General features: G+C 54.2%; 44 protein-coding genes, 2 pseudogenes and 1 riboswitch (1 of these 47 running past the window's edge). Of the genes and pseudogenes, 8 read left to right on the forward strand and 38 right to left on the reverse strand.

Annotated features, from left to right (window positions below):
- Positions 1-392 precede the first annotated feature (392 nt).
- The 9 genes from IDH45_RS26980 to IDH45_RS27020 all read right to left on the reverse strand — a co-directional run bounded on the left by IDH45_RS26980 (position 393) and on the right by IDH45_RS27020 (position 12164).
- Complete coding sequence (locus IDH45_RS26980; RefSeq protein WP_190931258.1) at positions 393-926, reverse strand: RNA polymerase sigma factor; 534 nt, start codon at positions 924-926, stop codon at positions 393-395.
- Positions 927-1122: 196 nt separating this feature from the next.
- On the reverse strand, positions 1123-2175 hold the full coding sequence (locus tag IDH45_RS26985; protein WP_190931259.1) for an aldose 1-epimerase family protein: 1053 nt from the start codon (positions 2173-2175) through the stop codon (positions 1123-1125).
- Positions 2176-2178: 3 nt separating this feature from the next.
- Positions 2179-2709 carry a D-lyxose/D-mannose family sugar isomerase gene (locus IDH45_RS26990; protein WP_397327111.1) on the reverse strand — a complete coding sequence of 177 codons (531 nt, stop codon included), beginning with the start codon at positions 2707-2709 and terminating at the stop codon, positions 2179-2181.
- A gap of 62 nt (positions 2710-2771) precedes the next feature.
- Positions 2772-3617 (reverse strand): class I fructose-bisphosphate aldolase, encoded by an 846-nt coding sequence (locus IDH45_RS26995; RefSeq protein ID WP_190931261.1) that lies wholly within the window; start codon positions 3615-3617, stop codon positions 2772-2774.
- Between the two features lie 137 nt (positions 3618-3754).
- Positions 3755-4843: a TolB family protein gene (locus IDH45_RS27000; RefSeq protein ID WP_190931262.1), complete on the reverse strand. Its 1089-nt coding sequence runs from the start codon at positions 4841-4843 to the stop codon at positions 3755-3757.
- Between the two features lie 12 nt (positions 4844-4855).
- Positions 4856-6799 (reverse strand): right-handed parallel beta-helix repeat-containing protein, encoded by a 1944-nt coding sequence (locus IDH45_RS27005; protein ID WP_190931263.1) that lies wholly within the window; start codon positions 6797-6799, stop codon positions 4856-4858.
- 155 nt (positions 6800-6954) lie between these two features.
- The gene (locus tag IDH45_RS27010; RefSeq protein ID WP_190931264.1) at positions 6955-9303 is read right to left on the reverse strand and encodes a helix-turn-helix domain-containing protein; all 2349 of its coding nucleotides are present in this window, start codon (positions 9301-9303) and stop codon (positions 6955-6957) included.
- 34 nt (positions 9304-9337) lie between these two features.
- Positions 9338-10954, reverse strand: a complete 1617-nt coding sequence (locus tag IDH45_RS27015; protein WP_190931265.1) for an extracellular solute-binding protein — start codon at positions 10952-10954, stop codon at positions 9338-9340.
- Between the two features lie 61 nt (positions 10955-11015).
- Positions 11016-12164 (reverse strand): GntR family transcriptional regulator, encoded by a 1149-nt coding sequence (locus IDH45_RS27020; RefSeq protein ID WP_190931266.1) that lies wholly within the window; start codon positions 12162-12164, stop codon positions 11016-11018.
- A 225-nt stretch (positions 12165-12389) separates the two neighbouring features.
- Here IDH45_RS27020 and IDH45_RS27025 point away from each other — a divergent pair, with 225 nt between their 5' ends.
- Positions 12390-15230, forward strand: a complete 2841-nt coding sequence (locus tag IDH45_RS27025) for an alpha-mannosidase (protein WP_190931267.1) — start codon at positions 12390-12392, stop codon at positions 15228-15230.
- Positions 15231-15422: 192 nt separating this feature from the next.
- On the opposite strand, the gene IDH45_RS27030 is transcribed toward IDH45_RS27025, so the two are convergent.
- The 4 genes from IDH45_RS27030 to IDH45_RS35365 all read right to left on the reverse strand — a co-directional run bounded on the left by IDH45_RS27030 (position 15423) and on the right by IDH45_RS35365 (position 20849).
- Entirely contained in the window at positions 15423-17462 is a 2040-nt protein-coding gene (locus IDH45_RS27030; RefSeq protein WP_317891298.1) for a methyl-accepting chemotaxis protein, read from the reverse strand.
- Between the two features lie 123 nt (positions 17463-17585).
- Entirely contained in the window at positions 17586-19205 is a 1620-nt protein-coding gene (ggt, locus tag IDH45_RS27035; RefSeq protein WP_397327112.1) for a gamma-glutamyltransferase, read from the reverse strand.
- 256 nt (positions 19206-19461) lie between these two features.
- A riboswitch (cyclic di-GMP riboswitch) is annotated at positions 19462-19557 on the reverse strand.
- 965 nt (positions 19558-20522) lie between these two features.
- The gene (locus tag IDH45_RS34800) at positions 20523-20651 is read right to left on the reverse strand and encodes a hypothetical protein (RefSeq protein ID WP_263364865.1); all 129 of its coding nucleotides are present in this window, start codon (positions 20649-20651) and stop codon (positions 20523-20525) included.
- 33 nt (positions 20652-20684) lie between these two features.
- Positions 20685-20849 (reverse strand): phosphotransferase, encoded by a 165-nt coding sequence (locus IDH45_RS35365; protein WP_397327110.1) that lies wholly within the window; start codon positions 20847-20849, stop codon positions 20685-20687.
- 181 nt (positions 20850-21030) lie between these two features.
- On the opposite strand from IDH45_RS35365, the gene IDH45_RS35370 reads away from it, so the two are divergent.
- Positions 21031-21858, forward strand: a complete 828-nt coding sequence (locus IDH45_RS35370) for a hypothetical protein (RefSeq protein WP_190931269.1) — start codon at positions 21031-21033, stop codon at positions 21856-21858.
- Positions 21859-21960: 102 nt separating this feature from the next.
- Here IDH45_RS35370 and IDH45_RS27050 read toward each other — a convergent pair whose 3' ends face one another.
- On the reverse strand, positions 21961-22671 hold the full coding sequence (locus IDH45_RS27050) for a nucleotidyltransferase domain-containing protein (protein ID WP_190931270.1): 711 nt from the start codon (positions 22669-22671) through the stop codon (positions 21961-21963).
- A 239-nt stretch (positions 22672-22910) separates the two neighbouring features.
- A complete protein-coding gene (locus IDH45_RS27055) occupies positions 22911-23624 on the reverse strand; it encodes a phytanoyl-CoA dioxygenase family protein (RefSeq protein WP_190931271.1) in 714 nt (237 codons plus the stop codon).
- 181 nt (positions 23625-23805) lie between these two features.
- Between IDH45_RS27055 and IDH45_RS27060 the strand changes: the two genes are divergently transcribed.
- A complete protein-coding gene (locus IDH45_RS27060; protein ID WP_190931272.1) occupies positions 23806-24666 on the forward strand; it encodes a helix-turn-helix domain-containing protein in 861 nt (286 codons plus the stop codon).
- A gap of 116 nt (positions 24667-24782) precedes the next feature.
- Here IDH45_RS27060 and IDH45_RS27065 read toward each other — a convergent pair whose 3' ends face one another.
- Both IDH45_RS27065 and IDH45_RS27070 read right to left on the reverse strand, forming a co-directional pair.
- A complete protein-coding gene (locus IDH45_RS27065) occupies positions 24783-25988 on the reverse strand; it encodes an MDR family MFS transporter (RefSeq protein ID WP_190931273.1) in 1206 nt (401 codons plus the stop codon).
- Between the two features lie 257 nt (positions 25989-26245).
- Positions 26246-27214, reverse strand: a complete 969-nt coding sequence (locus IDH45_RS27070; protein WP_190931274.1) for an aldo/keto reductase — start codon at positions 27212-27214, stop codon at positions 26246-26248.
- A 442-nt stretch (positions 27215-27656) separates the two neighbouring features.
- Here IDH45_RS27070 and IDH45_RS27075 point away from each other — a divergent pair, with 442 nt between their 5' ends.
- A complete protein-coding gene (locus IDH45_RS27075) occupies positions 27657-28190 on the forward strand; it encodes a hypothetical protein (RefSeq protein WP_190931275.1) in 534 nt (177 codons plus the stop codon).
- A 117-nt stretch (positions 28191-28307) separates the two neighbouring features.
- Here IDH45_RS27075 and IDH45_RS27080 read toward each other — a convergent pair whose 3' ends face one another.
- On the reverse strand, positions 28308-29132 hold the full coding sequence (locus tag IDH45_RS27080; protein WP_190931276.1) for a DUF2935 domain-containing protein: 825 nt from the start codon (positions 29130-29132) through the stop codon (positions 28308-28310).
- A 155-nt stretch (positions 29133-29287) separates the two neighbouring features.
- Positions 29288-30169, reverse strand: coding sequence for a LysR family transcriptional regulator (locus IDH45_RS27085; RefSeq protein ID WP_190931277.1), 882 nt, complete (start codon positions 30167-30169; stop codon positions 29288-29290).
- Positions 30170-30293: 124 nt separating this feature from the next.
- Here IDH45_RS27085 and IDH45_RS27090 point away from each other — a divergent pair, with 124 nt between their 5' ends.
- Positions 30294-31466 carry an MFS transporter gene (locus tag IDH45_RS27090; protein ID WP_190931278.1) on the forward strand — a complete coding sequence of 391 codons (1173 nt, stop codon included), beginning with the start codon at positions 30294-30296 and terminating at the stop codon, positions 31464-31466.
- A gap of 457 nt (positions 31467-31923) precedes the next feature.
- Here the strand turns inward: IDH45_RS27090 and IDH45_RS27095 are convergent, their stop codons facing one another.
- From IDH45_RS27095 to IDH45_RS27120, 6 genes and pseudogenes are all read right to left on the reverse strand, one after another.
- Positions 31924-32931: a hydroxyacid dehydrogenase gene (locus IDH45_RS27095; RefSeq protein WP_190931279.1), complete on the reverse strand. Its 1008-nt coding sequence runs from the start codon at positions 32929-32931 to the stop codon at positions 31924-31926.
- Positions 32932-33033: 102 nt separating this feature from the next.
- Positions 33034-33885: a S1C family serine protease gene (locus IDH45_RS27100; protein ID WP_190931280.1), complete on the reverse strand. Its 852-nt coding sequence runs from the start codon at positions 33883-33885 to the stop codon at positions 33034-33036.
- Positions 33886-34138: 253 nt separating this feature from the next.
- Positions 34139-34546, reverse strand: a pseudogene (locus tag IDH45_RS27105) (VOC family protein).
- A 289-nt stretch (positions 34547-34835) separates the two neighbouring features.
- Positions 34836-35225, reverse strand: a pseudogene (locus IDH45_RS27110) (alpha/beta fold hydrolase).
- Between the two features lie 23 nt (positions 35226-35248).
- A complete protein-coding gene (locus IDH45_RS27115) occupies positions 35249-35884 on the reverse strand; it encodes a hypothetical protein (RefSeq protein WP_190931281.1) in 636 nt (211 codons plus the stop codon).
- A 116-nt stretch (positions 35885-36000) separates the two neighbouring features.
- The gene (locus IDH45_RS27120) at positions 36001-37095 is read right to left on the reverse strand and encodes an HAD-IA family hydrolase (RefSeq protein WP_190931282.1); all 1095 of its coding nucleotides are present in this window, start codon (positions 37093-37095) and stop codon (positions 36001-36003) included.
- A gap of 295 nt (positions 37096-37390) precedes the next feature.
- On the opposite strand from IDH45_RS27120, the gene IDH45_RS27125 reads away from it, so the two are divergent.
- A complete protein-coding gene (locus IDH45_RS27125) occupies positions 37391-39136 on the forward strand; it encodes an ABC transporter ATP-binding protein (RefSeq protein ID WP_190931283.1) in 1746 nt (581 codons plus the stop codon).
- On the forward strand, positions 39133-40926 hold the full coding sequence (locus IDH45_RS27130; protein WP_190931284.1) for an ABC transporter ATP-binding protein: 1794 nt from the start codon (positions 39133-39135) through the stop codon (positions 40924-40926). Before IDH45_RS27125 ends, IDH45_RS27130 begins: the two co-directional genes overlap by 4 nt.
- Positions 40927-40974: 48 nt before the next feature.
- Here IDH45_RS27130 and IDH45_RS27135 read toward each other — a convergent pair whose 3' ends face one another.
- From IDH45_RS27135 to IDH45_RS27170, 8 genes are all read right to left on the reverse strand, one after another.
- A complete protein-coding gene (locus IDH45_RS27135; RefSeq protein WP_190931285.1) occupies positions 40975-41388 on the reverse strand; it encodes an NUDIX hydrolase in 414 nt (137 codons plus the stop codon).
- 259 nt (positions 41389-41647) lie between these two features.
- Positions 41648-42238, reverse strand: coding sequence for a TetR/AcrR family transcriptional regulator (locus tag IDH45_RS27140; protein ID WP_190931286.1), 591 nt, complete (start codon positions 42236-42238; stop codon positions 41648-41650).
- A 29-nt stretch (positions 42239-42267) separates the two neighbouring features.
- On the reverse strand, positions 42268-43047 hold the full coding sequence (locus IDH45_RS27145; protein ID WP_190931287.1) for a DNA alkylation repair protein: 780 nt from the start codon (positions 43045-43047) through the stop codon (positions 42268-42270).
- Entirely contained in the window at positions 43044-43499 is a 456-nt protein-coding gene (locus tag IDH45_RS27150) for a VOC family protein (protein ID WP_190931288.1), read from the reverse strand. Before IDH45_RS27150 ends, IDH45_RS27145 begins: the two co-directional genes overlap by 4 nt.
- A 324-nt stretch (positions 43500-43823) precedes the next feature.
- Entirely contained in the window at positions 43824-44807 is a 984-nt protein-coding gene (locus IDH45_RS27155; protein ID WP_190931289.1) for a phosphotransferase enzyme family protein, read from the reverse strand.
- Between the two features lie 22 nt (positions 44808-44829).
- The gene (locus IDH45_RS27160; RefSeq protein WP_190931290.1) at positions 44830-45762 is read right to left on the reverse strand and encodes a GNAT family N-acetyltransferase; all 933 of its coding nucleotides are present in this window, start codon (positions 45760-45762) and stop codon (positions 44830-44832) included.
- An 847-nt stretch (positions 45763-46609) separates the two neighbouring features.
- Complete coding sequence (locus IDH45_RS27165; RefSeq protein ID WP_223836996.1) at positions 46610-50251, reverse strand: Ig-like domain-containing protein; 3642 nt, start codon at positions 50249-50251, stop codon at positions 46610-46612.
- 599 nt (positions 50252-50850) lie between these two features.
- Positions 50851-51306 (reverse strand): CBS domain-containing protein, encoded by a 456-nt coding sequence (locus IDH45_RS27170; RefSeq protein WP_190931291.1) that lies wholly within the window; start codon positions 51304-51306, stop codon positions 50851-50853.
- 168 nt (positions 51307-51474) lie between these two features.
- On the opposite strand from IDH45_RS27170, the gene IDH45_RS27175 reads away from it, so the two are divergent.
- Positions 51475-51909, forward strand: coding sequence for a MarR family winged helix-turn-helix transcriptional regulator (locus tag IDH45_RS27175; RefSeq protein ID WP_317891299.1), 435 nt, complete (start codon positions 51475-51477; stop codon positions 51907-51909).
- A gap of 229 nt (positions 51910-52138) precedes the next feature.
- Here the strand turns inward: IDH45_RS27175 and IDH45_RS27180 are convergent, their stop codons facing one another.
- From IDH45_RS27180 to IDH45_RS27200, 5 genes are all read right to left on the reverse strand, one after another.
- The gene (locus IDH45_RS27180; RefSeq protein ID WP_190931292.1) at positions 52139-52435 is read right to left on the reverse strand and encodes a hypothetical protein; all 297 of its coding nucleotides are present in this window, start codon (positions 52433-52435) and stop codon (positions 52139-52141) included.
- A gap of 183 nt (positions 52436-52618) precedes the next feature.
- Complete coding sequence (locus tag IDH45_RS27185; protein WP_190931293.1) at positions 52619-52897, reverse strand: DUF2277 domain-containing protein; 279 nt, start codon at positions 52895-52897, stop codon at positions 52619-52621.
- A gap of 164 nt (positions 52898-53061) precedes the next feature.
- On the reverse strand, positions 53062-54987 hold the full coding sequence (locus tag IDH45_RS27190; RefSeq protein ID WP_190931294.1) for a hypothetical protein: 1926 nt from the start codon (positions 54985-54987) through the stop codon (positions 53062-53064).
- Positions 54988-55063: 76 nt separating this feature from the next.
- Positions 55064-56038 carry a LacI family DNA-binding transcriptional regulator gene (locus IDH45_RS27195; protein WP_190931295.1) on the reverse strand — a complete coding sequence of 325 codons (975 nt, stop codon included), beginning with the start codon at positions 56036-56038 and terminating at the stop codon, positions 55064-55066.
- A gap of 377 nt (positions 56039-56415) precedes the next feature.
- On the reverse strand, positions 56416-57671 hold the 3' portion of the coding sequence (locus tag IDH45_RS27200) for an extracellular solute-binding protein (RefSeq protein ID WP_190931296.1). 91 nt of this gene lie beyond the right edge of the window; only the last 1256 of its 1347 coding nucleotides appear in the window; the start codon falls outside the window, past its right edge; the stop codon is at positions 56416-56418.

A 57671-nucleotide genomic window follows, 5' to 3' on the forward strand; every position in this document is an offset into this window, starting at 1 on the left:
CTGCGTCTGCCTGCTAGCTACGGGGCGGCTTGGCCCCTACCCCGGCTGAACTTTCATCAGCTAGTTGTGCCTAGCTTGGCTAGGCGCGCACAGCTCCAAACCGCTCTTAATTCCCTATCTGGGCGGGTTTTAAACAAAATAACGGGACAAACCACTCGTATTCGCTCCCCAACCCCGCCCGAAGCAGGACAGTAGGTCGAAGCGGTCACCCGCCCACGATGACCGGCTTGCGACACTTGATTACTTGACAAGGAAGCGTCCCCCTCTGCCGTTTCAGTACGGCGAAGAACTTTAATATGCAGCTGGCGCGATATTATCAATAAACCGGCTGCCATCCAGACAGCCGGTCCCCTCCGTTACATCGGACACTCAAGTCACTCTACTCGCTTGTCTCAGCAGGATACGACCCCCTCTAGAATCAGTGAACGAAACTTCAGCTTCGCGCGATGTATTCTCGATTTCACCGCGCTAACCGACGTTTTATGATAGGATGCGAGCTGTTCGTACGTCATCCCGTATTCATAAACGAGCAGCAGGGTCTGACGGTATAGCGGGGCCAGCTTCATCAACCGGTTCCGGATCACCTTTACATCCGCCCGCCGCTGGACCTCGTCTTCGACTGACCGGGTTCGCAGGAGCACTGCGTCGTCCAGCACATCCATCGTTCGGAGCCGCTTCCGGTACAGATCGATCGCCGTATTCTTGGAAATCGCTTTGAGCCACGCTCCCCTCCGCCCCTCCTGCTGGAGGGTGTCCATATGACGGTAAGCTTTCAGAAACGTTTCTTGAACGACATCCTGAGCCAAGCCGCGATCTCTCAACATGCGATAGACGGAGTAGTAGGTTTGCTTGTAATACGTCCTGAACAGTTGATTGAACAACTCCTCATTCGCCCGATGTTTCGTATACGTTCCGCTACTCGTCACAAAAAACCTCACCTTCCCCGAATCATAGTTGCGCGTAACGGCACTCCCAGTAAATCGTTAACTCATTGAGATAGGTGGTCACCCGGTTTTGAATCAGCTTGCTCACGTCCTCGGCCGATTTTTGTCCGCTCATGAGCGCGAAGAAAACAGAGGAGCCTGCCGCAGCAAGCTCCTCTTGTCTGTACCCGGTTATAGATCAAGGTGCGGTAACGCCCGGGTTCACCTTAAGCTCCAGTTCATAGTGTCTGCTCTCGCCGGGCTCGAGGAATACGAGCGTTCCTCTCTCCCGTTCGGCGGCGCGTCCTTCCACGACGCAGTTGGCAGGCTCCAGGCCTAGCACATGCGTGCCTTGACCCGGCATTTTCCATTGAATCAGATTCGGAAGAGTGGCCGCATCCCAGGAAAGCTCTACAGAGATCGGCAGCGCCGCCCCCGAGGGAGCCGGGAACCGGTCGTTGCGGATTCGCACACTCGCCCGATCTTCGGAACGGATATTACGGTGATAGTATACCCGCTCGTCATACCCTTTTTCCGGGGATTGCCAGCTGTCGTATCCGTCCACCTGCATGTCCGCTTCGCGCGGAGACAGAGTCGCTTCCGGGAAATCGATCTTCGTATGCTCGTCCATGAGCGGAAAGCCGAAATTAAAATGGTACAGCAGCATATGGGCAGCCCGGGTATACCCGACGTTCTCCACTTTGTCGCGAATACGGATGACGTTTTCTCCGAGTCTGCTGCGAATTTCCCGCGTCAATCTCAGATGATCACCGAATATCGACGTTTCGTCAACCGTGCCTTTGACCGCCATCTCGTATTCGTCTCCGTCCCAGCTACCTTCTACGCCGACATGGCGTGCCGGGAGATGATGAACCCGGCCGTGCAGGCCGTAAGAAATTCCCCCGTCCTCGGACGGGTTGCCTACGTTCATCAGTCCGCATGTCATCAGCAGACCGCCTGCCGCCGTACGCAGCCACTCCTCGCCTTGAGCGTCATAGTAGGCGGGATGGGCTACGCCTCCCGGCGCGAGCCAGCCGACCGGTACGCCGCCAAATTCGCTCATGCCGATGTCCAGCCCGCGGGAAGGGATCACGTCAAAGGATAAACCCGCTCCCGTCCTGATCCGGACCAGCTCGACGCCATCCTCTACCCCTTCCGCTCCCCGGACCCGCTGAATGCCGCCGATCTGATCGATCCGGCCGACCCTTTCTTCGATTTCCCGTCGCGTCCAATCCCGGTTGTAAAGCCTCACTATCTAGTCCTCCTCGATTTCGGGCATCCGCTTGATGTGAGGATCTGTGAATACATCGAACTCATCCCGGCTCGTACTGGAAAACTCCGACACGACAGCGCCTTCGTCTCCCCCCTGGAACCAATGCAGCGTATTCGGAGGAATCGTGTACTGCTGGCCCGGCATCAGGACGATTTCGTGAAATACCGTGTAATATTTCTCGCTGCCTTCGGGTAAGAGCGCACGAATATCCGGAGTCGGCTCTCCTTCGACATACAGGAGCACGCTGCCGTACCTGCAGCGGAACGTCTCCATTTTGCCGGGATCGTCGCCGATAGGCGGGTGTTTGTGCTCAGGACACGTTTGCCCGGGGAACAGGACGAGCTCCTTGGCGCAATACCTGTCGGTATTGACGTAGGTGACCAGCTTCAGCCCTTGCCGCTCCAGCTGGCCCAAGCCGAATTCGGCGATTTCGATACGCTCCTTCTCTTCCTCAGACAGTACGATTCCGGCATGCCGGAACAGTTCCGCCGTACGCTGGCGGGCGATTTGCAGTTCGCTTCGTTTGATCATCTGCTCATAAATCTCCTCTCGAGGAGCAGGATGGCAAGTCTGAACTAAGCTTCGGATTCGCCTTGCAGTATAGCCAGAGCTTGCTCCGCTGAAGCTCCTTTATGGACGATTGCCATCAGAGCCGATGTCATTCCGGCCGGATTCGGGTGCTGAATGACATTGCGCCCGTATACGATGCCGGAGGCGCCCTGGTTCATCAGCTCGACCGTCCGGCCCACGATCTCCTCGTCGCTTGCCCGGCCGCCGCCGCGAACGAGTACCGGTATGCCCGAGGCCACTTCGATGACCCGATGATATTCCGTCACATCGTCGCATGGATCCGCTTTGATTACGTCAGCTCCAAGCTCTACGCCTTGGCGAACGAGCGGCATGATTTTTTGAATATCGCCGTCCACCATGTAACCGCCCTTCGCTTCGTTAGGCAGCATGACCAGAGGCTCCACCATAAGCGGCATGCCGTACTTCTCGCATTCCGTCTTCAACTGGGCTACGTTGCGGACGCATTGGTGATGCAGCTCCGGCTGGCCCGGCAGCAGCAGCAAATTCACGCACACCGCTACCGCGTCCAGACGGACCGCATGCTCGATGGCCCGGTCCATCAGCTCGCTGAACAGAAATCGCGGAAGCACGCTGCCGTATATGTTGGCCGCATCCGTCCGGAGCACGAGTCCGGGTTTGTGCTTGCCCGGAATCTCCTGCAGAAGTCTTGCTTGCCCCGCACTTAATTGTACACAATCGGGAGCCGCGTTGACTATCGTTTCGATCTCCTGCTTCATATTCTCAATTCCGGATAAAAAAGTAAACTCGTTAAAAAATCCGTGATCGATCGCTACGTCGAAACATTTCCCTTGGCTGCTGAACATCCGGTTCAATCTGGCTAAGCTGCTCATATCCCCAACTCCATTATGTTTAATACAAACATATAAATGTTCGTTTGTAACATTATCATATTACATCAGGGACGGATCTGTCTATAGCTTCTTTCGATCTGTCCGGTATGGCCGGTCCGGACAACTGATCCCTACGGTTAATATGGAGCCCCCGCCTTCTGCCGGTTCCTTGCGCCAAGATCAACGATTCCTACGCCGATATCGCCCTCGTCGTTCATATAAGCAAAGGTTACTTTACTGCCGTCCGGGCTGAAAGTAGGATGCGGGTGCCCGGGATGCCGGTCGCCGCAGCGAATGTCGCATAATACCTCGGCGGCTCCGGTAGCCAGATCGATCAGCACGATTTTGCTTCTCGACCGGTCCGGCATCGTGTCCGCCGCCGCCCACCGGCCGTCGGGACTGACGCCTACATGCCAGTAAGGAAAGGCGTCGCTGACGAGTCCCGATACGGCTCCGTCCTTGCTCGCATAATAAATTCCTGCCGTTCGGAGCGGACTGTGCGGATAATTGACAAAATACAGCTTCTCTCCATCATGCGACCACACCTCATGACCGACATACTCCCCAAGCGAGCCGTCCGGCATCGACCGCTGAACATACAGATTAAGCGATAAGCCGGTCCCGGTGTCTACGGACCAGATCCGGTCCGGAATATGATGCGCCGAGCCTTCGTGTGCGAAGAACAGCAGATTCGAATACGCCGGATTCACTTGAGCATGGTTGGCGACCGGATACGGCTCGGCGAATCCGGGTTGCACGGCGGCATGCACCTCGCCGGTCGCCGTATCGACCCATCCGATCGTATAGTCGCCGCCGCTGCCGCTGCACCAATACACACCAAGCCGGCTCCCGTCATCGTTTACCGATAGAGGTTCTTTGAAGACAACGCCGGGTTTGCTGCATACGACGAACGTTTCGCCGGTTACAAGATTTGCCGCATAGATCCGGTGATCGCCCTGCAAATAATAAAACGTATTTTGACGCGACACGACGCCGCTCGCCCAAGTAAGGCTGTCTATGATCTCGCCTTCTCCGGATTCCGTATCGAAGCGGGCGAACCGGCCGCGTAAGTTCTCATCAATATCGACGCACAGGACGAGATGTCGGTTATCTGTAAGCCAGGACATGCAAGAGACGTACTGGTGGGTGACATGGCTCCCTTGTATGCCGATCGTACGAATGAGCGTTCCGGTAATCGGATCTCGGTAACTGCTGTGAATGAACATATAGACCTCTTTCTACATCGTATTATTGTTCCGGACGACTTTGCTTGCAATTGCCGACACATCGCTGTAAGCGGTTCCGGTAATATCAATCCCGTCGTTGTCCGCCATAACGAGCTTGTTCGTGTTGGCTGTATGCACCGCAACGACTTGCGCGCATGAAGCGGCATACGTTCCGGATACCCGTACTCCAGCTGTGGAGCCGTATTGGCCGACCCTTACCGCGATTGTACAATCATACGCATTCGTCCCGCCGCATACGAAGTGGGTGCCCCGCGATGCATCGATGACGATATCGAAGCCTTCTCCTGTATTGCCGTTAGCCGACATCCGGTTGCCCATGACGACAACCCCTACCGCTCCGCGAAACCCGTCCTTTTTGCTGCAAATGAAGGTGTTTCCGCTGACCGAGCCCCTCGTGCAATTGGCGGAAGTGCGGCGCACGACCTGGATCGGGTTGCCCCAATGATCTTTGCCGTTGGCATATTGAAACTTGTTCCGATCCACATCGATATGGCGCGTTCCGCTCTCTCCCGTAATATATACGGCGTTGTTGACCAGATTAACATGCTCGTTATCGCAGTACGAGACGTCGTAGCTGTCGAGAGCGCGGAACACATAGCCGAATACGCCGTCGATCAAATTGCCGAATATTTTGATTTTACGCGGACCCAGCTCGTAGTCGGTCACTTTGCCGCCGGATTCCGGGTTTTTGTAGTGGACGACGCTGAACAGCGACTCTCCGTTCGAATACGGATTATCGACATTATGGATCAGGTTGCCCGTAGCGATTACCGCTTCTTCTCTTCTTCCTGGGTCGATCGAGGTGCCGGTAGCCGGGACATCCCGGTAAATGCACTTGATGTCGAGAATATTCCAATGATGATTTCTGATCAAGTTGTGGCTAAAAATCGTGCGCGAGCCGTCCGTAAACATATCGACACAATCACGATAGACGTCGTCGAATATATTGTCCGTAATGATGTTGTCATGACGTCCGGCCGCATTCGGATTCGCCAGGTCATTCGTATCGCTGGTCAGCTTGATGGCATCGCCCCACGGAATCGTGGTCGCGCCGGTCCGGTTCGCGTTCAGTACGGCTTTGCTATTCCCGCCTGTGAAATAGTTGCCGGAAATCTGCGTACCCCGGCCCGAGGTAGCCAAGATCATGTAGCTGGCGTCACGCAGCTTGCAATGGCTAACCGACGCATGATGGCCGGTAATTTCCAGACAGCTCTCCTGATGGCCGCTGCCGTTAAACTCGGCGTATACGACCTGGACGTGGTCCGCTTCGATCAGCATCGCTCTCCGGTCGTCCGTTCGCAGCGAATCGTCGAGCACCGGAGCATGCACGACGCAGCCCTGGCTTGCGATCCGGATACATCCGGCGATGCCTTTGAATACGGCTTTGCGGCAATCCATCACAGCCGCGCTTGTAATCACCACATCTCCCTCGTAGATGTAAGTTTGGTTGGGGGTGGCGCTCATCGCATAATCCGTTACCCGGAACGCCTCGGCGATCCGGATGGCATTCGCCGCCGCGGCGGACGGATCGTCGCCGGGAATAACGCCGAAATGTTCCAGCACGAGCCCACTGCCGCTCCTCTTCCAATACCAGCCCGGCTTCCCCGACTGGAATACGGATCCTCCGTCGTCCGCATACGCACCCTGTACCGAAACGAGCAAGCCTCCGCCGATACCCGGAACAAGTGCGTAATACCCTTCCAAATAAACGATCTGCCCTTCGCGTTCAGGCCGCATCGTTCTCAGCTCGTCCACGCTTTCGGCGTGTGCGCCGGGCGCCCGGTGGCCGGGTTTCTTTCCGTATACGCTATCCAGCACCGAGCCCCCGCTCACCGCTGTCACTCCCGCCCCCATGCCCAGCACCGCGCCGGCGCCAAGGGCCGCCAACATTTTCCTCCGGCTCCATGCCGGCTTATCCGATCCAAGATCCTCCATCGTCCCGTCTCCCTTCGCCTATTCGGATTCGCTTCCGAAATCAAACGTAGCATGGCTGGTGCCGATGAGAAATCTTCACTTTTTGTTCGAACCCGCTATTTTTGAGCGGCACAAAAAAAGCGTTCTCCCGCAAAAGAGAAAGCTTGAATGATTCGTCAGTTTTTCGCTGTTGTTGCAGCCCTCGCCGCTTTTTCCGTCTCCAGCTCCCTGTACTCGGTTGGCGTGAAGCCCGTCGATTTTTTGAATATGCGCACGAAGCTGTTCAGATTCGTATAACCGACCTCCTCAGCGATCCGGCCGATTTTCTGTTCGCTCTCCCGCAGCAGCGCCTTCGCCTTCTCCATCCGCAGCCGCATCACATGATCGAGAAAGTTGCCGCCGGTTTGTTCCTTGAAGATCCGGCTAAGATGGTACACACTCATCTTATACTGATCGGCCAACAAATTCAGCGAGAGATCGCTGCGGCCGTAATGGATTTGAATAAACGCAAGCATCCGGTCGACCACCTCATGACGTTCCCGGTTGTTCCGTTTCGCTTCGATTCGCTGTACGGCTTCCTCCAGCAAACCGATCAAGCATCGTTCCAGTTGACGGACGCTGTCGGATCGGTCCAGCTCCCCGAACAGCAGCCGTTCCTCCTGCTGCGGCATCCGCACATCCATCTCGCCGAGCATCGCCATGATGCGGTATACCGCTTGGACGGCAAGCTGCCGGATGCTGTCGGTCGTCGTTTTCCAGCCGGATAGTTCCGCCAGCCAAGCCCGCGCCAGCGCTTCCGCTTTGTCGCGATCCGCCGCCTTCACGGCAGCCAGAATCCCGTCGGTCCGCCCCAGCAGCCGGTAAAATTCGAACCCGTCCTGCTCCTTCACGTCTTCAATGGTAATGATCGCGTTCGGACCGATGCCGATCTTGTATTTCAGCGCTTCCGATGCGTCGCGGTAAGAGCGGTGAATATGCTCGGGCGTATCGACGACTTTTCCGATTCCGATGGTCACCGTCCGCTTGAAATGCGTCTCCGCATACCGCCTGATTTGCTCGGCAATCGTTCGGGCAACCCCCGGCTTGTCTTCCTCCGACTCTTCGAAACTGATAATGGCCGCTGTCTGCCTGTGATCGAGTTCGATCGAGATGCCCCGGACCTCGGCATTCACGAGCTCTTCCGCTACGTTCGACAATGCATAGTTGAACCAATACATCTGCTCCGCCGGCAAATCTTCCTGCTTTCTGTCGAACTCCATGCCGATCACGACGAAGGCTGAGGAAGAGAGCCGGCAGCCGATCGCATTCAGCGCTTGCAGCGGCTCCGGATGTTTGCGAATGCCGGTCAGCAGCTCCATCGCAAGCCTCCAACGTACCGTCGGCTTATATTCAGCCACCTGCCGGAACATCCGCTCGCTGTCTTCGATCAGATGGGATACCGATCGTTCGAGCTGGACCAGTCCGGCCTCCGTTCCTTCCCTTCTCTCATACAGCCGATGCGTCTGGAGCGAATTCGTAAGATTGCGGACCAGCCGGTTGACCGGCTTGAGCGTCCAGCGGTTGGCCGCCAGCGCGAGCAGAAGCGCACATCCGACCAGAGCGATACAGATGGCAAGCAGCAGATTGCGGACTTGCACCATCCCTTTGTTCAATTGCAGCTCCGGCACGACGCTGACCAGCTTCCATCCCGTATACGGCGAAGTCGTATAAAAGACGGAAGAGCCCGCGCCGTCCGCCGCAAACGTCGCGGCGCCTTCCCGCTGCCCCCGGACCGCCTGCGACAATACCGGGTCCGAATCGCCTGGCTGCCCCAGCCTTCGTTTATCCGGGTGGCTCACAATCGTTCCTTCGGCGTTGATCAAATAAATCTCGCCCGAATTAGAAGCGACGGCACTTTGGATCAGATCATAAATGTAGCTCTCCCTGATATTTACAGCGGCGGCGCCCTTGCGGTACCCGTCGGCATGGAGCATCGGATAAGACCGGACGAGCGTAATCACAGGGGTTCCATAAGAACCGGAGAGATTATTCCGGAGCAGGCGCGTGTTCATCCAATACACCAGAGCACCGGACTTCTCGAAATCCTGCACCCAGCCGTAATCGCCCGGCAGGCTGCCGCTTGCGTCCGAGACATTACCTGCGGATAACCGCTGCCTGGCGTAGGAGTACAGATCGATGGAAAGCACATGTTCGTTGCTGCCGAGCATCCCGTTCAAGCGCGGGGACAAATGGCCGATCATAAAAGCGGAATAGTCATACGGCGAGGAAAAGTCGCGCTCCATAAATTCCCACACCTCTTTGGACTGGAGCAGCCCGATCGTCTCCTTGTCGATCGCGCGAAGCACGAGCGTCAGCTTGCTGTCCACCTCGAGCAGAAGCGAAAGATTCGTTCGTTTCACTTCGGCATCCAGGTGATCGCTGATGATCCAGTAGGACAAGCCTGCCGTAGATCCAATACATACGCACAGAAGAACGGCGATCAGAAGGCCTGCTCGTCTCCGGTAGTCGGTAAGGAACCGCTTCATCCGCTCACTCCTTTTTTCCGATTTGTGGTGATCCTCACTTGTTCACTGCGAAGTCCCAGCTGCCCTTGTTATACTCGTACCACATCTGCACCAGCTGATCGACACGCTCCCCGCCCGCCTGCCGCCATTCCCGCCGCATCTGGTCAAGCGCTGTCCCGGGGGTTATATCGCCGGCAATAACAGCGCGAGTCCGAATTTCGGCGAGCTGCGGACCGACCGCTCCGAGTACGTCCTGGATCTCGGGCATACTTGGCGAGAACGGGATATCGCGGCGAAACGGATTACGGAGCGCAACCTCCAGTGATTGTTCCATCAGCTTCGCCCATCGCTGCGATACCGGGTCCTGCGCCGCTGCGGCCATCCCGGATTCCGGCCTGTAGGCCGCGGCATAATTCCGGACAATGGCATATTCGCCGGCATAAGCGACCTCCCGCTCAAACCGGCTGTCGTCCAACATTTGGGGAATCCCGTTCACAAGCTTGTAATGCTCGTTCTCGAACCCGTTCAGCAGCGGTGACCAGCCCTCCTCCATCATCCAGTCGAGGTACCGGATGGCCACCTTCGGATTGTTCATCTTTTTGTTGAAGGCGACGTACATCAATGCCGGCGTTTCCTGGTACATCCCCGCTTTCCCGTACTTCGTGGCGAACGGCTCGAGCGGAACCGGCTTCGCTTCCGGCACATTTTCCAACAATTCCTTCATGTGAAGCGCGACAGCCGGGCCGTAATTGCCGATCAGCACACCCGTTCTCCCCGCAGACCAGTCCGCCATCGACCTCTGCATATTGATGTCGGTCAAATATCCGATATCGATATACCCATTCGCATAAAGCTTCCGCTCAAACATCAGTTCGTCGGCGACCCGGTCTACGAAACGGGCGTTCGTCATCGTCCCGTTCTCCATGTACCATTGCGTCCTGTGCGTGGAGTAAAGCGATTGGAACACGTTGTTATAATGGGCATGGAGCGATACGACAGGCGCATCGGCCCGGCCGGCGAGACCGCTTTCCTGAAAGGACTTCAGCACGCCGAAAAACTCCTCCTCCGTTGTAGGCGCTTTCATCCCGACGCGATCGAGCCAGTCCTGACGAATCCACAGCCCTCCATTGGCCATCAAATCCGGCGTCCGCCTCGTCGTAAGTCCATAAATTTTCCCGTTAAACGTCATATACGGAAGCAGGTCCGGATTGTCCCGGATATACGCCTTAAGGACAGTGCTGTACTTGTCTATGTAGTCGTCCAGCGGTTGCAGGGCGTCCTGTGCGACCAGACTGCCGATATAGTTGCGGTCGTACTCCCAGATCAGGTCGGGCGCCTCCCCTGCGGCAATAAGCGTATTGAGCCTCCGGCCCGCCTCGTTGCGGGGCACCGGCACGACGGTCAGCTTCACCCGGGACTGACGCTCGATCCACTCCGTCCACCGGTTGTGCTCGTACGAGCCCTCATCGACAGGGACTTGCCCGCGGTCCAGCATCGCTACGCTCACTTCCATCGGGAGACGGTCATACGGATCTGATACGCCAGGTGCGGAGGAGCTCGCCGCGCCGCCGGCATCATGGAAGCGGACGGATAGAGCAAGCGCGAGTCCCAGAATCGGAACCAATACGGCCGGTTGCGCGAACTTCCGCCACTTCGGTTTCTGCTGTCGCATGCGAAAGACCTCCCTGTGTATGGCACGAATCGACGCGCCGCTTGGGCTGCGCCAACGGCCGTTATTCCCCGCCGCTTAGGGCGGCAGTTGATTGACGTATAACGAGTCGGGTCGGCAGCACGACTTTTTTGCGATCCTGCAGCGGATTATCCATGACCGACAGAAGAAGTTTGGCCGCTTCCGCGCCGATTTCCGTCTCCTGCTGAACGACACAGCTCGGCGGTATGCGGGATACTCCCGAAAACTCGTAATCGTCAAAAAAGAAAACGGAAAGCTGTTCCGGCACCCGTATACCAAGCTCCTCGGCCGCCCCGAGAACCGCGATGCCGCTTGCCACCGTTGCGGCGAACACCGCCGTCGTCCCGCTGTTGCGCTCCAGAAACGTGCGGACGATCGCCTTCGTCTCCACCCGCTGCCCTTCCTGCTCGCGGCCGGCAAGCAGCTCGAACAGGCAGCGCTGATGGTCGATCGGAATATGGTGCTTGGCGAGCGCCCGCTCATAACCGGCAAGCCGGTCCTCCAGGCTCGTCGTAGTCTTGTAGTTAACCGCTACGAAGGCGATGTTCGTATGGCCTTGCTCGATCAGATGGGTTACGGCGTCATAAGCGCCTCCGACATGATCCGAGCAGACGCAGTTCGTCTCGACGCCGCGCAAATACCGGTCGATCACGACAATCGGGAATTTATTCAAGGACAGCCGCAGAAGCTCCTCGCTGTACGACTCCCCGTCGACCGGAAATATAAGAATTCCTTTGACGCCCATCCGGACGCATTCTCGTAAAATCTCCCGTTCCTTCTCCTCGTCGTTCTGCGTAGAACGGTAAAAAACCTGGTACCCGCGCTCCGCGAATTGCAGCTCCGCCCCCGCCATAATATGCGAAGCCAGCGTGCTATGGATGGACGGGGTTATGAAGACGACCGGACGAAGCAGGGAACCGTCCGCGAATTCCTGCGAGAACGCGGCTCCCGACTGCTCGGTAACGGCCGGAGCGATAAACGTGCCTTTGCCCTGCACCCGGTATACAAGTCCTTCCTCCACAAGTTCGGCCAGCGCTTTCTTGATCGTGAAGCGGCTGACCGCGAACTGGCCGGCAAGCACCGCTTCCGTCGGCAATTGATCGTTCGCTCTCCACTTGTCCTGTTGAATCTGTTCCAGAATATAGTCTCTGATTCTGGTATATAGGGGAATCCGTTTCGCTTCTGACTTCACTGCTGTTTGCTCCTCCGTTCAGTTCGTTCAATTCCGTATGGAACGGTATTAGTGTAGCACGGATAAATATCAATATACAAATCATTTATTTGTATCTGCCCAAATACATTAGAAAAAACGCTGGAATAATAACTGTTTACAGCGATTGGTATTTCAAGTACACTCGAATTGTTGTATTGGTATATTTGATATATTGGTATCCATGTTGATTTGGAGGTATTCGAAATGAAAACGATCGACTCAAGGCTACGTCTGCTTCTCGGCGCCGTTCCGAAAAGCTACTGGGACGAAAAGATCCCATCTATGCCGGGCTACTGGGGAGAACGGGCGATTTCCCAACTGGTTTTTGCGAGCGAGATATCCAAAGTAAATAACCAAGCGTATGACGACACGATCGAAACCGCACTTGCCTACGTCGAACAGCAGATTGCTGAGGAGGGCGTCATCACGAAGCAGACGACGCTGGAAGCCGAGCGGAGACTAAGCGTCCTTGCCGCCGAAGCCAAAAGCTACGATCTGTTGTGCGTGGCGCACGCGCATATCGACATGAACTGGATGTGGTCCTGGGACGAGACGGTGTCGGTCACGTTGGATACGTTCCGGACGATGCTGAACTTGATGGAGGAATACCCTCACTTCCGTTTCTCCCAATCCCAGGCAGCCGTGTACCGGATCGTCGAGTTGTATGCACCGTTGATGCTGGAGGAGATCCGGCGCCGCGTCCATGAAGGACGTTGGGAGGTAACGGCTTCCCATTGGGTCGAGGCGGACAAAAACATGCCGAACGGCGAAAGCTTGTCCCGGCATCTGCTCTATGCGAAGCGTTACTTGTCGCAGCTGCTCGGCATAAACGCCTCCTCGCTGAACCTGGATTTTGAACCGGATACGTTCGGCCACAGCGTTCACGTACCTGAGATTCTCGCCGGAGGCGGGGTTCGCTATTATTACCATTGCCGCGGCAGCGACGGACCGATCGCCTACCGCTGGGAAGCGCCGTCCGGCAAATCGATTCTTTGCTACCGCGAGCCGACCTGGTACAACGATTTTATCCAGCCGATTCTCGGATCGTATGTGCCGGATATATGCCGGCAGACCGGCTTGAAGACGCATCTGCACGTATACGGGGTCGGGGATCATGGAGGCGGCCCGACCAGACGCGATCTGGAGCGGCTTTCCGGGATGAACGATTGGCCGGTGTACCCGACTATCCGTTTCGGGACTTTCGCCGATTATTACAAGCAGCTCGAGTCGGTAAGCGGCAAGCTGCCCGTCGTCCGCGGCGAGCAAAACTTCGTATTTACCGGTTGTTACACGTCGCAGACGCGAATCAAGACCGCCAACCGGATCGGCGAAGCGGTAATAAACGAAGCGGAACTGTTCAGCGCCGCCGCCGGGGTGTTGACCGGCGCGTCCTATCCGGGAGCGGCTTATGAGGAGGCGTGGAGAAACGTCCTGTTCAACCAGTTTCACGACATCCTGCCCGGATCGGGAGTCATCGAGACCCGCGAGCATGCGCTCGGGCTGTTCCAGAATACGATGGCGATCGCGAACACGAACCGCAAGCTCGCTCTGGAAAGCATCGCCGCCGAAATCGATACGTCCGGACTGGCGGATACCGGCGGCATGCTGACCGTATCCGAAGGCGCAGGCGTAGGGTTTGGCAGCAGCGCCTTTCAGATTACGCAGGTCGAGCGCGGCCGCGGCCATACGAGAATCGTCCATCTGTTTAATTCGTCCGCCTGCGACCGTGAAGAAGCGGCGGAGATTACGCTGTGGGATTGGAAAAGTCCGATCCGGACCCTAATCGTCAAGGACAGCGAAGGAAACGAAGTGCCTCACCAATGGATCGATAAAGGGTTCCACCATTACTGGGGTCATGACTATATGAGGCTGCTGATTCACGCCCAAGTTCCAGCCTGCGGCTACCGTACGTTCACGGTCTCGCTCGGGGATGAAAAGCACGTACCTTTTCTGCCCACCGATCCGAGGGTAGACCGCGAGGAGAAGTTCGTTCTGGAGAACGAGCGGCTTCAGGTAACGTTCAGCCCGATCGATGCGACGGTCGTATCGATGATCGACAAAAAGACCGGTACCGAGCTGATCGACGAAAACCGGCCCGCGGGAATATTCCGCCTCATCCAGGAAGATTACAGCAAGGGGATGACGGCCTGGTGGGTCGGCCGTTACATGTCTATTGCTAATGCACATAACGGTGTCAAGCTGAAAATGGAACACCGGGGCGAAGTTCGCCAATCGCTCAAGTACGAGCTGCAGTTCGGCAGCTCCGCCTTGAAAGTGAACGTGTCGCTGGACCGCGAAAGCCCGCTGCTGCATTATCAGATCGAATGCGATTGGCACGAGAAAGGCAAATGGGGGCAAAGCATCCCGCAGTTAAACTTCCACTGGCCGCTCGCTTACGACAGCTCGTCCTACCGGTATGACGTGCCGTTCGGCACCGTTCGGCGCAAGCCGCTCGATATGGACGTACCCGGCAACAGTTGGGCGCTCGGCCAGCGCCAAGAGACAGGCAGACCGTCCGTGATGGTCGTAACGAGCAACAAATACGGCTTCCGCGGTACGGACAACGCTTTGTCCGTCTCGCTCATCCGCAGCTCCTTCGATCCGGACCCTTATCCGGAGCTCGGCAACCATCACAAGATCCGCCTGGCCGTATGCATAGTGGACTCAGACACATCCAACCGGGAATTGGCGGAGACCGCCTACCGGTTCAACCATCCGCTCAACATCTTATCAGGTACGGCTCATGCCGGAACGAAGGATAAGGCTGGAAGCTTCCTCAGGCTGACGGAAGGTACGGTCGTCCTGTCGGCCGTGAAGATGCCGGAGGATGCCAGAGGAAAACGCTGGATCGTGCGGGTATACGAGACGGAGGGCCAGGCAACTACAGCCGCGCTTCAGCTGTTCCAGCCCGTAGCGGAGGCGTATCTGGTGGACGCCAGCGAAGTGAAAGTGCCGGACGGGCCGGCGGTTCGGATAGACGCCGGCACGGTTTCATTTGAAGTGGCCGCTTATTCGGTCGTCTCCGTTTGTCTGAATTTTGAATAGAACTTCCGATAGTTAACCACATTAATTTATTTTGATTAACGTCATTAATTATTATCAGAAATTCCATAGCCTATTAAGCTATTGCCTAACAGCCATACGCAAACAAATCTGTCCCCGGCCGTCAGCACATCGCTAACCGGGGACAGATTCGTTCGCAGACGGACTGGAATACCGTTACTTCCTCTATTCTATTTATATCCGAAACTTGCCGACCTGCCTGTTTAAATCTTCCGCCATGCTGGCAAGCGATGTCGCCGACGAAGTGACTTCCTCCATGGTCGCCAGCTGCTCTTCCGTAGCCGCAGAGACACTGGTCGTTCCGACTGCGGATTGCGCTGCGATTTCGGAGATGTTGTTAATTACAGTTACGACTTCTTCCGTCTCGGCAAGCATTTTCTGCGACGAGGAAGCGACTTCCTGAATCTGCCCCGCCACCTGCTCGACCGTCTGCTGAATTTCCTCGAACGACCTGCCCGCTTGGCCTACTACTTCCAGTCCGATCGCCACTTCCCGCGTTCCTTGCTCCATCGACTGTACCGTCTGCAGCGTCTCGCTCTGAATGTTCGCGACCATCTGTGCGATCTGTCCGGCCGATTGGGCGGACTGCTCCGCCAGCTTGCGAACCTCTGCCGCGACAACGGCGAAGCCTCTTCCCTGCTCTCCGGCCCGGGCAGCCTCAATCGCCGCATTTAAGGCAAGCAGGTTCGTCTGTGCCGCGATATCGGATATAAATTTGACCATTTCGCCGATCTCTTGCGAACCGTCACCCAATCGTCTGACGATTACTTCGATATCGCTGACAGTTTTCTCGATCGAGTTCATCTGGACGATGACCGATTGAATTGCTTTGTTGCCCGCCTCAGCCGCTTCGGAAGCACTCATCGAAGACTTGGCCACGCTTTCCGCACTGGAGGCGATCTGATGGACGCCCATCGCCACTTTTTCGATCGACTTGACGCTTTGATCGACTTTCTGCACCTGCATCTCGTTGCCGTCGGCTACTTCCTGGATGGAGACCGCGATCTGTTCGGTTGCCTTGTTCGTCTCCTCCGCATTGGTAGACAATTCTTCGGAAGAAGCTGCCACTTCAGTAGCCGTCCGGTTCACTTGTGCTACGAAATGCTTCAGCTGATCCACCATTCCGTTCAGGGAAAACGCCAGCTGGCCCACCTCGTCACGTGAACGGATCGTAAGCCGCTCGACTCTTAAATCCCCGTCTGAGACCCGGGTCATAATGTCTGCAACTGCTTTTATCGGCCGTGTAATCTGGCGTGCGATCATATAAGCGAAACCGATTACGATCGCACTGACCAGCAGAATAATGACGACTACACTCGTTTGGATGGAGCTGACCGCCGCCGTAATCGAATTGACCGGCACATGAAGGTACAAGCCGTAATTGGTCGAAGGGATCGGCGCAGCAACTACAAGGTATTCTTGACTGCCGTCCCGGTAGGTGTAGGTGTTCGATGATGTTTTCTCCTTTCGGAAAATATCCTTCAGGCTCTCAGGCAGACTGGCTTCCTCGAATGGCTGGCTAATTACGTCCTCCTGGGGATGGACCTGAATCGCTCCCAGGTTGTCGATTACGATCGGATATATTTTACCGCCGTCCAGATTCAAATCCTGCAAGTAAGCTGTAACAAAATCGCCGAAGTTGATAACGCCCGTCAGCACGCCCAGCTTCTCTCCGTTATTCCCGATTACCGGCGTAGCGGCAATGATCGAACGTTTCCCTGTCGTCTTGGCGAGCAAGACGTCGGAGAACGTCGACCTCCCTTCCATTCCCGCGTGGAAAAACGGTCTCATCGAAAGATCGGTTCCCGGCTCCAGCGTATCGACGGCTTCGACGGTGCCTTTCGGATTCAGGAAGCCGTTTCCGTCAAACTCCGTATTTTTCGTAACGCTTTGCAGAAAACGGGATTTGGCCGCGTTGTCCGTTGATTTCACTTCCGAAGTCGTGGCGAGCAGCTTGATATTGCCCATCCGCTCTTCCAGCCATTGATTGATCCCGTTCGCCCGGCTGTCCACCAGCTTCTCGTAGCTCTCGCGCTGTTTGGTTATCAGCTCGGAAGATCCTTTTTGGTAGACGAAGATGGCAGTGCCGATCAGCGGAACGAGTGCGACTAACAGAAAAAAGATGATCAATTTGTTTTGAAGCTTGCCGGTAATCCGCTTGGCGATCGTAACAATTCCTTTTCGGTTGTTGTCCGGTTGTTCGTTCGATAACACTTCATTTAACCCCTATCCTAAGTTGATTAATTGGGATCGAGCCGATGTCCAGTCACAAGAAGGCTCCTTATGCTCAGGTCCGGCTGCCTGTCTGCCGAAACCTAAGCGATAAGGAGCAACCAATTAGTAACCGAGTGCGGCCCCTTCCCCACGTGGGTCTGCTCCGCCAAATTTCACATTCGTATCCGGATGAATCAGAATCGCGCCGGATTGTCCCATAATGTCCGTGTAAGCTTCAAGCTCGACGATTGAATGACCTCTTTTGATCAGCTCGTCTTGCACTTCTTTCGGAATTCTTCCTTCGACCTTCACGTCGTTCGATTGGGCGCCGACCGTCCGGCCATACAGCCATCTAGGCGCCTCGATCGCTTGCTGCACCGTAAATCCGTAATCGATAATCCGGGTCACGAGCGAGGTTTGCGTTTGCGGCTGTCCCTCTCCCCCTTGCGTACCGTACACCAGATAAGGCTTGCCGTGCTTGAAAAGCATCGCCGGGTTCAGCGTATGGAACGTCCGTTTGTTCGGCTCCAGACGGTTGATATGATCCGGGTCCAGGGAGAAGAAGCTGCCGCGGTTTTGCAGCAATACGCCCGTACCGTCGGCTACGACGCCCGAGCCGTAGTCAAAGTAGTGGCTCTGAATCATCGATACAGCGTTTCCGTCTTTGTCCACGATCCCCAGCCAGACCGTATCGCCCTTCGGATCGAGCGGCTTCAAGTTATTCGATACTTGTGTCATGTCGATCCGGGAAGCAAGCTCGATTCCGCGTTCTTTCGACAAAATCTGATCAACCGGAATATCGGCGAATTCCGGGTCCGTCAACCACTTGTCCCGATCGGCAAAGGCGTGCTTCGTCGCTTCGACAATCAAGTGATAGTAATCGGCACTGCCTTCTTCCACGTCGTTTTTCAGATCGAAGTTGTTCAAAATGTTCAGGATCGACAAGGATGCCATGCCCTGCGTGTTCGGCGGGAAATTGTACGCCGTATAGCCACGGTAGTTCGCCGAGATCGGGTCTACCCAGTTTGCTTTGTGGTCGGCATAATCTTTTTTCGTCATCACGCCGCCGTGCTTCTGAATGTCCGCGACAATTTTCTCGGCCACTTCGCCTTTATAGAACCCATCGGCCCCTTTTTTGGCAATTTGCTCGAGCGTATGGGCCAAATCTTTCTGAACGAACAAATCTCCGGCTTTGTACACGTCGCCGTTCGGCTTCAAAAAGGTGTTGCGGAACGTTTCGAACCGTTGCAGATTTTTGATCTCCGGCTGCGTCGTATCGGTATCGATAATTGTCCAGAGCTCCTGGTTCGGAGTAACCGGGAACCCTTTGCCGGCGTACTGGATGGCCGGCTCCAGCAGTTTATGCCACGGCAAACTGTTTTTCATCGACGTTTTGGCGTAATTGTAGGCTTCTTCCCAGCCTGATACGGCGCCAGGCACGGTGTTGGCCGACAAGTAGCCGCGGCTTGGGATTTGGCTGTAGCCGAGGTTTTTGTAGAAATCGATCGTGACATTTTCCCCGGAGCGGCCGCTCGCGTTTAATGCTCTCAGCTCTTTGGTTTCCGCGTTGTAAACCATCCAGAACGCGTCTCCGCCGATGCTGACGTAGTGCGGATACACGACCGACAATACAGCTGCCGCCGCAATCGCCGCATCAACCGCATTACCGCCGTCCTGGAGCACTTTGAGCGCCGCTGCGGAAGCCAGATAATGCTGGGTGGTGACCATGCCGTTCGTCCCCATCGTCGTCGGACGGCCTGTCGATTGCGCCGCCGCGGCGATGCTGCTGAAACATAAGGTGAATATGAGCGTTATAAGAACTATTTTTTTTCGAAAGCCTTTCGTCATATACTCTACCCTCCATTGGTATATTGCTTAGTGGATAATGGCCGTAAATGTCGAGCCTTATGCCGGGTTTATCGCATCTCCCCCTTTCTGCGCACACAAAAAAAGGCGACATAGTAATTGTCACCTCCATAGACTCTACTGGCCGTTGGTGACAGGCAACTGGCTGGCATGCCTTCCATGCGGGACGGAAGGGGTAGCCCCTGTAGCTTTGCGGCCTGCCCTTTCGGACAGTGTGCCTTTTTCTGTTATGAAACATCCATATACTGAGTCTTACGTACTATAATAACTTATATAATAATTATTTCAAGTGTTTTTAAACATTTCCATGGCAGAAAACGCCATTCATCGTCATTTTTCGATGAAGTTTTTGTTGTTTCTTATGGTGAAATTTGTCGTTTTCCCACTATATAGGATACTCCGTTGTTACATTTGAATCATTTCAGTTAATCTCTGGAATTCGTTTGGCACTATATTCCTTATTTGTAGCATGATCGTCTCCTGCATACAAGTTAAATATTGTAAAACGACTTGGAAGATTTGTAAACGTTCCCCGCGATAGCCCGGACAGACCCGTTTGCAAAAATCCATAACTCCTAAATTCCCGCGTCTCCGTTAATACAGCAATGCGACTTTAGGCACAAAAAAATCTGTCCCTCTTCATAAGGAGACAGATTGAAGTCCAGCAGGTTTGATTCGAAAGTCATGCATATCGTTCGCCTAACTCGCAAAGCTTGCGGGTGATGTTGCGTTCCGTATGCTCGTGTCAATGCGCCGGATTAGATGACTTTTCGCAGCAAAACAGCAGCGTACGACCGCATTAGAGTCTCTGGCACCCCCTATTTTCGGCCAAATGGGAGAACAGAGACGAATAGAGGCGGTTTGCACCCCTTATTTCAACCAACGGGTAGGGTCTGCTCCCTTTTCGCCGATTTTAAGCACCCCAAACCGCTCTTATTTTCCCATCCAAACGGATTTCGGAGCAAATAAGGGGTACAAACCACTCTTACACTCTTAGACTCTTACACTCTTAGACTCTTACTCTTCCTACTCTCCTACCCGGTTCTTTCCGAGCTCAAAAAGGGCAGAAGGCCGGACAATCTACTATTGTCAAACCGCGGCCATCCTGCTAACAGCTCTCCTGGCACCATCGTTCCTGTAGACCCGTTCGATTCGTTCGATTCGTTGGACCCCATGCTGCCAAAGCTATGGAACTTATCTTGCGTTCCAGCTCGCTATCATGTTTCTCGCCATCTCCCGATCGCTGTCCTTCTTCGTAATTGTCGCAAACTTGGCAACCAGCGCCGGATAAGCCGCCCATTGCTCCGCAATATGCTCCAACATCCGCGGCCACACTTTACCGCCGAACTTCTCGTATCACCGAAGCAGATCCCGAAGCCCTTCCTCACCGAATAAGGCATAATAGATGACAAAATCTTTCCCGGGATCGGCCACTTCCGCTTCGGTCCAGTCGATCAGTCCCGTTACCCGCTGTGTCTCATCAACCAAAATATGCGGAGGATGCAAATCCCCGTGGTTCAATGTCGAGAACTCCGGCCAGTACTTATCCGTACATAACCATGTCTTCCACCGGCTCAGCAGCGGATACGCGATCAGCTCAGGAGAACAAATACGCCAGTCCGGTACGTCTATCGTCAGTTTATCCCGAACCAGATGCAGTACGTTTCTCTCGTTCTCCGCCCTCTCCCATCAGATGAAAGTCGTGGTCACGAACGGCGGCGGCATCGATGCGGTGGACGCTTACGTCGAAGCTTTCGTCGCAGACCCGTCGACCGCCTTTACCCCGGCTACGGCGACGCCGATCGGCTCCGGCTACTTAACGGTGAGCGGGTACAGTCAAGCAGCGATCAGCTTCCCCTGGAGTCCGGCGCCCGCTGATAGCGGCCACCGCTACCTGCTCGCCCGGGTCAGTCTTACGATTCCACCGGACCGCTTCGCGAACGCAGCGATTTTCGACGTACCGGGCGACCGTCATGTCGCCCAAAAAAACATTAGCGTCGTCGATTCAGCGGCCCATGGCATGAAGCCGTTTTCGTTTTCCTTCGCGCTGGTGAACCCTGCTCCGGATGCAGCCGCCTTTCAGGTTAAAGCCGCGCAAATCCGGACCGCTGACGACAAACAGCTGCTTATGCTGAAACAATCCGTCGGCTGCGGCTTTGCCCAGTTTTCCGACAAACCGCTCCGTGCGGTCCGCCTCGATCTCGGGGACGAGCTGCCGGTCCGTGACCGGTCGGATGCGATTCGGATGGATCTTACGATCCGTTCCGGGCGTCTGGACCGATTCGAGCGGATTGAGGGGATCGAACAGATCGATCGTCCGTTGATTGGCCTCTTGGACAATCCGATCGTTCCGGGCCGTACCGGAGGAGCGAAAAAGATTCGCATGAAAGCCGGAGAAGTCCGTCAGGCGGTCGTGACGATCACGCCGAATCCGGGCGCGAGGAAGGGCGATCTGCAAATTGTGGAGATTACCCAAGTGAACGAGCGCGATCAATTGGTCGGGGGGTTGTGGATCGTGGTCGTATGCTGAGTTTCATGGAACCTGTCACAGGTTCCACTCCTTTAAAGTAGAGGCGTAAGAGCAGGCTGCCGCGATCGTGCAGCCTGTTTTTACCACCCCCGCCCATCTCTGCTAATTGGACTCGTTCTGAAGCAGCGGATGGACATAGTCGATCATTTCCGACGCGGCACGAACTCTGGCTTCAGCGGAACCCATGAATAACCGGCTCATCCCATCCTCCAGCAGCGCGGCCCCGATCTCCAAGTCTTTCAGGTGGGCCAGAACACCGCCGGAGGGAGGCATCGGTTTATGATTGACGAGCCAAAACGCTTCAAGTATTTTATAAGAAGTCGTGCCTGCCACGAACGAAGCCTTCAGCGAATCCCCCGCGCTATCGGCCGCTTCCATTTTCGTTTTGGCGCTTAACAGCCAATGGGCCGTCTCCTTCCTATCTTTCCGGGAGCTCCGGTACCCGTTGTAATTTTCGGTTGCAATATCGGACAACTTCTGCATCAGCCCTTCGGGATCATACAAGATACGTCCGTCCAAGTAGTTATACATTTCCATGCTATTGCGGCTCAGTTTGTACAACGCCTTATCGTAGTCGGCGTACTTGATCTCCAGAAGAATCCCGGAATGATTCCCGGTATAAAATTCTCTAGAGCACCCCTGTTTTAATAACACGTACAGATCGAGGTCCGATCCTTCTGCCGCATCCCCTCTCGCTACCGATCCCGAAACCATCAGTCCGGATATGTCCGCATCGACAGCAGCAGCTTCCAACATCTCCGCCGTCAGATGACGGTGAACTCGGGATTGAATAAAAGTCAAATCCGCCGCCATCGGCTCCCCTCCTTCTGTACGCACCATCGAATTCCGGAAGCAGCACCAAACTCAACAGGTGTTTCCTCCAAGACTTATGTATAATTTTAATTGTAATCCGCTGGTCTTCAGCCCGCAATCCTACCGTTCCCTACAGACCGAGGACTCTCCTACCCGGACCTCGCCCTATAGAAAAAACCCTCACCCAAGCTAGGAACGAACGCCTGCCTGGGGGAGGGCTGATACTGGTTGTAATCCGTTTACCGTTTCAATGCCGACAGAAGTTCCCGGTCGGTGAGCTGCTTGCCCGTCTCCGCATAACGGCACGCCTTCGATGCGACCTGGAACGCGTAGGCTCTTCTCGGCTTTTCCGTGTGATTCGTCTTGCTGTGGTGCAGCGTCTCCCGATGGAAAATGACGGCATCCCCGGGAGCCATCGGCTTGCACGGCATCCCGTTCTCCGGATCGGCGGCGCGGCGGTGCTCCGCTCCGTCCTCGTTCAGATTCGCCTGGCGTCCGAGACGATGCGAACGCGGCGCGAGCCACAATCCCGCATTTTCCTGACTGATCGTATCCAGCGCAATAAAACCGTTCAGCATATGCCCCAATATATGGGTGTACATATTGTCCTGGTGCCAGGCAAGTCCCTCTCCGTGCGGAGGCACAACCGCGTACATGCCCATCCATAATCTAACTTCGTCTCCGAGTATGTTCTCGTACACCTCGATCAGAGCCTTGGAGGCAAGCAATGAGGCCGTTTCCGGAAATTGCGCTGCACTTTTGTCGAAATGGATGAATCCGTTGGATTTCCACTTCCCGCTTTCCGATTGGTTCGCAAAATCCGCATTTTCTTTGTTGATTCTCTCCACCGTTTCGGGCGTAATGAATCCCGGCGCGTAAAAAAATCCTTCCCGGTAAAACTCCTCTATCATTTGCTCCGTCAATACAAAGTTCGAGATAACTGCTGTACTCATTCGTACGCCTCCTCAGCTGGATTTGTACTAAATGTACAGGAATGCGGCCGCGAAAACTGCTCGAAACGGCGCAAAAAGTTGTATTTTTGTTCAACCCGGGCCGATCTCGTCCGATGTGCTTCTTTACGAAAGCTGCGTTCCGGGATACGATAGGGAAATCAAGCGAATAGGCGGGGTCGTTATGTTCTACGAAGATGTAAGACTGGAGAGGGAGCTGAACTTCGTTCGGAAGATCGGCCGGTTATCCGAACACGATATGCATGTCCACGATGCGCTGGAGGTCAGCATCCTGCTGAAGAACGACGCCAAATACCGGCTGATCGGCCGCGATTATCACGGGAAACCCGGAGACGTCTTCGTCTTCCGGCCTTTCGAGCCTCATTACAACCTCGTACAGGATACGGAGAAACCGGTTCACTGGATTATGCTGCTGTTCTCCCCGTCGATCGTTCGTTCCATTCCCGAGGGTGGCAAGCTGCTCCGGCCTTTCTACACGGCGGCCAGCCGGTTCTCGCCGCTCATTCCGGCGCATTCGCCTTATGCCATCGCGATTCACGACGCCGCAAGGCAAGCTGTACTGGAAGAAGAGAACCGTCTCCCCGGCTGGCAAGCCAAACAATTTCAAGCTTTTATCGATATTGTGGTGCACCTGTACCGGTACTACCTCGAGCTGGATCGCGATGCGCATATCGACCGATCCACCGATGAGGGCGTGCTCCGGGTCATCGAGTATGTGCTGTCCCATTTCAGCGAGGACATCGCGATCGATCGGTTAGTAGCTATGGCTCAGATGCGCAAGACGATGTTTTATACCAAATTCAAAGAGATGACGAGTCTCTCACCGAATGAATTCATAAGCCGGCTTCGGCTGCAGTCCGCTGTTTATTTGCTCGACTACTCCGACAAGTCGGTTACGGACATCGCCTTTGAATGCGGCTTTCATTCGTTAAGCTACTTTAACAAGCAGTTCAAACAGTTCAAAGGCTTGTCGCCCCGGGAGCACCGCAACCGGATGAAATTAGCGGGGCCGCCCGGTACATGAAACGGATAGGGTTCATCTTTGCCATAACTGCCCTAACAAATCGTCGGCTCACCAAAAAAACGCATCGCCTGGGACAGTTCCGCTTCCCGGCCATGCGTTTTATTTCGTAAGTATAATCAGGATTGCGGCTTCGTCTGGAACCGGTTCCGGCTGTCTTTCAGCAAGAACAGGCCAAGGGCGGCCGCCAGTGCAACGCCCAGACAGACGAGCCACGGCAAGCCCGGCCAACCTTTCGCAACACCCAGATCGTACAGCCAGCCGCCGGCGATCGTACTCAGCGCGCCTCCTACGGCTAACGAGTACCCGTTGAATCCGTAATACGAGGCGAGCTGCCGGGGAGGCGCGAACATCGGCACGACGTCCATCAGCAGCGGGCCCGCGATCATCGTTCCGAAAGCAAAAACGACCGATCCTGCCAACAGCGCAATCAGGTTGAAGGCAAACAGGAACGAGAACAGTCCGACGCCCATCACAAGCGTCCCCAGGCCGATTAGCCAAAACCGGTTTTGAACGTTTTGCAGCTTCGCGGTAATTGGCAGTTGGAACAGGATGACAGAGAGCGAGATCGCGCCGTACACGTAGGCTACCCCGCTTTTGTCGCCGGCAACCTCTTCGGCCAACTGAGGTAGCGTCAGGAACAATTGCATAAACAGATAGTAATACCCGATCAGAATCAGCGTATAAGCGACGAACGGCCCGTCTTTTAAAATCAGTTGGATATCTTTAAACACGCTGTTGCGGGCAAAATCGACTTCGAGCCGCGGCAAGCCCCACGCGATCAGTCCGCCGATCAACACGTAGATGCTGCCGGACGCGACAGACAAATAAAAGAAATCGATCGAGCTCAGCACGCTTCCTACGATCGTGGACGATACCATGCCCAGATTGGATACGATGTTCTTGAAAGAAAACAGCGTCTTGCGGTGTTCTTCCGGCGTCAACCGCGCGAAGGCGGCCTGGTAGGACGGCTCGAACAAAGCTCCGCCCAGCCCGGAGACGATCGCCGCAGCGAAAAAATGCCAGACTTCGCTGCAAAAAGCAAACGACATAAAACCGGCGGCACGCACTCCGACGCCAAGTACTAACGTTTCCTTACAGCCGAACCTGTCCGCTACGAGACCGCCGATAAACGTCAGCCCCTGCTGAGAGATTTGCCGGACACCGAGCAAGACGCCGGTGAGTGCCAGAGTCCAGAAGAAGTCGCCGGTAAGATGCAGCGTTAAATACGGAATCAGCGCGTAAAACCCCAAATTCATAAAAAACGAACTGATGTACATCACTTTCAAGCTGCCCGGGGCCAACTTCCACGCCTTCAGAGCCATTGCCGTTCACCTGCCTTTATGCGCTGCGCCAGTTAAGATTAACAAGTAAGGGGCGCTCCGACCCTGCCAACCCGTGCTTCCCAAGTTAAGACTGCTGTTTGATATAACGGTATTCCCGAAAAGCCGCGAGATCCGGTAACACGATGATTCGTCTTCTCCTTGGCCGGCCGTTTTTCCCGCCTCGCCCTCAATCGTTCAAGCCAATACCCGCCTCGATTTCACCGGTCGGGTCCCGGAAAACGATGCGGCTTGTTGCGTTATTCCCCTGTCTCGATGTATCTCGCGGTTTTCTCCTCCAGCCGAAGCTGCCCGGCGGCGCAGCTGTCCGCCAACTGCTCCGTCGTTCGCGAGCCGATGATCGGGTAGACCGCGTACGGCTGCGCAAATAATACGGCTAGCGCTACCGCCGAGGGAGCCGCCCCGATCTCTCCGGCCACTTCGCGTACGCGTTCCAGACGGCCGAAGTTGACGTCGTTGAAATATTTGCCGAGCGAAGGCTTGGCTTTCTCCAGCTCTGTGCGGCTGAGCGCGCGGCCGAAAAAGCCTCCGGCCTGAGACGAAAACGGCACCGCCGCCAAATCGTATGTCTCGTGATACTTCTTCGTTGCCTGATCCATAACCGCCAGCGTCTTATCCGATATTCCATCCGGATTCGGCTCGGCAAGACTCCACATCATCTGGTTGGCGCAAAATCCGTACTTCCCCGCGGCTTCCGAATACGCTATCGCTTCCTCTATACGCTCCACCGACCAGTTGGAGCAGCCGAAGCTGCGGATCTTGCCGGCGATCACCTGCTCGTGAAGAAAATCGATCATCTCCGAGACAGGTCTCGACGGATCGTCCCGGTGCAGCCAATACAGATCGATCGTGCTTACTTGCAGATTGCTCAGACTTTTCTGCAAGTCGTGCTCCAGTTCCTCGCGCGACAACCGGAAAAACCGTCCCTCCGCCGGCTTCGGACAGCCGCCCTTCGTTCCGACCACGATCCGGTTCCGGTTCTGTCTCAGCTTCATCCACTTTCCGATTGTTTTCTCGCTGACGCTTTTGATCTCACATTGCCAATCCGCATAATTCAGCGACGTATCCAGGAAATTGCCGCCCAAATCGACGAACGTATCCAGCATCTTGAAGGAATCCGCTTCATTCAACGTGCTGCCGATCGACGCCGTCCCGAGACAGATTGACGATGCGTGAATGTCGGTACGCGGAATCGTCCGGTATCTCATATTCCTCTTCTCCCCTTAGGCCAACGAAATATCCATAGCTTCACTGCATGACCACATAACCTTCGCTGTACAGGCGGCCATTACCTGCCTCCTCCCAAAATAATTACTTCCAACTTAGTCGCATCCCACCGGGCGCCTGCCGCAACAATTTGCTTCTGAATCGGAACGAATCGCCCTATATATAGTTTAGCGGCAACACAGCCTATCCTCCGTGCAGACTTGTCCGCTTGCCGCTTCCGTCTCTTCGTCTTTTCGCCTCTTCGCCTGCCGTCGCAGTTACTTTTTAGGAGGAGTGTTATGGCTAGACGCCCCGTCATCTTGATCCACGGCTGGCGGCCTCAAGAAGCTGATCAGCGACGCCGGGACGGACGGGACCGTACGATGGGCAGGCTGCGCGCTGAACTCTCGGAAAATCGTCCTCGATCTGGACAAGCACAAAGAGATGCAAGAGCGGATCTCTATCACGAATTGTTGCAATGTCGACATTCCGTTTATTCCGGTCGAAGGAGCGAATCACGGCACGATTCTCCGCGAGCCATCCGACGAACGGGGCGAACCGGTACCGGACTATTATGTACAGCTTGAAGGCCGGCGGCATCACGGCGGGTCGGAAGAGCTCCAATACTTTGATGTAGACATGCATGCGTATAGCGGCGATACGAGCCTGCGGAATTTTCATGTCAATCTGGAAGAGCTGAAGCCCGGCTCCCTCCAAAGCCTGATTCTGCGCGTGATCGCCTCTTCCGGCTCATCGTTCGTTACGTATCACGGCATCTCTGGCGATACAAATGGCGGACAGCAGCCATACGACGCGGACGGCACGTGGCATGCGGCTTTGGATTTGTCGCCCCTGCTCGGCGATACGGAAGTTAAATTTTTTCACCCGTTTACAACAACACTCGTCGAGCTCCGGCTCAACCGGGAACCGCTCCCGCTAACCGGCCCCAACAAAGTGTGCTGGTTCGATCAGGCGTGAAGCGGCCGGCTTACCACCGTTAACCGCAAAAATCGTCCTGTGAAGGGTATACCGCTCTAGCTCCTGTGCCCCTTCAGAGGACGATTTCCAGGTTATACACTCCGGCTCATGCAACCGTCAATCCATGATCAGTTCATGTGCGGCAGGAACCGGCTTTCCCGTTAAACTGTTTTCGAACATATCGATCAGAAACAGAAAACGTTCGGCTTCGCGGAACACGTGATCCGCAAGCAGCGGATGAATGATGCTTTTGATCCGGCATGCTTCGATTAATTCGTGCGCCGTCTTCTTGAAATCGCGCAGTGACTTGACCGAGAACCGGTTTTGATCGAGAAACTGATCGAGCAGCGGTGCGGTCTGCGACTGGGGCCTCATCGATTCCAAATCTTTGGCCTGGAACAGCAGTTGGTCGAAATCGTGGCTGAATTCGTTCGCCTGCTGCACCAGCTTCCGCTCGGAAGGATCGAGCAGATGGCTGATAAATTTGGCATGATCGGCCATAATTCGCAGAAAGAACACATTTTCATCGATAATCGCATCAGGCAGCGGTTCCAGTCTACCGGTGTTCAGCTCGGCCAGCCGGTTTCTGAAATAGTTGGCTTCCCTGCTCACATGATCGACCAGCAGCGGGAAATTGTTCGCCCCCGGCAGTTGGCATGTCAGGATTAATCCGAGCACTTTTCTTTTGAATGCCCATATGTGGGATACGGCGACATAAGTATCCTCATTGAATGTACGGATCGTCTGCGGATCGGTCCCGGCCGTATAGCTGTTTGCCCGGTTCTCGATCGACTCGAATATTGCGTAGAACTGGTTGGCTTCCTGGATCAGTTGAATGTCGTCGCACCGGAACCCCAACTTCAAAAACAAAGAATGCTCCTTCATAATCCGCGACCAAAATCGCACTTCATCCAGCGAACGAGCCACAAATACGTCAGCCATCTCACATGTCCTCCCCGAATTGCCATTTCCCCCACATCATATGTGCGAATGCCTATTTGGTTAACGCTTCGGACAGGCCCAAAAAAGCCCCGGCGTCCTGGACACGGACCGGGGTCTGCTGGAATCTGGTGTTTAGCTTTCGCCTGCATGCGATCTTAGCGCTCAAAAAATTCAATCAGCCACCCGGTTAGCTGCTTCTGGGCAGCGCTGATAAACCGGTCCGAACGATGGACCAGCTCCAGGTGACGGACAGGCGGACGGTCGGTGATCGGAATCGCCAGCAGTTCGTATTGCTCCGGCCCCCGTTTCAGCAGACTTTGCGGTTGAATCGTCGCGCCGATATTGGCTTTGACGAGCTGCAGCAGCGAAGAAGCCGTCGTCGTCTCCATGACGGTCGAGATGTGAAATCCTTCCTCCCTGCACGCCTTCTCTACCAGCTCGCGCCCCAGGAACCCTCTCGGATACATCACCAGCGGCAGTGGCTCCACTTCGCGCAGCTTCACTTCCTTCCGTCCCGCCAGCGGATGGGAGCGGTTAACCACCAGTTCGTAGGGCTCGGAGCGAAGCGCAATTTGAGTTAACCGGTTGTCCGGAGTATTCCTCACGCCGATTCCGAGATCCACGGTATTGTCCAACACTTCCTCCTGAATCCGCAGCGTGGAGATCGCCTGAAGCTGCGTGGACGGGAAGTGCTGATGAAAATGAATAAACAGAGGCACAAGCAGGAAGTCCAGATCGGAAGGAAGAACGCCGAGCCGAACCGTCCCGCCTCCGCCCCGCAACAATTCCTGAATCGATTGTTTGGCATCGTGTTCGGCTTGAAGCATTTTCTCCCCGTATACAAGCAGCAGCTTGCCGGCTTCGGTCAGCACGATTTTTTTGCCGATCCGGTCAAACAGCGGCATACCGAGCTCGTCTTCCAGCACGCGGATTTGTTGACTTAGAGTTGGCTGGCTGATCCCGAGCTCGTTTGCCGCTTTAGTAAAATGAAGATGATCGCAAACGGCTAAAAAATATTGAATTTGCCGGGTATCCATATCCTCGCTCCATCAATAGTATTTTTCTATGATTATAATAGAAACGATAGTATTGATCAATTTTCATTCCTTCTCTATACTCGTAGTTACTACTTAACCGCGAAATATAAAGGATGGAGTGCCCATGAGAACCTTTTATTTGCTGGCCGCTATTTTTTTGGCGGCTTTGAATTTACGCCCCGTAATTACATCGGTGGCTCCCTTGCTGCAGACGATCCAGGCCAACACGGGAATGAGCGGAGTGGCAGCCAGCTTGCTGACTACGCTTCCCGTATTGTGCATGGGGGTATTCGCGGTCGTTGCGACCACGATTCGGGATCGGATCGGTCTCGAACGCACGTTTTTTCTTGCTCTCGCATTGGTTACGGCAGCCACCGTGTTACGCGGACTTATCGGTTCGGAAACGCTCCTGATCCTGACCGCGGTCGTCGCTGGAATCGGTATCAGTTTGGCCGGACCGCTGCTCTCCGGTTTTATCAAAAAGTATTTCCCGAACCATCCGGGAATCGTCAGCGTGTATTCCGCCTCGATGACGGTGGGCGCCGCTATGGCTTCTGGCCTGTCGATTCCGGTATACGCCCGGACCGGGAACAATCTGCCGCTGACCCTGGCGTGCTGGGCCGTCTTGGGCGTGCTCGCCTTGCTGATCTGGGCGGGGCTCATCCGGAAGCGTAACGAAAACGGACTGCCGGCGTCCCGCTCCCGCCTTCCCATACGCAGCAAGCGGGCCTGGATGCTCACATTTTTCTTCGGGCTGATGGCCAGCATGTTTTATTCGTTAACCGCATGGATTTCGCCGATCGCCCAAAGTCTCGGCTACAGCAAAACAAACGCCGCGCTGCTGCTGACCGTATTTACGCTTGTCCAAATTCCGGTATCGGTGATCGTGCCCTCGCTGGTCGCCCGTTCCGGGAAACGCCGGCTGTTTCTTATCCTTTGCAGTACATGCGAACTAATCGGCATCCTTCTGCTGTTATCCGGGCTCCCGCTATCGGTTGCAGTCGTATGTCTGGGTCTCGGCGCTGGCGGCTTGTTCCCGCTCGCTCTGATGCTGCCGATCGTCGAAACCGACACGGCCGAAGAAGCCGGCAGCTGGTCGGCGATGTCGCAATGCGGCGGTTACGTCATCGGCTCGGCCGGACCGTTTGCCATCGGCCTGCTGCACGATGCATACAACAGCTTTCTCCCCGCTTTTCTGATGATGCTGGCGGTTATCCTGGTTATGATCGGCATCCAGTGGCGCATCGGCGACAAAGTCCGGCCGGTGTTGTCTCTACAGGCCGCCGGAAGCCGGTAAATCCTGCGTCCCACGCTAGTGACATAAGAAGAGGCTGTCTCCGAAGTGTCGTATGACATGGGAGCCGATTTTCAGACAAAAGGACCTCAAGTCCCACTGTAACGTGGAGACTGAGGTCCTTTTTCTCGAGAAACATCGGTTATGAGCGGGGCAACAAAAATCGCAAATGTACTTTTGTGACTTCACAAATTGGAGTCTCTGGCACCCCCTATTTTCGGACTTTTGGGACGAGAGGGACAAATAGAGGTGGTTTGCACCCCTTATTTCAGCCAACTGATGGGGTGTGCACACTTTTCGCGGATTTAGCAGCTTCAAACCGCTCTTATTCCGTGTCCAAGCGGGTTTTCGGACAAAATAGAAGGTATAAACCACCCTTATCCTCCTCAAAAAAAAGGAGAAAAAGGTGAGCCGACAAGCACGGACACACTTTTTCTCCACATATGACGGACAAGTTCCATTAAGCCATCGTTTCCAGCATGTCATACGTCACGTTGAATTTCAGAGCCTCGCCGTTCAAATACCGCTTACATTCGTCCGCCATATACAACCCCATACGCGCAACCTCACGGCTCATGCTTCCTGCGATATGGGGAGTCAGAATAACGTTGTCCAGTTGCAGCAGCTCGCTGTCCCTTCGTACCGGCTCCGGGTATGTGACGTCCAGCAGCGCCGTCCGAGTAGGCACCTCCCGCAGGGCCCGGATCAAGTCCGGCTCTACGACCTGGGCGCCCCGGCCGGTATTGATAAACGTCGCATAAGGCATCATCCGATCGAAATGCTCCTTATTCAAAATCCCGAGCGTCGCAGGCAAGTTTGCCAAATGGTTCGAGATCGTATGACAGTTCGCAAACAGATCGACCAGCTCCGACTTGACGACTCCCAGCTTGGCTGCGCGTTCCTCCGACAAATAAGGATCAAAGACTTCGACCGAGATGCGGTACGCTTGCAGTCTCTCGATGACCATGCTGCCGATCATGCCTGCGCCGAGTATGCCGACTTTCGCGCCGTAGTTGCCCGGATACTGGTCCGCCAGCATTCTCGACGTCAAGTGATCGGATTTGCACATCGCGGCCGACTGGAAAAATCCTTTATTCGCCAATACGATTTGAGCTGCCGTGTACTCCGCGACGGGAACCGCATTCGCCGCCCATGCGCTGACGACGGTTACCCCGCAAGCCATAAAAGGACGAGCGAACGTTTGCACCGATCCCGCCCCATAAAACAATACCCGCAATTTCGGCAAGTACCGCTTGATTTCCTCCTCGGTAAAACGCGGAACCCCCCATGTCGAGAAAGCGATCTCCACGTCCCGAAGCTCGGACTCGAAAGACTCGATGTTTTTGTGGTTCACAGGCTCCGCCATAAATTCGAGAATCCCGTCCATTTGTTCGTAGAAACCGCTGTCATATACTTGCGTTCGTTTCCCGTTGTCATCCGATCCCAAAAAAACCGCTCTATTACTCACGCACTATCTGCTCCCCTCAAGTTGGATACTATCAGCGCTTATGAGGCTTGACCGCAAAAGTTTAACCCAAAATCAGCAAAAAAGGAAGAGCCCCCGGTAATATTAAGAGCTCCCCAGCAGCGGAATCAGATGGCGGATCGGGATGGCCAGCCCCATCTTCTCCTTCTCTCCGCCAAGTTCAACTTGTGTAGTTGCAAATACGACTCCGATCACTTCGCCGTTTTCGTTAATGACCGGACTGCCGCTATTGCCTTTGTAGATCGGAGCACGGAGAGCCATCGCCTTCACATCCAGACCCTGCACCGGGATCTCGCCAACGATCGTTCCCTGGTTTGCGATATGGTTGAAAAATAGCGGATTGCCGATCACATACACAGGATTGCCGGGCCGCCACTGGGACTCCCGCTCGAGAGGAAGCGCCGGAAGTTCGGACTCGGGTGATACGATCTTAAGTACAGCCAGGTCGAGAGTCTCTTCACTGATCACAACTTCCGCTTCATGGCTCGCCCCTTCTGAAAAACGGACAAACGCTTTCTGCTTTCCGTCGATCACATGATGGTTCGTGACAATATATCCGTCTGGCGATATGACAAATCCGGTGCCTTTTCCATCTTCCGTGCCGACGACGACCACGGATTGCTTGTACCGGGCGATCGAATCGTCCTGCGACAGTTTTCTCGAAATCGCCAGAAACTGAATCGCCTGCATATTGTAAAGCATCGGCCAGAAGGCGACAACATTGCCGAGCATAGCGGCGATAGCTGTGACCGCGATCCATTTTTTCAGGCGCTGTCTCGCTCTCGCTTTGCGTTCGAAGTATGCCCGCTCTTCGGCTTCATCCGCTTCATCCTCATCCGTGTCGAGAAAGTCCGGCTCTTCCCATACCGGTTCTTCCTCCTTGCCGGTCTCCTCTCTATCGATGTCCCCCTGAGTACGTTGTTCGCGCTCCTTCATCTGCTCCTCCTGTCCGCCGTCTGCCTTCTGTCGTCTATTATCTGTTGTCTGTCGCAAGTTACCGAATATTATACCATGAACCTGTCCACTCCGGTCTCTTCCTTTCGTATCAATAGAAAAACCGTCCGTAAAAGAGCGGACGGTCGTTGATGTGCAATCCCAGACGCTAGTGCATTGGAGGGAACGGATACCTTCGCTCCAGCCGATTGCCGCAGCAATCTGCCGTTTCCCCTTCCCGGTCGCCGCATTTCGCTTACTGCAAGCTTAACTGCCACGAAACTCCGAACGGATCTGCGACCCAGCCGAACTGTTTGGCGAACGGATACGCCTGAAGCGGCATCAACACTACGCCGCCTTGCGACAACGTTTCGAAGACACGGCTTATTTCCGCTTCCGATTCGCAATTCACATAGATGGAGATTCCCGGCGAGAAGGTCCACTCGTGCTTGACAGGACTGTCGATGCACATGAACGTTTGACCGTTCAACAGGAAGGTGCCATGCATTACACTGCCTTCCTTCCCGGGGCCTTCACCCCCCCCGTATCAGGTTATATTCATAATTTGTGAATGCTCGAATAACGAGGTATACAGATTCATCGCTTCCTCGGCTCGTCCGTCAAACGTAAAAAACGGAACAAACTTATTGCCTGGTATCGTCATCTTGTTGGTCTCCTCTTATCAAGAATATGTATTCCTAATACTCAACCACAGAGTTAAACATAAAAACATGATCCTTGTACATATCAGCCATTCGGTAAAGTATGGACATAAAGCAGCTTTACTTGTATTTCCTTGGCTAGCCGGATTTATTCGTAAAAAGTCCGGTTCCGCCCTGCCCGACTGACTGCTGAAAACTCAAGTGAGCGACTCGCAAAACGAACGATGCCGCCCTCCGGTAGTGGCGAACGTACGCGCGCAATCTACACGTGTATCCACACGATTGATCCGGCTAGATCGGGTTCAACTCACTAGGCAATTCCTGCTCCGACATCCAACTGTCAGGATTCGATGGAATAGATCCGGATTGGCCAGCGATATGCCATGCCCGACTTTCGGGATCGCATATCCGGTACCGTTCGGGTGGCTCTGTGCACGAAGTTTCGCGGATTCGAGCATCGCTTTTTTCTCCTTGCCCCCGACCAGAACTAACAGGTTGGCACCACTACGCGTGTAACCGTGTGGAATCCCGAACGACATGTTCTCTTCCAATACCGTAAGCAGGTCCGTTTTGGAAATAGCGGACCTGCTTGTCCCACATCCAACCGCTTACCCCTCCTCCATGCAGAAAGACAAGCAGCGGCTTGTTGGAATCGCCTGCTTCCTTCACATATAGGTTCATGCTCGTCCCTCTATTCCGATAGGTTATATACCCGCAAACAACTCCTCCAACTCTCGCAAAGCCTCCGCTACATCCCGTTCCGCGTTCAAAGTGCGAATCATGTCGGCCGTAATCGGAGCGCCGGCGTAGATCTGCTGCACCATTTCAAGCGGCACTGTCATCTCGAAGTAACCCTCCGCCCAATCGGCATAATCTTCCGGCGTTTCAAAGATCGTACCGAGCAGAAAGCCGGAGCCATCCTCCTCCCCGTCGGGGATTTCTACGTTGCCTTTCCGCCAGACGGAATCTCCGGCTTCCCGCCATAGGCAGAAGGTGACCTCGTCTTTCTCCAGAGCCTCATCGTCCAGCCAAGCCAGAAGTGCTTCCGGCGTTTCGTCATAAATACCGGTCCATACCTCGTATTCGTCTCCCGCGTGCGGGCTTAAGGCCGACTCGTGATCGAACCCTTTCATAATAACCCCTTCCGAAGTAAACAAAACAAACAGGTGGTCGCCTGCCCCGTTATCGATCTTCGCCAGCGAAACTTGAGGTGCCCACTCCACTATATAACTGTGATACCGCAGCCATTCCTCCGGGCAAAGGATCAGATCGAGCGCGGCCAAAGCCATCAGCCGTTTTTTCAAAACATCGGGTTCAGCAATCGTGTGTAATACCGTCATCTTGGCAGCCTTCCTTCCATACGACACATCGAGAGCCAAGTGCCGGCCTCCGATTAGCCATCTTCATCCATTTCACTTATTCTATCGAATGAATTCTCCACTAGTAATTCCGCCAATCAGCTTCCAGCCGATAACGGATAAGTGAATACAACCAATCCGTCCGGGTCCAAACCTTCTTCGGTAAACCCGGCTTTTTGAAAGCAACGTAGACTGGCCCGGTTTTCCGTTTCTACATACGCCTTGACGGTTTCGATCCCCATAAGCTCAGGCCGGACAAGCAAATACTGCAGCAAACGGGCTCCGTAGCCCCGGGATCGCATTACAGGATGAACCAGCAGCCCGACCGAAGCGGTACTGTCCGCGTATGTCTCTATGTGAATGTGGCCGACCGCATTCCCGTTTTCATATACGTTCCACGCGTAATAACCCGAGCTCTGCTGAACGAAGCGATACCAACGCTCTAAAGGCAGTATACCGCCTAGCCAGTTTAACACCCCCGGGTCTTGAAACCACGCTTCCAACAGGACGAGCCCTTCCCGATCAAGCGGTACGAAATCGAACGAGAAGCGGCGAACCAGCCCCTCCACCGAAAGCTCCTGAAACTGGTGAAATTGCAGATCGGCTCCTGTCATATCTTCATCGACATGGCTCAGTCCTTTAAAGCCGAGACATTTCATACCGGCCTGCTTAGCCGCCAACCACCCGTTCCGGGAATCTTCGATTACGATACAATCACGGGGATTAATCTGAAGCTTATCGCTAGCCAGCAAAAAAATCTGCGGGTCCGGTTTGGAGGCAGCCACCTCTTCATCACATACCGTAACATCGAATAAGTCGCGCAGCCCGAACAAATCCAGGACGGCGTCCATTCTTTTTCTCGATGCGCTTGTGGCGAGCGCCGTCTTCATTCCATGTTCCTTGCACTCCAACAAAAACGGCCGCACCCCGGGGACTGGCTGCATAGATGCGTACAGCTCGATCTCGCGGTCTTGATTATAGCTGCCGATCAAGGTAGAAAGGTCATGCGGCAAGTTGTAGCGTTCCTTCACAATGGACCAAAATTGCCGGGAGCTTAAACTCCCCCATGTCTGGATCTCGTCAGCCGTTACGCTGCAGCCATAAGATCGGGCGGCTTCACTCAGCAACTCGTACGCGACGGAATGAGAGTCGATAATCACTCCATCCATATCAAACAAGAACGCTTGGATCACGTTACTATCACCCTAACATTAGCCCCTTCCGATCATTCGTATCGATATATACTTATTTCTCGTCGGTTATCCGATTCCTCCCCAATAGGGAATGTTTCCGCTTCCCGCCGCACCAACAACGGTTATACCGATTCTCTACCTTCCTTTTATTGCAAATTCTTGTATGATGGGAATACATTGTCTCGTCGTCCCTTTGACTCCGGGCGCGCTTCGCTTGGAGTTTTTTCCATTGTCATGTCCAGTCCAGGGGCAGTCGCGACAAAAATCATTGTCAAAAGCAATATGGAGGTGCGGCATGCCGCAAAATAAACCAAGTTCGATCAGCTGGCTGCTCCGATATCTTTTGCCGGTTAAAGGACGAATGCTCGTCCTGCTGCTTCTGCTGCTGACGTCTACGGGGGTGCAGCTCCTCAATCCTCAGATTATCCAGCGATTTATAGACACCGCATCCAGCCAAGGCCCCTTGGACAGCTTGCTGACGCTCGCCGGAATTTTTCTTGTCTTGGCGGTTTGCAGCCAGCTTCTAACGGTGTTGTTAAGCTACCTGGGCAACGATGTGGCGTGGAGGGCGACCAACCGGCTTCGGGCCGATCTGCTGAACCATTGCCTGCGTCTTGACATGCGGTTTCATAACCTGAAGACGCCCGGAGAAATGATCGAGCGCATCGACGGCGACGTATCAGGAATGTCGAATTTCTTCGCGATGTTCGTCGTCCAGATCGTCGGCAGCTTTATTCTGCTCGCCGGGATCTTAGGCTATATGTTCGTCTTCAACTGGCCGATCGCCATCGTGATGACGATATTCACGTGCGTATCCGTCGGCGCGATGTTCGTCATTCGCGATCTGGGCGTCAAATCGTCCCAGGCAGAGCGCGAAGCGAGCGCAGTGTTATTCGGCTTTATCGAGGAGCGGATTGCCGGCATCGAGGATGTGCAGACGAGCGGCAGCGTCCCGTACGTGATGAGACGGTTTCATCTCGCCATGCGCAACGTGTTCGTGCGGGGACGCAAAGCCTGGATGCTGCGCGTCGTTCCCTGGAACGTAACGGTATCGCTGTTTGCGGTTGCCGTCACTGCCGTGCTGCTGATGGGCGTACATCTGTATATAACGGGACAAGTGACACTGGGTGCTCTGTTCCTGATCTTTCAATATACGCAAATGTTAAACGATCCGATCGAACAGCTTGGCAACCAGATGCAGGAGTTCCAGAAAGCGAAGTCCGGCATGCGCCGTTCCCGTGAGATCCTCTCGATGGAAAGCGAAATCCGCGGCGGAACGGAGGATTCGCTTCCCGAAGGCCCTCTAGCGGTGGAATTCTCCCATGTGAACTTCAGCTATAACCAAGGCAATCCGATACTGCGGGACATCAGCTTCCGGCTGGAGCCGGGCGAACGTCTCGGCCTGATCGGGCGCACCGGCAGCGGCAAAACGAGTATCAGCCGGCTGCTGCTTCGCCTGTACAACCTTAACAGCGGCGTCATTCGCATCGGCGGAGTCGATATCCGGACGCTGCGGCTGGAAGTTTTGTACAGACGCGTCGGCATGGTTACGCAGGACGTCCAGTTGTTCGACGGGACGCTGCGGGATAACCTGACCTTATTCAACAGCCGGATGTCGGATGAAGAAATATGGGATACGACCGGCAAGCTGGGCTTGCGTCCCTGGATCGACAGCCTGCCACAAGGCTTGGATACCCATTTGAAGGCGGGAGGCGCATCCCTGTCGGCCGGCGAAGCGCAGCTGTTCGCGCTTACGCGCGTATTTCTGACGAAGCCGAGCCTGGTTATTCTGGATGAGCCGTCGTCCAGACTCGATGCAGCAACTGAAGCGGCGCTGCAAACCGCAGTCGACAAGCTGATGGAGCAATGTACCGGAATTGTGATCGCTCACCGGTTATCGACGCTGGAGGCAACAGACCAAATTATGGTGCTCGGCGGCGGGCGCATTCTGGAATTCGGTTCGCGGCAGGCGCTTGCGCAAGATCCGAAGTCCGGTTACGCGGAACTGCTTCGAGACGATCGACAGGAGGAGTTGGCATGACTGTAAGCCGGTTTGTGGGGCGGCTGCTTCGTTTTCGGCTGTACTTGTTTGTAATCAACGGGCTGCTATGGGGAGTGTTCCACTCCATGCCGCTGCTCGTCGGTCTTGGTATGCAGTGGTTTTTCGACCGGGTGGCGGCCCCCTCGCAAGGCTACGTCTGGCTGGCGGTCCCGTTAATCGTCGTAGCCCTCGTCCGTTTTACGAGAGTTGGCGTATTTTTTATCGCCTTTTATAAATGGGTCACGTACTTCTATCATGTTCAAGCGCTTCTTCGCACGAATATGCTCGCCGGTATTATGCGCTGGCCGGGACGCAATCTTCCCGCTTCGCCCGGAGAAGCGATGACCCGCTTCCGGGAGGACGTCAACGAAGCGGTCGAGTACGTCGAATCGTGGGTAGATTTCTGGGGACGTCTCTCGTTCGCCGTCATTGCAATCCTCATCATGGCCGGGATCAACTGGCCAATTACAATCGTGGCGATCCTGCCGCTCGTCGTCGTTTCCCTCATCAATAACTTGTCAGGCAACCGTGCGAGAACATACAATCAGTTGAGCCGCGAGGCGTCCGGACGCTTAACCGGATTTATCGCCGAGACGTTCGGCGCCGTACAAGCGATCAAGCTCGGTCAAGCGGAGGATCATGTGCTGAACCGCTTTTCGGTGCTGAACGAGGCGCGCCGGCATGCTGCTCTCAAAGACAATTTGTTCAAACAGTGGATGCGTTCGCTGAATCAGCACGTGCTGACGGTTAGCACAGGCATCATCTTGCTGATGTGCGCCGCCCAGATGCAGGCGGGCCGGTTTACGGTCGGCGACTTCGCCCTGTTTACGTCGTACCTGACCATGTTCGCTTCCAGCATCTCGCTATTCGGGTATATGGTGTTTCAGCATAAGCGGCTGAAGGTGTCGCTGGATCGGATGCGCGCATTGTTCCGTCCCGGCGAAGAGGACCGCGTCGCTGAATACAGCGAGCTGCATATGTACGCTTCCCCGCCCAAACTGCCCGTTACCGCCGACCATCGGGACGACTGGTTCGCCGAACTGGAAGTAACTGGACTTTCTTATACGTATCCGAACTCGGATCATGGTATCACCGATGTGAACTTACGAGTTAAGCGCGGGCAATTCGTCGTCATAACCGGCAGAATCGGCTCCGGCAAATCGACTCTTCTCCGGACGCTGCTCGGGCTGCTGCCGGGTTCGGAAGGGACCATCCGCTGGAACGGTCGCGAGCTGGATGAACCGGCAAGCTTCCTCATCCCGCCCAGAACCGCCTACACGCCTCAAGTGCCGCGGCTGTTCAGCGATACGCTTCGGGACAACATCGTCCTGGGACACGAACCGTCTCCCGGTTCTCTGGATCGGGCGATTCGGCTAGCCGTCATGGAAAAAGACGTCGAAGACCTCCAGCTCGGTCTCGAGACGTATGTCGGCCCGCGCGGCGTGATGCTGTCCGGAGGCCAGATTCAGCGGTCGGCTACCGCGCGAATGATGCTGACCGAAGCGGACTTGTTCCTCTTCGATGACTTGTCCAGCGCCCTCGACGTGCACACCGAGAAACAGCTGTGGGAACGACTATTCGCAGAGCGCGACGTTACATGCATCGCCGTCTCCCATCGAAGGTCGGCCTTGATCCAAGCCGACCGGATATTCGTTATGAAGGATGGCCGGATCGAGGCGGAAGGAACGCTTGCCGAACTGCTCCAAACTTGCGCCGAGATGCAGCTTCTGTGGAAAGGCGAAGAAACGGCCGCCCCCGACAATGTCCCTAAGATGGCGCAGCCGATATAGCTAATGCATACGGGGAGCTGGTAACAGCTCCTCGCGTGCAGATCCGGCTTACCGTTCCGGCTGCCGCTTCGACGTCATATAATCGATCAAAAATTCGCGATCTTCCGGGTAAGCGTGACTGCAGCCGCTCACTTCGTCTGGCGTTCTCCAGCCGACATGAGTAATGATCCCGTCGGGATCTGCGATTCTCAACTCGCCGCCCGTTACCCGAGCCTCGAAATAATACGTTTCCACCCGGATGCCGCTCGCCGTCTGTTTTCTTTTGACATACAACTCGCCTACAACTTCCACCTCATATCCGGTTTCCTCTCTTACTTCACGTATGCAGCATTCCCGCAGCGTCTCGCCCGGCTCCAGTCCCCCCGACGGAACCGCCCAGTCCGTCCCGTCTTCGCCCTGCACCATCAACAGCTGGTGATGTTCATTCAAGCATACAGCTGCGGTGCCCTTCCATTCTTTCATGGATTTCGCTCACCTCCGCATCGTTCATCCCTATGAGGTTGTTCGCTTTACAACAGTCCGTATCCTTCCGAATAATTACGAAGAATTGTCAAAGAGGTGTCATCAGCGGTTAGGTCGATCAGTAATGCAGAAGTTAATACGGTTCCCAAAAGGGTCGTAAAGGTGCATCGCCTTCCATCCCGTACCTACGTCTGCAGATACGGCTACCCCCTCGCTCTAAAGTTAAAAAAAAGACCGCCTAAGCGATCTATCCAGCATATTATACGTTCCGCTTAAATCCGTTCAGCATAAGCGATACGGCCGTCATGGAGTCGGCTAAAGCCTGCTTCTCGTCGGGCTGCTGAGCGATCCAGAGCGCGGCTTCATTCAGTGCACCCGAAATGACGGGAGTGAGCGCATCTACGGACACCGGTTGAAGGATATGCTCCCGCTCCAGCAGTTGGAGCTGTTCGTGCAGCAGCCTCACCGAATTTTGCGAATCCATCGTGCGCCACACCTCCCAGCCGAATACAGCAGGGCCGTCTATGAGCAGAATCCGCTTGTGCTGAGGCTCAACGGCGGCCGTAACGAATGCCCGGCAGCCGAGCAGCAGTTGCTCCCACACATCGTCGCTTTGAGCGGATTCGGTCAAGATTCGTTCCGCGATACGTTTCTGCACGGATTCCAGTACGGCGTGGAACATTCCCTTTTTGTTGCCGAAATGGTGGTACAGAGCCCCGCGCGTCAGCTGCGCTTCGCTTGCGATATCTTCCAGCGCCGCATCCGCGTATCCTTTCCTCGTGAATACTTGTCCAGCCGTCTCTATAAGTAAACGTATCGTTTCATTCGTATCTTCCTTGCTTCTTCTCATCCTTCCTCCTGCTCCTGTTCCGCTGTAGTTTACAGTTCGTTCAACAGCCGCAGCGCGTCCCGGTCTTCGGATTTCACAAGCGATCTCAGCGAATGGCGGACCACCCATCTGTAGGAGTCCCTGCCATCGGCTCTATGCTTCCGCAGCCACTCCAGCACAACGTCCTTGTAATCTTTCGTCAGATCGTTCAGGTGGTTGGCGACCGACTTGCGGACGTAAGGCGCCGGATCGTGAAGCAGCGGCTCCAGGAGAGTCAGATTACAAGCCGGATCTCCCCGCAGCGCGCCGATCCGCTTCGCCCAAGGAAGCCGCGGCCGGGTTCCTTCGCTGACCAGACGGCGGACGTGAAAGTTCGCATCCTGCGACCAACTGCTAAGTTGCCCGATACTCTCTTCCAAGTATACATCCAGATAGGGCCGTATGGCATACTCCGCTGTATGCCGCTTCGTAATTTCGCTGAGCGCCCGCATCGAGAGCTGGAAGTGGTCCAAACCGTACTTTTCTACAAAATAAGCGAGCGGCATCAGGAAATACCCGTTCGTAAACATCCCCTCGTCCGTCTCGTTTTCCGGCCCCAGGATGCGCATCAATATTCCGATACTCTCCGTATAATCATCGGGCAATGCCATCTTCAAGCCGTCGGCAATGACCGCAACTCTCCCTTTCAGCTCAAGCGGACCGACTAAGCCGGCTACAGAATCCACGAACGGACGGACCGGAAATTCCGCATAATGGGGCTTAATCAAATCCGATAAACGCTGCGCCAGTTCGGCTCCAAAGTATAACTTCAATGGCTGCGTACCGCTCATGCGCTTCCGCCGCTCTCCGGATCGCCCGACCATACTTTTTCTGCATATTGGCCGCTGTGCGCCTCCGTGGGCGGAATGATCTTGATCACATCAATCAGCACGCCGCTCGGATCGCTTGTTATAAAGTGGCGCTGTCCGAACTCCTCGTCGCGGATATCGAGCTGCAGCGGAAGCTTCTCCTGGCGGATCAGCCGCTCATACTGCTCATCGACATCGTCAACCTCGAAATTGAGGATCATCCCCTGCACCGGCTTCCGATATGCCGCGGGAATCGTCGGATGGGTCGGGTCCAGCAAAGCCAATTCGAACGGCACAGCGCCGCGCGTCAATTTCAAGCTCACATACCAATCCGCTTCGAACACAACCTCGAAACCGAAATACCGGGTGTAAAAGGTCGCGCTCTCCGCGATCCGAGTCGTCATAATAACCGGATAAAAGCTTGATGCATGCATACCAGTTTCCTCCTTGAATGGTTTGTATGTGTTTACTTTATCATACGTACTGTATGTATGTAAATGATTATAAAAATAAATCCCTCGTTTACTTGACGCTCGCTTCGAATACGATTTCGACGGTGCGATTGGATGCGAGCTTGCTTACGTCTGGCAATCGGACCTCGTAATCAGACGCTCCTGCCTAACAACCGCGGCAGGAGCGGAGCGTAGGGGCATCTACGTGAGCACCGGAAGTTCCGGCTGAAATCGATATTCGATGTCGGGTAGGCCTTCCTGATCTGCATCGTGATCAAAAGTGGATTTTTTGAACAACCTCTAAAACTATAATTCCCAATTTTCTTCTCTGACAAGTTCGTAGAGGATTCTCAATCTTCGATCAAAATAGGCATCATTGAGATTTCCGTAAGTCCACTCATCGGCATGCTGGCAATGGAGGCCAACAAGCCATAGCTGTCGAGCCGCTACAAAATAAGGAATTGAAGCGATATCAGCATCCGATAAAGGCATCTCATTTTGATAAGCGCCAATATACGCCTGCCATAGCTGAAGTGCAAACTCGCGATTTGGCATATCACGAACAGACCAATTGAACACTGCCACATCATATGCGGCCCATCCGAATCCCTCACAATCAAAATCAAAAAACGTAACCCTCCTCTCATCATCCATATGGCAGTTACCGCCGTTTAGATCGCCGTGACACAATCCTCGCTTCAGGTCGGGAGCCATAATGCTTATTTCTTTTTGCAACAAGCGCCACAAGCGGCTCACAAAATATTGGTCATTTGGACGATGAGCGAGCAAAGGCAGGATCCGTGGCACTCGGTCGTCCAGCAAATGCCGGATATCGATTGAGTACCGTTGATGATTCGATATGAACAACTCCATGCCTTGGTGGAGCCGTGCGGCCGCTTGCCCATACACAGCGGCTATGTCTGGCGAAAGCGGCCAAAGCGTGCCGGGGGCATAAGTAAATACTGCAACATATCGAGTGCCCTCTGGCGCCAATACTTCCGTAACGAATTCGCCGTCTCTTCGATCAACAGGGTAGGCCACCCGTACTCCTCGTAGATGGAGATGCTGCAGAAGATCTAATTCATGTTGAATATCCGACAACGTGCGGTGACCATGTCGATAAGCTCGAAGGATATATTCTACTCCTTTAGCTCGTACGAGATAAGAATCGTTCATTCCCCGCACTAACAGTCGGCAATCTATGAAAGTATCTGTAAAGTAAAAAGGCAATATCTCATTCGCGAGTGCACGCTCAGATAAGATCGAATGGGTTACAGGAAACACTTCCATGCATTCACGCTCCCAAGTGGCTTTAATCGGATTTCAGTTTTTTTTCTAATCTCACTTCAATGTAATTTTGTCGCCAACCTAATTTTCTATTTACCGCTTGCATCGGCGCATTGGTATCACGAGAGGACGTATATATACCTTGATATCCGTTGTTCTTTGCATATTCAATCCCTTTCATTTTTAAGGCCGTTGCTACCCCTTCCCCGCGAAATTCTTTCAATGTTGCAGTTAAACCCTGTATTAAATTTATGGGATCGGAAGGCATTTTCATCAAATGACTATGTCCGATATATAATTGTCCCATCCTCGCAATAAAGTAAGCCTCTGGAATATTATCTTTGTGAGTCAACATTTGATCATTAGGAGAGGATGGAGGCAAAAGCGGCTCTGAAGGATAATCGCCCCAAGTCGAATGGTTCAATGCCTGCAATTTCGAAAAAGAATTTGCATCGGAAACGATTTCTCCAGCTAAGGTTGTAATGATAATACCTTTCGCGTTCAGTTTATTTTCAGTTACGGCCATCGGAGCAAGATCTGCATCTATTAAAGGTAAATATTCATGCATCAATCTATGATTTTCTAGAAATCCATATTTTTTGTAAAACTGCAATAAGCGAGTTTGATCATGAAACGTTCTGGCTTGAATGGCATAAGGTCCAATGATTTGAATATCCTTGATGAGTTGATCAAATATCATCTCCGCAACTTCATATTCGGGATGAAATAAGGTTTCAACCTTGAGGATTAAATACGGCGATTTCCTTTGTTCCCATAGTAAACCGTACCCAATAACTCGTCCATTTTCGTTCGATACAACGTACTTTCTGAGCATACGGTTATCCAATAAACTAGGAACCAATGAAAAGGAACCTGTCTTTTTGGCAAATACAGAATCGCTGATAATTAAAACTTGGTCAAAATCCTGTTCGCGAAATTCCCGAACAATAGTTGACATGCCCGTATCCCCCTCCCCTTCAACTAAGACTTATTAATTCACCATTTAGTAATATTTTCCTGCATTGTTATGCCCGTCAACTGAGCAAAAGAAAAGGAGCCGTGCGTACGAGCTCCTTCACAAATCAAGAATACTATACTACCCTGACTTTTACCTCCGGATCGCCGGGATAAACGGGCATACCGTCGACAAGTCAATCACTCTTACTTAGGCGGCCTCCATATCCTTCCTTCACTTCAGGTAGAGTTGAACTAAGGCTGCTCAGTCGTTGAGTTGTAATTGGAAATCTCTATCAGATTTCCATCCGGATCTCTAATATAAACGGATGTTATCGGTCCTAATGCCCCCGTTTTTAAGAAAAACCGTCCGGAAAAAGCATCCGGACGGTCCTTTGACGTACAAACCCATACGCTAACGCGTGAAAAGGAATGGTTACCACCTTCCTTCGCTCCAGCCGCTCGCCCTCAGTCGTGTTGTCTTTTTGCGGAGGTATCGCTAACGAACCCAGCAACCGTTATCAGAGCCGAATGCAGGCGTTTGAATTAGTAACGAACTCTAGTATGGTTATTTCCGCAAATCAGATCGTTTTTTTCCACTTTCGGTTCAATAACGATCCCCAGATTCGTTACGTCTGAAATAACGTCTTTTTTCAGTAATAAGCGTGATCCTATTCGTTAGTTATCGGACCTAAGTATACGTTCTCTAACGCCAAGGAAGGAAACCCCTTCCCTTCATTTTAGCACGGTAAAGAACTTAAACTTCCTGGCAGATAATGAACCCTTTCTACCCACGAAATTTTAATACTTATATGTCCAGAAAAGCCGCGATTTCACGCGGCTTTCCCTGTCTAGTACCATTGATGCTGAATGTCTGCGATCGCAGCCATCATCAACTCGGATGCAGCTTCTGCCGAGTCGCCGCTCTGGCGAAACGAATCCAGATCATCCATCATTTTTTGTATAAAATGGGCGGCTTGCTTGCTGTTTCCTATTCCATGATGGTGTTCCGCCTGCCGTAAGCTGTTATCCAGTTGGCGGTACAACGCTTCGTCCATTACTCCTGACGTGCGGTAGCCGGTTAACATCGACGTGACCGACTGTACGGTCGCCCCGGCAACCGTAACTTCCACCGGAGCCGAGTATTCCCCTTCCCCGGTCAGAGCCCGTACGGCGGCGACGACATATACGTACTCAGCCCCCCCGGATACATCCTCGTCCGTGAACGTCGTTTGCGTCACCCCTCCGGCAATGCGCACATAGCGGTTCAGTCCCGTATCCATCCGGTACACATGATAAGACTCCGCTCCGTCGACTGCCGTCCAGCTCAGCTCCGCCGTGCCATGATCGCCGCTGCCAGTCAGCGCAGCGGCTGCGGGCAAACCATAGACGCCTATCCGCATATTGTCCCAAAATACACTGGTCTGCGCGGTCGAAGCCGTTTGCGTGCCGATTGCGTTCATGGAAGCCGGAACGGTCCAGCCCGAGCCGTAAAAGAACGGAATCGTTCCCGCCAGCTGACCGTTGATGGATATGGACGCGGTTTCATTCGGGACGTCTACTTCTGCTCGAATGTTGTACCACGTATTCGGTGAGAAGCTGTTGTTCGCAGGCAGCGCAGTATAGCCAGCCGCGGAACGATACGAGAAACATGGTACAGTCGGGCAGCCGACGCCGTTATATACCAGAATCTCTACATGGGCGCGATTGCCGTTCATCACCTTGAAGGCCCGGATCGGCGTGACACTCTGCGGCAGCATGAAGTCCGCTTCGGCTGCAAATAGACCGGACTGCGGCGGAATCGCCACACTGGCCACTGTCTGAGCCGTGGAGGAATCGGACAGCTCCACAGCAAGTGACGACCCATTTCCAGTCGAGCCCGGCGGCACAGCCGATACGATCGCATAATTCGTTTCATTGCCAGGAGTAGCTACAATACGCGGCGGCACGCGCGAGCCGAGGGTTGCGGTCTCGAAGTCTTCCGCTGTCAGCGCAGTGAGCGGATTCGTCCCGAGCAGTGCTCCGCTTGCTTCCTCGGAATAGTCGAAGCTTTCACCGTACGTATTCACTGCATGCACAACATAAAAATAGTTCGTTCCTGCCTCCATACTGTTGTCCACAAAATAACCGTAAACCGAAGAACCGACAGTACGGTAGGGTCCGCCGCTGGTCAAGCTGCGTTTGACAGTGTACGAGTCCGCCCCGCTCACCGGCTCCCAGTTCAGCCGTACATCGCTTGCTGAGCGAGACGCTGTCAGCCCGTGCGGCGCTTCCGGCAGCGGAGGGATTTCGTTGAAGACCACATGGGAAAAGCGCGATGTATTGTACCGTAGTCGCAAAGTCGGTTCTTGGCCCGGATCGGCTGCAAGACCGATATAGGCGGCTCCGCTCGGGAACGTCGTTTCACCCAGTTTCGTCCAGTACAAGCCGTCCTGCGAATGAGAAACAATGACCCGTTCGCCGTAACGAAGCAGCTTAAGCCAGTGGGAGAGCGGTACGCCCGCCTCATACGTTGTTGTCTGAATCGTGTTACCTGTGCCGCTGCGTCTCAGCAGGGCGGGATCGAACTTTTGCGCGTTCAGATCAAGCGCGAGCATGACCATGCGCGAATCGGAGGCCAATGTTTGCCGCAGCATAATGCCGGCTTTGGCTTGCTGGTTCGTGCGGGTAATCTCGTCCACGCGAACGATAACTTCCCCGTTGCCGGAAAGCGGCCGGTACATGTAGTGAAACGCATCGGCGGTGCCGCGGATCGCTCCTCCGCTTTTAACCGTGTATACGCCGTTTGTCAAATCTGCGTGTCCGGCCAGATCGGGCGTCCCGACGTCCGCCGAGCTCCACGGCGAAATCGAACCGGTATTATGAATGTAGACCGGTCGCGCTGGTGTGCTCGTCGACGTCCCAGTGTCGTCGATCGCTCTGGCCGTGATGCTGTAGGTCCCTTCTGGAAGCGAACTCCACGTGTACGTGTACGGCGTGCTGAGCGCCTCGCCCAGCAGCACATCGCCAGCAAAAAACTGTACCTTTGCAATCGTGCCGTCGTTATCGCTGGCCGAAGCTTGAATCGTCATGCTGCCACCGGCCGTATGGAACGAATCGAGACCCGGGCTTACAATGCTCACCTGCGGGTTGTTCGAGCCATTGCCCACGATGCCGTTCAAATACTGCTCCAAATTCGTATACCCGTCGTTATTCATATCGCCGTTGCGGTCGGACGGATGATTTGGGTCCAGACCATGTAGCAATTCCCACGCGTCCGGCATGCCGTCGTGATCGCTGTCCAGCGGAGCCGTCCCGCCCTGCATCGCCGCATAGCCGCCGACTTCGCGCTGAGAATCGATAATCCGGCCCGTGCGCTCTTGTACTTGGGCCATCACACGAGCGTCTGCGGAATCCCGCTTCGGTAAGGTTGCGCCGGCATCGGCCAGCACAAGTTCATAAGCCTGCTCAGCGGTATGCGTTGTGACCGAGGTCGTCGGGTACGCCGAAGAACGCGGCACCTCGGCGGGCGAAAACGTTACGGTTGCGCCGGGATTGATCACGCCCAGCATATTGTCCGCCGTTACGGCTGCCGAACCGTCCATGTAATTTCCGCTAATATGGGCGGTCGAATTTTCTCCTCCGGTAAAAATCATATTTTTACGCGCTGTCTGGGTTGACGGACCCCACTTGTAGTAATTGTTCACCATATTAAAATCAAGGCCCTGCCCGCTATGGCTCGTAACCGATCCCCAATCGTAAATAACGTTGTTGCGCAGGTCGATCAGACGGTCACTCGGGTATGGAGGCTCCATGTACGTCATAAACCGCGGATTGCGGTCGCTGTTGTGCGTAATCAGATTATGATGATAGCTTGTCCCGCTGCCCCATATGCCGCCAAAGCCGTGGCTGCCCTTGGAGTGAGCCGACGTATTCAGCGCTTCTCCGATGACCGACCATTGCACGGTAACGCTTTCATTCGGATAGGCGGAAAAGACTTCATCCACCCCCCACAAAAACGAGCAATGATCGATAATAATGTTCGTGCTGTTGCCCATGTAAAACGTATCCGCTTCCAAATTGTTCCGGTCGCCGAGTCTGAAGCGCATATGTCGCATAATGACGTTGTCGGTATTGGACAGCTGCACAGGGCGGCCGATCACGGCAATCCCGTCTCCGGGTGCAGTCTGGCCGGCAATCGTCAAATTGGAGCTGGTAATAATAAGCGGCGAGTTCAGCTCGATCGTGCCGCCTACGCGGAACACAATCGTGCGGTTGCCCTGACTGACTGCGTCGCGGAACGAGCCGGGACCGCTATCATTCAAGTTCGTCACCTCGTACACGTCTCCCCCGCGTCCCCCGGTCGCGTACATGCCGAAGCCTTCGGCTCCGGGAAAAGCCGGTATCGGGCCGCTCGCGTAAGCGGTTTCATTAGAATCCGGCCAAATACACGTTGCGCCGATTGCAGCCAGCAGTAGCGCGGATAACCCGATGCGTTTTTTCATCGTTCTCATTTCACATATCCTCCCTGCTTATCGGATATCGGTTTTGTCCCATACTGTCCTCTCCTGCTGTAAGCTTACCCTAGCTGAACAAAGTTTTGCCGTTTGCGCCGTACGTTCCGTGTGCAACGCTATGAACGTCCGTGATCACCTCCGCATCTGGAACCCGAAATCCGATTCTTTAGAAATCGATTACTAAATACGAATACGATTTCCTTTCTTCATACATATTCAGGATTAATTCATATGACTTAAGTACATTATACGTATTCTTTAATCTCCTTGGCAACCCTGTTTGTTAACTTTTGTATCTGCAGCATTTTTACAAAATAGATCCTGATGGGTCGCTCTGATTCAAATGATTGTTACTTATGCCCCCAAGATTGACGGACCGCCTTAACTGTTTTGGCAAAAAATAAAAAGCCGCTAATTCATGCGGCTTTCCCGTCTTGTTCCACGATCGCTGACAAAGTCTTATCGCTAGCCCGGTATGGACTTGATTTCTTGTCCATTTCGAAATTGTCTGCACAAAATGTTTATGGCGAACAATGCCTTCCAGACGAGGAAAAACTCTTCCAGCCATTCCTCCGATTCGTTTGGCCAAAGCGGTCTTACATAAAATACTTAAAGGAGTGGCGGATAATATCGCCGCGGCTGATAATGCCGACAAGCACTCCATTCCGTTCGACGGGTACTTTCTTGATTTGTTTCCGGCCCAGTATAGCCGCTATATTTTCGACTTCCTCGTCCCAAGGAACAGTCACCGGTTTTTTCTTGGCGATCTCCATCACGTTTATCTTCATCAGCTTGCGCACCCGCTCGTCGTACGCCTCCTCGTCTCCCTTGACGACGGCCGTAAACGTCAGACTGCTAATAATCATATCGTCGTGTTTACCGATATAACGCATAATATCACCGTCGCTTACGTAACCCTTAATTTCATTCCGGTCGTTGATAACGGGCAGTCCGCTGATCCGGTGATCGATAAATTTCTCGATGACCGCACGGACCGTGTCGTATTCCTTCACTTTGTACACCGGGCTGATCATAATATCTCTCGCTTGCATTCGCGCCCCCCGCTTCACGATTCCTTTTCATGCAAACAAGTTGTATAATGAAACTATCTATATAATTGTATTATACAACCACTTGTCAAGTTGTCAATCACACCCCGTTTGTTCCTATGGTATGATGGGACAAGCGTTACCGGATTCTTGTAAGGAGGCGGTTTTTACTTGGAAGAAAAGATGAACGAGCAAGCGTTGCAAATCATCGAGGTGGAATTGTCGATCTTGATACGCCGTATCTCTTCGTTCACCACCTATAAAAAAATCGGGAGCTTGGATCGCTCCGCCTATTTGCTGCTGCACCAAATCTCTTCGCATGGCTCCGCCAGCGTCAAAACGCTCGCAGACGAATTTCATCTGGATGTCTCTACCGTAAGCCGTCAGACGGCGGCGCTGGAACAGAAAGGTTACGTGTACCGGATTCCCGATCCCGTCGACGGACGATCCTATTCGCTGCATATTACGGAGCACGGTGCGGCGGCGCTGAACGAAAATAAACAAGCCAGACAAGAGCGCGTAGCGGAGCTGCTGAAAAGCTGGTCCGCCGAGGACCGGCTGATATTCGGCCAGCTGCTGGCGAAATTCAACCGCACATTCGATTAGCGGGAGCGGATCGGACTTAAGTCCTTACGCTTCCGAGCGTTCCTCATACGAAACATTGGTATATCTTATGTAATCGGAGGGATCAGTGATTTCATTCCAAAGCTTTTTGGGTTCTATCGGATGCAAGATGCAGCTCATTTCCGGAAACGACAAAAACACCCGATCGCTTCATACTAAGATGATTCGATGGGGTGCCCGGATAGCGCTAATGTCCGGATTATGGAATGGTCTACAGCCAGATCGGCAGCAGCAGCAGTACGGCGGAAACCGTAACCAAGCCTCGTGTCGTGATTTTGTTCAATTTTTTGTTGTGCTCCGATTTGAACCAGCCTTTGAACTGAAAGTAGTTCCGGTACAATACCAGGAACAAAAGCAGATTGCCAGCCGTCATCGTCCAATGGTAGACGGGGTTACCGAATACGGCTTCGTATACGGCTCGTTCGATCCCGCCAAGCACCAGCAGGCTCAATATAAGCAAAATGACGAGCCGAATCATTTCCAGCACAAACGAACCCCATTTTGGCAATTCTCCTCCCCCCTTTCCCGATTTCCTTGAATATGCCGCCTTCTACATTATATAACGCCGAAAAAACACCTGCTGACTTGTCAAGGGAAGAACCCCCTGGTCGCTTTAGCACGGTGAAGAACTTAAAGGTTCGGTTCTATTGAAAAAAGCCCGGTAAGGGCTTTTCTCACAAGGCGCTATATACTACTCGTCGGCGGTGCCGAACCGCTTGGCATTTCGGGCCCGGGCGCGTTCGATCTCGATCTCGCGGTTGCGGGGCTCCGCATTCGTTACCAGCGATCCGAGCAGCTTGCGGGCTGCTTCCGTTACCTCTTGGATCGCTTCTTCAAACGCCGCCTGATTCGCCTTGGACGGCGTATTGAATCCGGACAGCTTTCGGACGAATTGCAGCGCGGCCGCTTGGATCTCCTCGTCGGTCGCAGGAGGATCGAAATTATGCAACGTTTTTATATTTCGGCACATAGCTACTCCTTTGGACAGCCGTTTTACTGCCATTGTACTATATACCGGTCTTCACTTCCATTCCAGCGGTATTTACTTATAGCAATCTGCTCAACAGATATCGATTACTATTCTTCTGCAACTGCGAACAGCGAAGCTCTCTATCCGTCTCCCCGCCTCCCGTATTAGAGAGCCTGCGCTTGCCAATGAATAACGATACCGCTGGACGCAACAGGGACGTGATTAGCAAACACAGCGAATGTCGCCACGCCGGAAGAATCCAGCGAGACAAGCCGGCACGAACCGTTTTCAGCAGCATCCTCCACCGTCGCCGTTACGCTAAAGCCTTTGGAGTAGGCTCTCAGGCCGAGCGGGATCGCTACTTCTCCGGCAGCATTCGTCGTACCGGCATACCTGCCTCTCGCCGTATAACCTTGTACTCCGGTAATATCGTTGCCTTGACCTTGAACCGTGATTGTACCGCTTATGAAGCCGCGAAGCTGGTTGTCGCTCCCTGTGAGGAGTACGTCACCGTCGATGTTAACGTCCATGACATTGCGGTTTCCGGCGATCAGCAGCTCGTAGCCGGCGCAATTGGCGGCAACGACTTCCAACTTGTTGTTCGACCCGTACACGGCGACTCCGTTGCTCCCCGCTCCGGTAACCGTGACGCTGCCCCGGCAAAAGCCGCCCGAGAGAACGCAGCCGCTCTGTGCCGGGCTGTCGATCAGTAAATCGATTACTTGATAGCTGTACCGGATCATCGCTCCGGTGCCCGCCGTTCTTCTCATCACTCCGCGGTACACGTTGTGGCCTTCGGCGGACGATTCCGTCAGTTCTTCGACTCCTGCCCCCTCGGAGGTGCCGTTTATCGTGAAGTCGTAAGTTGTATAGCTTGCTCCCTGCGACCAAATGCCCCGGCCTACGTTTTTGGACGAGAAATCGACGCGGCCGAGCGTCGGATTGTTCGCCTGTGACGTGCCCTTGATCGCATGTACCGCATACCCGACATTTTCCATATACAAGGCCGACAGATTAAATCCTTTGGCCGTATTTTGCATCGAAACGCCGGTTTGCATGCCCCGGATGACGTTGGCAGCCCCGACAACGCCTTCGCATTCGGCATCGGCAGCGTCCGTCGGCTTGCCGTATCCGCTCAGACGAATCCCATGGCTGTTGCCGCGAATTCCGTCAACTCCATTGCCGACGATCATCGAGTACGACGCCCCGATATTCTCGATCGCCATCTTCTCGATATTACGGAAGCTGTTGAAGGCGGCGACTCCGTACTCGTGGCGACGGCGCGGCAGATGAATGCTTCCGTAACCGAAAGAGATCCCGAGTGCGGCCGTATCCACCTTATTAAGCATCACCCTGTTGAATTCCCCGCCGCCGAACTTGATCGAAGCGTGATTATTGGCCGTCCCTCCCCCGGGACTGCTCGAATCCGGCTGAGCGAGCCTGAAGCCGACGACATCCTTGTAGCTCGGTCCCGGTACGCCGGTAAAATAAACGATCGAATGGTCGACAGCCGTCTGCACAATCTCCGCATTCCAGGCGTAGAGCGACGATTTGGCGAAAATTTCAGCGGATATCGACGTTTCTCCTTCAAAGTGAAACGTTTCTCTGCGCCCTCCCGCAACCAGAGCAGAAACCGTATTGACATCAACCAGCAGGCCGATCGCCATCCAGCATCCGAGACCGGAAGGGTCCGTTTCGCCGGCACGCTGCAAAAATCCGGCCAGATTGTTCCTATCGAATGGCACGGTAGGACTGACGATCGTCCCTCCGTTATGAGCGAATTTCGGACAATCCGCGTCCCAGTAATAGATGCCGCCTCCCGTATCCGTGCCCGGCATATAGCCGATCAGATGCACCTGCCGTCCCGCATACTCGCCTTCATAACCGTTCAAGTCGGCTATGCTGTCCAGCGCCAGCACCCGCTTCTTCAACATCTCGGGCAAACCTCCCGGCCCGCCTCCGTACATATGCCCCGTAACCGTTCCTTGCTGAGCGGAGGTGACTTGGATAAATGACCCCGTCGCAAGCGCAGCGCCTGCGACACCAAGCGCCGTCAGAATCGATCTGCGGCTCATCTTTTGTTCGGACATTCGAATCGCTCCTTCTGTGTAATCGTCCGGGAAGCGCTCCTGCTCCATAGCACGGGCAACCATTCCGTGTTACGAGTCAAGGCGCCGCCGGCTTTACCGATTGACGCACGGTCAGAACCGTCTCTATCATCAGGTCAAACGAATCGGATTCGTCGGCAGGCTTCACGATCCCGGTCAGCATATCGAACGCTTTGGCCGCAATCTCGCTTGCCGAAGGTCCGACGGTCGTGATCGGGACGGGAAGCGCTTCCAACTCGGGGATATCGTCGTACACGATGATCGATAAATCGTCGGGAACGCGCACCCCGTTTTTTCGCAGAACGTGATCCACCTTTAAATACACCGCGTGTGAATCGGCTACGAGTGCGGTAGGCTTTTGTTCATGTTCAAGCATGCTTCTCATTTTGGCTTCAAAATGTTCGTCGTTCGGGTGCACGAGATACTCGCGGCGAAAGTCGAGCCCGCGCTCGTCGCCGGCCTGCATAAAGCCTTCCAGCTTATCGTTGTATCCGCCCGCGTAAGCGATTCGTCTATGGCCTTGCCCGGCAAGAAAGCTGACCGCCTCATAGATGCCCTTTCTCCGGTTGATCGAGATCGTCAGAGCGCCGTCCATTTTTTTGCCGCCGATCAGCAGCAGTTTGCCTTGGAAAGCCTCCTTTTCTGTCAAAAATTCGCTGGTTGGTTCCCAAGTGGAATGGCACCAAAATATAACGTTATCCGCGAAAACCTGATTAAACACGCTTAAGGCCGCTGCAGGCTCGTTCATCGAGATGATCACATTGAAATCGCGCTTAAGCCCTTCCGCATGAAGCTCCATGCTGAGGTGATAAAAAAACTGTCCTTTGATGGACGGCCAAATCAGACCGACGTGGCGCGTCTTTCGATCGACAAGTCGTTTGGCGGCAAGGTTGGGCTTGTAGTTCATTTGGGCGGCAATCGCGAGAATCTTTTGTTTGGTCTTTTCACTTACCCCCTTTTCGTTATTCAGCGCGTTGGAAACGGTTACATGGGAAACGCCAGCCGCTTTTGCTATATCCTTGATCGTAACCATCTCTGTCTCTTCACTCCTAATCCGTTATATGCTCATTATATTAAACGTGTAAGTATCAGTAAATAGCGAATTTCAATGAGAGTATAATAAATTAATTAAACGCGTAAGTACTCGCTCGTTTGTGTCCGCACGCCAAAGAGCCGGAAATCGCACAGCGGATCTCCGGTCCTTTCTCCACTCCTATTTACCCCATCTGTTACCCGAACATGATAGGACCTGACTTTAAGACTGACTCTCCCTGCATTGGTGCAACTTGCGTGGCCGTTCGATGATCGCCGCTTTCCATACAAGCCGTTTCTCCATACTGAAACCTGGAAGACAAATAGTTTGCCTGCTTAGCATTCGGAAGGTTAGCGTTGTGTGCCGCTCCTTGCTGGTCACTTCGTCCCGGTAGTGGCGATCTGCTCCTCGATGCGCTTGTTCGATGTCGCCTCGGCTTCACGCAACGCTGTGTTGACATCTTTTTTTCCTGTGACCACTTCGGCAAATACGGCTTGAATGCTCGTATCGGCGATCGCGTAATACGGCGAGAAGGGAGGCGCGGCCGCAAACTTATCGGGGAAGAAGGCAGCGATATTTTTCCCTTTGTAGTTTTTATTATTTTGTCCGAACGCCGCTTGAACTTCCGGCGTATTAATCGCCGGCGTAAACCCTTCCTTCGCCAGCTCGATCTGAACCTCCTGCGAGGTAAGGTAGGCAGCGACCTCAAAGGCGGCCTGCTTATGCTTACTCGTGGACATGACGTACAGATAGTACGGATCGACCGAAGACGCTATGCCCGGCGCTTCTTTATAAGAAGGCATCGGCGCGACGTCCCAGTTCAGCACTTCCGTATCGGGCAGCCGCCGGGCGACATTCGTATAGTGGGGATACATCGCCAACGTCTGATCCTTGAAAAACATATTTTCCAGATCCGAACCTTTCGCCATCCTATCCGTCGCTTCGAATCCCGGTACGGTGAAGAATCGCACCCAGTTGTCAAAGATCGTCTTCACTTTGTCGTCGAAAACGGATTTGTTCGTCTTCGGATTGACCAGCTCTACAGGAAGCTGACTCGTACGATACTGCCACAATATATTGGTGCCGAGCCCGTAATATTTGATGCCGCCTTCGAGCCGGCTCAGTTTTACCGACGTATCGTACAGTTCATCGTAAGTCATGCCCGCTTTCGGATAAGCGACGCCGAATTTGTCGAAAAGCGTCCGATTGTAGAACAGCACCTGGAACTGGGTAAAGGCCGGCAGTCCGTACAAACCTCCCTTGGCGATATCGCGCTGGATATCGATAATCGTCTTGTCGAACCGGTTCAAATCAAATTTGCTCGTCTGAATCATCTCCGTCAGATCGGTCTCCAGATTGTAATCCAGCACCATCCGGCGCGTGCCGGACGGGGTGACGAGCATCAGGTCGAACGGTGTTCCGGCCGTGATCAACTGGTCGAGCGGCACGCTGCTGTTCGGGATGAGCTTGGGCGTAATATGCGGGAATTTCTTCTTGATCGCGTTCCCGTAGAGAGCGTCGAACATCTCTGGAGTCCAGTTCGATTGCCCGCCATACAAAACAATTTCGATCGGCTCCGGCGGCTTCGCCTCCGCCTGTTTCCCGGCCGTCTCCGAGCCGACCCGCTCGCCCT

The organism is Paenibacillus oceani, from assembly GCF_014705615.1.
Classification (GTDB): Bacteria; Bacillota; Bacilli; order Paenibacillales; family NBRC-103111; genus Paenibacillus_AB; species Paenibacillus_AB oceani.

What these genes read in the sequence shown, in the direction of transcription:
- IDH45_RS34800 (WP_263364865.1), bottom strand. Translation starts at nt 20,651, where the DNA reads ATGTTGGAGCATATTGCGGAGCAATGGGCGGCTTATCCGGCGCTGGTT.
- IDH45_RS27160 (WP_190931290.1), bottom strand. Translation starts at nt 45,762, where the DNA reads ATGTCAACTATTGTTCGGGAATTTCGCGAACAGGATTTTGACCAAGTT.
- IDH45_RS27170 (WP_190931291.1), bottom strand. Translation starts at nt 51,306, where the DNA reads ATGCAAGCGAGAGATATTATGATCAGCCCGGTGTACAAAGTGAAGGAA.
- IDH45_RS27025 (WP_190931267.1), top strand. Translation starts at nt 12,390, where the DNA reads ATGAAAACGATCGACTCAAGGCTACGTCTGCTTCTCGGCGCCGTTCCG.
- IDH45_RS27165 (WP_223836996.1), bottom strand. Translation starts at nt 50,251, where the DNA reads ATGAGAACGATGAAAAAACGCATCGGGTTATCCGCGCTACTGCTGGCT.
- IDH45_RS27145 (WP_190931287.1), bottom strand. Translation starts at nt 43,047, where the DNA reads ATGAGCGGTACGCAGCCATTGAAGTTATACTTTGGAGCCGAACTGGCG.
- IDH45_RS27050 (WP_190931270.1), bottom strand. Translation starts at nt 22,671, where the DNA reads ATGGCGGCGGATTTGACTTTTATTCAATCCCGAGTTCACCGTCATCTG.
- IDH45_RS27190 (WP_190931294.1), bottom strand. Translation starts at nt 54,987, where the DNA reads ATGTCCGAACAAAAGATGAGCCGCAGATCGATTCTGACGGCGCTTGGT.
- ggt (WP_397327112.1), bottom strand. Translation starts at nt 19,205, where the DNA reads ATGGGGACGAACGGCATGGTCACCACCCAGCATTATCTGGCTTCCGCA.
- IDH45_RS27005 (WP_190931263.1), bottom strand. Translation starts at nt 6,799, where the DNA reads ATGGAGGATCTTGGATCGGATAAGCCGGCATGGAGCCGGAGGAAAATG.
- IDH45_RS27195 (WP_190931295.1), bottom strand. Translation starts at nt 56,038, where the DNA reads ATGGTTACGATCAAGGATATAGCAAAAGCGGCTGGCGTTTCCCATGTA.
- IDH45_RS27080 (WP_190931276.1), bottom strand. Translation starts at nt 29,132, where the DNA reads ATGGCTGACGTATTTGTGGCTCGTTCGCTGGATGAAGTGCGATTTTGG.
- IDH45_RS27155 (WP_190931289.1), bottom strand. Translation starts at nt 44,807, where the DNA reads ATGGAAGTGTTTCCTGTAACCCATTCGATCTTATCTGAGCGTGCACTC.
- IDH45_RS27130 (WP_190931284.1), top strand. Translation starts at nt 39,133, where the DNA reads ATGACTGTAAGCCGGTTTGTGGGGCGGCTGCTTCGTTTTCGGCTGTAC.
- IDH45_RS27070 (WP_190931274.1), bottom strand. Translation starts at nt 27,214, where the DNA reads ATGAGATACCGGACGATTCCGCGTACCGACATTCACGCATCGTCAATC.
- IDH45_RS27015 (WP_190931265.1), bottom strand. Translation starts at nt 10,954, where the DNA reads ATGCGACAGCAGAAACCGAAGTGGCGGAAGTTCGCGCAACCGGCCGTA.
- IDH45_RS27055 (WP_190931271.1), bottom strand. Translation starts at nt 23,624, where the DNA reads ATGAGTACAGCAGTTATCTCGAACTTTGTATTGACGGAGCAAATGATA.
- IDH45_RS27010 (WP_190931264.1), bottom strand. Translation starts at nt 9,303, where the DNA reads ATGAAGCGGTTCCTTACCGACTACCGGAGACGAGCAGGCCTTCTGATC.
- IDH45_RS27150 (WP_190931288.1), bottom strand. Translation starts at nt 43,499, where the DNA reads ATGCATGCATCAAGCTTTTATCCGGTTATTATGACGACTCGGATCGCG.
- IDH45_RS27125 (WP_190931283.1), top strand. Translation starts at nt 37,391, where the DNA reads ATGCCGCAAAATAAACCAAGTTCGATCAGCTGGCTGCTCCGATATCTT.
- IDH45_RS27000 (WP_190931262.1), bottom strand. Translation starts at nt 4,843, where the DNA reads ATGTTCATTCACAGCAGTTACCGAGATCCGATTACCGGAACGCTCATT.
- IDH45_RS27185 (WP_190931293.1), bottom strand. Translation starts at nt 52,897, where the DNA reads ATGTGCCGAAATATAAAAACGTTGCATAATTTCGATCCTCCTGCGACC.
- IDH45_RS27065 (WP_190931273.1), bottom strand. Translation starts at nt 25,988, where the DNA reads ATGGCTCTGAAGGCGTGGAAGTTGGCCCCGGGCAGCTTGAAAGTGATG.
- IDH45_RS27085 (WP_190931277.1), bottom strand. Translation starts at nt 30,169, where the DNA reads ATGGATACCCGGCAAATTCAATATTTTTTAGCCGTTTGCGATCATCTT.
- IDH45_RS26995 (WP_190931261.1), bottom strand. Translation starts at nt 3,617, where the DNA reads ATGAGCAGCTTAGCCAGATTGAACCGGATGTTCAGCAGCCAAGGGAAA.
- IDH45_RS27115 (WP_190931281.1), bottom strand. Translation starts at nt 35,884, where the DNA reads ATGACGGTATTACACACGATTGCTGAACCCGATGTTTTGAAAAAACGG.
- IDH45_RS27100 (WP_190931280.1), bottom strand. Translation starts at nt 33,885, where the DNA reads ATGAAGGAGCGCGAACAACGTACTCAGGGGGACATCGATAGAGAGGAG.
- IDH45_RS27090 (WP_190931278.1), top strand. Translation starts at nt 30,294, where the DNA reads ATGAGAACCTTTTATTTGCTGGCCGCTATTTTTTTGGCGGCTTTGAAT.
- IDH45_RS27140 (WP_190931286.1), bottom strand. Translation starts at nt 42,238, where the DNA reads ATGAGAAGAAGCAAGGAAGATACGAATGAAACGATACGTTTACTTATA.
- IDH45_RS27135 (WP_190931285.1), bottom strand. Translation starts at nt 41,388, where the DNA reads ATGAAAGAATGGAAGGGCACCGCAGCTGTATGCTTGAATGAACATCAC.
- IDH45_RS27060 (WP_190931272.1), top strand. Translation starts at nt 23,806, where the DNA reads ATGTTCTACGAAGATGTAAGACTGGAGAGGGAGCTGAACTTCGTTCGG.
- IDH45_RS27075 (WP_190931275.1), top strand. Translation starts at nt 27,657, where the DNA reads ATGCAAGAGCGGATCTCTATCACGAATTGTTGCAATGTCGACATTCCG.